The sequence below is a fragment of the Alteromonas sp. G4i35 genome, assembly GCF_054960375.1.
Genome location: NZ_JBHNZD010000005.1, coordinates 115,343 through 173,013 on the forward strand (window position 1 = coordinate 115,343; position 57,671 = coordinate 173,013).

Consider the following 57,671-nt stretch of genomic DNA (forward strand, 5'->3'; position numbering starts at 1 on the left):
GCGAGTCTGATAGGATTGCGCGGCATTGTTATCAAGAGTCACGGAAATGCACAAAAAGACGCCTTTTATTACGCCATCGTGCAAGCAATGAAAGAAGCAAAGATGCATTTACCTGAAAAGATAAAGACAAAGATAGAAACGGTATTGTTGGAGCAGCTTTGAGCAAATATTCACGCTTTATAGGAACAGGTAGCTATTATCCCAGCGACGTGCGTACAAACGCAGATTTAGAGCAAATGGTGGACACCAGTGACGAATGGATCACTGACCGTACCGGGATAAAAGAGCGACGTATTATTGGAGCAGATGAAACCGCTGCTACCATGGGGGCAGAAGCCAGTAAGAAAGCCATTGAGATGGCTGGCATTGACCCGAAATCTATCGACATGATTGTGTGTGCCACCACGAGTGGTCGCTATGCGCTTCCAAGCACAGCATGTGAAATTCAACGCATTCTTGATATTGACGGTATCCCTGCATTTGACGTAGCTGCTGCATGTGCAGGTTACTGCTACGCATTAAGTGTTGCCGATCAATACATTAAGTCGGGAATGGCGAAACGTATTCTTGTAGTCGGTACCGACTGTTTGAGCCGCTTGATAAACCCTGAAGACAGAACCATGGTTATCTTGTTTGGCGATGCAGCGGGTGCAACGATTATTGAAGCAAGCGATGAACCTGGCATTCTTTCCACACATATCAACGCATCAGGCTCTCACGGTGATTTGCTTTACGTGGGTAATCCAACCCGTGGTGACGAGCAGTCGGTTCACGAGAACTGGGGTGTGATGCGTGGTAATGAAGTCTTTAAAGTTGCGGTAACCAAGCTTTCAGAAGTGGTTGAACAAACCCTTGCTGCCAACGGTATGCAAAAATCTGATCTTGACTGGTTAGTACCTCACCAAGCAAACTTTAGAATTATTAAAGCGACAGCTAAAAAGCTGAATATGTCTCTTGATCAAGTAGTGCTTACGTTAGAGCAGTATGGTAATACCTCTGCTGCTACTGTGCCTACAGCGCTTGATACAGCTATCAGAGACGGGCGCATTCAACGCGGACAGCATTTATTACTAGAAGCATTCGGAGGCGGATTTGCTTGGGCATCGGCGCTTGTACGCTATTAGCCTTGCAGATAATTGCCTCGATAGGGGCACTCCAACTCCGACGTTTTCTCGTTTCTAGTAAATTAAAAATAATAAGGAATCGACATGACAAAGACAGCCTGTGTATTTCCAGGACAAGGTTCTCAAAGCGTAGGTATGCTAAAGGAACTTGCTGAGACTTCTCCTATTATCGAAGCAACGTTTAAAGAAGCCTCTGACGCGCTCGGCTACGATCTGTGGGATTTAGTCCAAAATGATACAGACGGTAAACTTAACGAAACCCATATCACTCAACCAGCGTTGCTTGCTGCTAGCGTAGCAATTTGGCGTGTTATTCGCGAGCAGGGCATCGATGTAGATTACCTAGCGGGTCACAGCCTTGGTGAGTACTCAGCATTAGTATGTGGCGGCGCCATGGATTTTGCTGATGCTATCAAGCTTGTGGAAGCCCGTGGTAAATACATGCAAGAAGCTGTACCAGCAGGTGCGGGTGCCATGTATGCCATTATCGGATTAGACGATGCCGCCATTGCGGATATTTGTCAGCAAACTGCTATTGCTACAGGCGATGTGGTTGCACCAGTTAACTTTAACTCTCCAGGCCAAGTGGTTATTGCAGGGGAAAAGAACGCCGCCGAGCAAGCTGCTAATGCGTGTAAAGAAGCGGGCGCAAAGCGCGCACTTCCTCTTGCGGTAAGCGTTCCTTCACACTGTGAGTTAATGCGTCCTGCAGCAGATAAGTTAGAAGACGCGTTATCGTCATTGAACGTTAATGAGCCTGCAATCAATATCGTGAATAATGTTGATGTCACTATTGAAACCCAAGGTGATGCAATCAAGAACGCATTAGTGAGACAACTATATTGCCCCGTTCAATGGACGCGTACTGTTGAATACTTGGCGGCAGCGGGCGTTGAGCGCGTTATTGAAGTAGGTCCTGGTAAAGTACTTACTGGATTGAACAAACGTATCGACAAGAGCCTAGAATCTCTTGCAGTTAATACACCTGATGGTGTTGAAGCATTAAAACAATAAGGAAACGCAATGAGTCAATTAGACGGTAAAATTGCGCTTGTTACCGGCGCAAGCCGAGGTATAGGCAAAGCGATTGCTACGCAGCTTGCACAGCAAGGTGCTACGGTTATCGGCACAGCAACCAGTGAAAATGGTGCACAAGCAATTAGCGATTATCTTTCTGAATTCGGCGGCAAGGGCTTTGCGCTAAATGTCACCGAAAAAGAAAGCGTAGATACCACGATTAAAGCGATCAATGAAGCACATGGTGGTATCGATATCTTGGTCAATAATGCCGGTATCACACGTGATAATCTGCTAATGCGCATGAAAGATGACGAGTGGCAGGATATTATCGACACCAACTTAACCTCAATTTTCACACTGTCAAAAGCGGTACTTCGCGGTATGATGAAGAAGCGTTTTGGTCGCATCGTGAACATTGGTTCAGTGGTGGGCAGTGCAGGTAATGCCGGACAGGCAAACTACGCTGCAGCGAAAGCAGGGGTCATTGGTTTTTCTAAATCTATGGCGCGTGAAGTGGCTTCTCGTGGTATTACCATCAACGTTGTAGCGCCTGGTTTTATCGATACCGATATGACAAAAGCGCTGACCGATGACCAAAAAGAAGCCATTTTCAAAGATATTCCGGCTAACCGATTAGGCGAGCCTGATGAAATTGCAGCCACTGTTGCCTTTTTAGTAAGCGATGGTGCAGCCTATATTACAGGCGAAACTATCCATGTAAATGGTGGTATGTATATGGGGTAAATTCGCAAAAATTGCGAATTTTCCTTAGTTTGGGGTGGTATTTACCCGAACTTGGATGTAAAAATAGTATTTTACTAATTTCGAATGTCGCTGGTTTGACCAGAAAATTTGTTTAAACTGGTGCTTGCAAGGATGCACCTTGCAAAATAAACTAGCGGCACTTTTATTATCTAGTGACGTTTAAGGGAAACCTAGAATTATGAGTAACATTGAAGAACGCGTTAAGAAAATCATCGTTGAACAACTTGGCGTGAAAGAAGAAGAAGTAAAAGCAGAAGCTTCATTCGTTGACGATTTAGGCGCTGATTCACTTGACACTGTTGAGCTAGTAATGGCTTTGGAAGAAGAATTCGATACTGAAATTCCTGACGAAGAAGCAGAAAAAATTACTACTGTTCAATCAGCAATTGATTACATCAACGCTAACAAAGACGCTTAAGTCTTAAGTAGCGACAAAACGGCTCTTCTAACAGAGCCGTTTTTGTATCTCCTACCTTAGTTCCAAAGCGAGGGCTTTTTGTGACAAAACGTCGCGTAGTGGTTACTGGTCTTGGAATGCTTTCACCATTAGGTCTTAATAGCGAAGACACATGGCGCAAATTGCTCGCGGGCGAAAGCGGCATCGGTGAAATCACCCATTTCGATTGTAGTAACTATTCAACCCGTTTCGCAGGTCAAATTAATGATTTTGATCCGCAGGAATACATTGAAAAGAAAGAAACCAAGAAAATGGACCGCTTTATCCAGCTGGGTATAGCAGCAGGCAAGCAAGCCTTGGTCGATTCTGGTTTAACTATTTCACAAGATAATGCGCATCGTGTAGGTGTAGCTATTGGTTCAGGTATTGGTGGTTTAGAACAAATTGAACAAAACCATTTGAAACTGACAAATAGCGGTCCAAAGCGCGTATCGCCATTTTTTGTACCTTCAACCATTACCAACATGATCTCAGGCTTTTTGTCTATCATGGAAGGGTTGAAAGGACCGAATTTAAACGTTGTGACTGCTTGTACAACAGGCGTTCATAACATTGGTATTGCCGCAAGAACAATTGCTTATGGCGATGCTGATGCCATGTTGGCCGGAGGCGCAGAAGCGTCTATTACTCCGCTAGGCATGGCTGGTTTTGCCGCAGCACGTGCGTTGTCATCTCGCAACGACAACCCACAAGCAGCAAGCCGCCCATGGGATAAAGACCGCGATGGTTTTGTCATGGGTGAGGGCGCTGGCGTGGTAATGCTAGAAGAATACGAAGCTGCAAAAGCGCGTGGCGCGACCATTTATGCAGAACTGGTTGGTTTTGGCATGAGCGGCGACGCATACCACATGACTTCTCCACCTGAAGATGGAGAAGGTGCGGCAGCGTCTATGCAAAACGCGATAAATGATGCGAAGTTGGATGCAAGCGAAATCGGCTATGTTAACGCACATGGTACGTCTACGCCTGCAGGTGACATTGCGGAAGTGGCAGCAGTAAAACGCGTGTTCAATGACCATGCTCACAAGCTACTTGTTAGCTCTACCAAGTCAATGACAGGCCATTTGCTAGGGGCCGCCGGTTCAGTTGAGGCAATTTTCACTATTTTGGCACTGCGTGACAAAATGGCGCCGCCAACCATTAACTTGGATGAACCAGGTGAAGGCTGCGACTTAGACTTTGTTGCACACAAAGCGAAGGCATTCAGTGAAGACTACGCACTGTGTAACTCATTTGGGTTTGGCGGTACGAACGGCTCATTGATTTTCAAGCGTATCTAATACGGTGTAACTAATATAGCGTACTTATCGCTGATCAAGTGAACTTCACGTATATTTAAAAGGCAGCTTCGGCTGCCTTTTGTTGTTTATACAGTTAAATCTCGCAGTAAATATCATAAAACTCAGGTCTCTTTGAGCACAGCTACAGCCAAATCAATTCAGCTAGACGTTGTCTGACCAACGCAAGTTGGTATACTTCCAACAACCACAATAACGGCGAACAAGAGTAGGCAGTGAGAATTATTCCTAGCGCTACGCCTATTTCATCAAGTGACAGGGCGTTTAATTATGGCGACGGTGTGTTTACCACATTGTTGGTAAGTGAACATCAAGTAGAATTATTGCCTTATCATATTTCACGTTTAGAGCACGATGCGGCAGCCATCAAGCTCAATATTGATATCCGCGCGCTTGAAGCCGCAATTGCTGAACAGGTTAAGACGATAAAGAGCAGTTCAGGTGATAACGCTTCTCCAAAATATGTACTAAAAGTTCACGTGTCGGGAGGTCAAGCCGGAAGAGGGTATGCGCGATGCGAAGACAGTGAAGCATTAGTCAGATTTAGCCAGCACCCTTACCCTCTCCATTACGATAGTCTTGCGAATGAAGGGGCAACGGTAATTTGCGCTCAAACGCGGTTAGCCATTCAACCATTGCTTGCGGGTGTAAAGCATATGAACAGGCTAGAACAAGTCTTAATTAAGCACGAAGTAGACGACGCTGGCGTACACGATGCTATTGTTTGCGATACCCAAGATAACATTATTGAAGCGAGTGCTGGCAATGTATTTTTCTACCTCAATGAACAATGGTATACCCCGTCTTTGAAGGGAAGCGGTGTCAATGGTGTAGTCAGGCAGTGTCTTATTGATTCGCTGTTAAACGACAATTGTTCGCTTCACGTGGGGGAATATGACCTTTCTTATTTGCGAAAAGCGAGTGCAGTGGTAATTACCAATGCACTAATGGGCGTAATGCCGGTACAGAAAATACAAATGCCGGATTTCTCTTATGTCGATTTTGATGTAAGAAGCGATGCGATTGTAGCGCTAAAGACACGGCTTCAGACTGCGCTTCAAAATTAACTAAAACGCACTTCTCACAACGGGGTTCGTCAACGTTTTACGAGCTTCACCAGATTAGTAGTAAAAAGAAATAAAATGGAATGTAAAGCAATGAAGAAAGGGGAAGGTCAAGCATGAAGCGGGTAATTGTTATTCTATTATCTCTTGTCATGCTTGCCGTTGTTGGGGCAGCCTCTGGCGTAATGTATGTCTCGAGCAAGGTTACCGATGAACTAGTATTAAAAAGTGAAACCTTATTTACGATAGAGAGCGGCAGTAACGCTTATCGTACCGTGAAACACTTGCGTAAAATAGGCATGACCGATGTGTCGCCCTTTGTTGCTAAGGTGTGGCTCAAATTCTTTGCAGGCAGTACGTCTGTTAAGTCTGGCACCTACATGCTGCGCCCAGGGCAGTCACTAGTAGATGTGTTTACCTTGTTTACTGAGGGCGATGAGCATCTCTTCGCAGTGAGTCTAGTTGAAGGGCTAACTCTTGCACAGTGGCTTGAGGCGCTTAAACAAAACACAGATTTGGTGTTTGATTTAAATGAAGGGAAATTAAACCAGCTCACTCAGGATAATGGTGTAGATTGGTGTTGCGAAAACGTTTCGCAGACAGAGGGCGTATATTTGGCTGATACGTATTTCTTTACCAAAGGCACAACCGCAAGCGAGGTATTGAAAAGAGCACACCGCGCGCTAATTGACTTTGTCTCTAGCGAATGGGAATTACGGGATGCCGAACTGCCGTTAGCCACACCTTACGAGGCTCTTATCTTAGCGAGTATCATTGAAAAAGAAACGGCTGTGCCTGCGGAACGTGACATGATTTCAGGCGTTTTCGTCAATAGGCTAAACAGAAATATGCGTCTTCAAACTGATCCCACCGTGATTTATGGTATCGGTCCTACGTTTGACGGAAACATTACCCGTAAGCACTTGCGAACAGCAACGCCTTACAATACCTATGTTATTAAAGGGCTCCCACCTACGCCTATCGCGATGGCAGGCAAGGCCGCCATTCACGCTGCGTTGCACCCACTGACAACGGATGCACTCTATTTTGTGGCGAAGGGCGATGGCAGCCATCAATTTTCTACGACACTAGCTGAACACAATGCAGCTGTGCGAAAATACCAGTTAAAACGATAGCCGTATTGATGCAGACAACCGATACGTTATAGCTAAATAAAAACAGAGTTTAAAAAGTAATGCGCGGAAAGTTTATTGTAGTTGAAGGCCTTGAAGGGGCAGGAAAAAGCTCAGTGATTGGGCTGATTGTTCAAGCATTAAAAGGTGCAGGAAAGCGCGTTGAGCAAACTCGTGAGCCAGGCGGCACACCGATGGCAGAAGCCATTCGAGAATGTGTAAAACACGACTGGGATGAGACCGTGAGTGAGGAGACTGAACTACTTCTTATGTATGCGGCGCGTGTGCAATTACTTACCAATAAAATCTTACCATCACTTGATGCTGGTGCGTGGGTGGTAGGTGACAGACACGACCTGTCATCTCAAGCCTATCAAGGCGGTGGTCGGGGCGTCAGTGGAAAAACAATGTCGGCCATCAGCGATATCGCCCTTAAAGGGTTTAAGCCAGATTTAACTTTATATCTGGATGTCGAGCCTGCGGTTGGACTAGAGCGCGCCCGTGGGCGAGGGGAGCTTGACCGCATTGAGCAAGCGGGGCTCGCCTTTTTCGAACGAACTCGCGCAAAATACTTGTCTCTTGCTAAGCAAGATGAATCTATCGTCGTGGTCAGTGCAATGCAGCCTATGGAAAAGGTTCATCAAGACGTGATTGCGATTATCAATGACTATGTGACGAACACAAGTAGCAAAAGCCAGCAGGGGAAAGGTTAATGCAAGTAATGCCTTGGTTTGCTACAACGTTCTCGACGTTACTGTCGCGATATATGGCAAAGAAACTACACCATGGTTTATTGCTGACAGGGCCAAAGGGAATTGGAAAATACCAACTCGCGTTAGGGTTAAGCAATGCGCTATTGTGTAAGCAGCCAAGCATAAATGGGCCATGTGAACAGTGTCAAAGTTGCCATTTGAGGCAAGCTGGAAACCACCCAGACTTTCATGTTTTAGAAAGTGAAAAGCAGTTAGGTGTGGATAAAATTCGCGAGGGCATTGGTAAGCTATCAGGTACTGCGCAAATGGGGGGCAATAAAGTGTTGTTGATTCCCCGTGCCGATACCATGACGGAAGCGGCAGCTAATGCACTGTTGAAAACCTTAGAAGAACCCACAAATAATACCTTCTTGCTGCTGATCACTGACAGTATCAATAAAATTATGCCGACCATATTAAGTCGATGTGAACGGCAGATACTCTCACTCCCGTCAGTGTCAGATAGTTTGAACTACTTAAACGCTAAGGGCGTAGAAGATGCAAGCGAAGCGTTACTGGCAGCTTATGGCTATGCTCCTCTTCGCGTAGAAGAGGCCCTCAGTGGTGAAGAAGACATTAGCTATCGCAATTTTAGCGATGGTATGCAAGCGCTCTTAGCAGGCGATGCAAATTTGCAAGTACAAACGCTTGCGAATAAGTGGCAGGACAATGCGCCTCAAATCGCATTGTGGTGTCAACAGATGGCCCATGACGAATACATAAAACGTCAACAGGCTGTTGATTTTAAACGCTATGAAGCGTGTGTTGATGCGGTAAGAACGCTGCAGCACGCAGGTGTTAACAAATCAATGGTACTTTTTGGGTTACTAAAGCAATTTCAACGTTAATAGGCAAACGCTGGCTTGTCGAAGCCCTTTTGTCTAACAGCAATTTTTTAAAACAGGTGTAGTTTGTTCGTAGATTCTCATTGTCACTTAGACCGACTTAAGCAAGGGCCAGAAGAGCTGGCTGAAACCTTAAATTTCGCAAGAACCCGAGGTGTTGAACACTTCCTTTGTGTGTGCGTATCTGTTGGTGATTACGACAGCATGTTAGCAGCTGTAAGTCAGTTTGAAGATGTATCAGTATCTTGTGGTGTGCACCCACTACATCAAGATGAAGCATGTAGCTATGAAGAACTGTTAGAGAAGGCGCAGCGTGAAGAAGTGGTAGCCATTGGCGAAACTGGGCTGGACTATTTTTATAGTCCGGAAAGTAAAGAAGTCCAGCTAACGTCTTTCGTCGACCACATCAAAGTAGCTAACGAAACTAAAAAGCCGTTAATTATTCATACGCGGGATGCACGGGAAGACACCATTAACTTACTCCGCCAACACAAAGCTGCGCACACTAAAGGTGTTTTGCATTGCTTTACTGAGTCATTAGACATGGCGCTGGCAGCAATAGAGATGGACTTCTATATCTCTATTTCAGGCATCGTAACCTTTAATTCAGCAGATGAATTGCGTGAAGTGGTAAAAGCGATCCCTTTAGAGCGACTACTTATTGAAACTGACTCACCATGGCTTGCGCCAGTTCCACATCGAGGTAAACAAAACCAACCAGGTTACGTGGTAGAAGTGGCAGAATTTATTGCTGAGCTTAAAGGCGTGACGGTAAAAGAACTAGCGGAAATTACCACGCAAAACTTCTACACGCTGTTCTCTTTAGCTGCGAAGAAGAAAGCCGCGTAGCGGTAAACCAGGCGATTTTACTCTCGGAGGTGGTTATGCCCCAGTGGCGACAAGGGTTGACAAAGAGTCTTCACCAAACCCGCAGTATGCCAGAAAGTCGTTACTTTCAGTTAGCTACTGTGGACGGTAGTGGTGTACCGTACTGCCGTACCGTGGTTTTTAGAGGGATCACCGACGACAACCAACTGGTGGTTATTTCTGACACCCGCTCAGATAAATATGACCAGCTTGGCCAGAATCCTCACTCGCAGGTTTGTTGGTATTTTTCTAAAACCAGGGAGCAATATCGCTTCTCTTGTACTGCAACAATAATAACGTTACATCAAGATGCTGACTTAGTTACTCAGCACTGGAATAAATTGTCAGATGCAGGCAAAAAGCAGTTTTTGTGGGGCGAGCCTGGCACGCCAAGAAACGATGGTTCGGCACTACAGGTTGAAGGGGATTTTGGTGTAGTTCCACCTCACTTTTGCGTGATCATGCTGGCTATTGATAGCGTAGATTACCTGAATTTGAGAGGTAACCCTCAAAGTCGAGAGTGGCATCAAAAAGACGGAAATGGCAACTGGGTTAGCCAGTCATTGATACCGTAGGTAACCACCTCTAGTCTCTAAGTAGGCACATATTGAGTGCATGATACTGCCTATTCTGGGCACCACCTAAGTCAGCAGTATACAAACCGGCGACCTAAGCAAAAAGTAAGCCCTCTCTAGCTTAAATAGACGCGATAACGCATTGGCAAATGAGAGGGCGTCGATCACCTAGAAAAGTCGATCACCTAGAAAATATGGGAAATTGGTGTATCACCTTTAAATAAATAGGTGATCAAGTCAGCATTACTTTCTCTTGCAACGCTTTCGACAATAGCTGTCGCTACATCTTCTCTTGGTATTACAGCATCGTCCCTATTGCTTGGCATATCGGTTCGTACTAAATGCGTGCCCGGTTCATTTAATAAAGTGCCAGGTCGAAGAATTACGTGATGTAAGCCGCTATTAATTAAATGCTCGTCGGCCATGTGTTTGGCAACCAAATATGGTTTTATTGCTGACTCCACGGCGTCAGGATCGTCTGCACCAATAGAACTAACCATAACAAATTTGGGTGTCCCCGCCGCCTTTGCATAGTTAACCGCGTTGCGGGCCGCCCAAAGATCAATCATAAGTGTTTTATCTGCGCCAGTGCTACCGCCTGAACCTGCTGTGAATACCGCAACGTCCACACCTTCAAAGTGTGCTGAAAAATCTTTTTCTAAATCCTGCTCAACCACTGTGAGGTTGGCATTTTGGATATCTGACAGTTTGTCTGGGCTTCTTACTGGCGCTACGACTTTGTGACCAGCATCCAACAATTTCACTGTTGCTTGCTTACCAATTTGGCCTGAAGCGCCGATTACTAATACATTTGCCATGTTTTCATCCTCCTTGTGGGTGATTTCGCTCATCTTAAGCTACTTAAGAATTCACAATACATAGGCGGGTAAAAAGGAAAGCGATCAATTACTGCGATAAAATGCATGACAAAACGTTTGCCTGCATGCATTGCCATTTAAACGGCAATGCAATGGGGGGAAGAGAAACTAAAGGGTATGATGATGAGCCAGCGGCTATTTTATCACCGCATTTCGGCCTGATTCTTTGCCGACATATAGCTTTTTATCGATGGCGTGGATGCAAGCCTCGACGCTATCGTAATCTCGTATATCCGCTACACCACAGGTTATGGTAGCCGATACAGAGTAGGGGGGAGCATCGATTTCGTAATCCGCGACAGTTTTACGTAGCTTTTCTGCCACCCAAAATGCTTCTTGTACCTTTAATGAAGGCAGCAATATAAGAAACTCCTCACCGCCCCATCGCGCAATAACGTCACTTTCTCTTAAACTATCTTCCAGGATCCTAGCTATTTTGACCAGTACTGTGTCACCCACATGATGACCGTATTCATCGTTAATACGCTTGAAGAAATCAATATCAACAATTAGCAAGGAGAAAGTATGATTATGGCGTTTATAATTTTGCCATGCTGCCTTGGCTCTTTGTGTAAAGTAGCGACGATTTTTGAGACCCGTCAATGCGTCCTGAGTTGAAAGCTGCGTTAACTTTTCTACGACCGCCTCTAAGTCTCGGGTTTTTTCCTCAACTTTTAGTGCAAGTTCAGCAGAGCGCTTTTTCAACGATGCTATCCTCAGCCACACCATCGATGAAATCAACAGCATGCCTAGCAGGGTAATCGCCACACGCCATATAGGCTTATCCCACCATGGTGGAACTACAACTATTTCAAGTTGCGCTGCATTGGTGCTCCATTCATTCTCTTGATTTATAGCTTTAACAGTGAAGCGGTAGCGTCCTGGGTCCAAGTTGGTGTAGGTGGCCGTTCTTGTCTTGTAGTCAGTAAAGCGCCAGCTGTTCTCAAAGTCTGCGAGTTTATAGGCATACGTAAGTTCGTTTGCATTCATATAATCAGTGGCGGCAAATTCAATCGTGAGCGCAATATCATTATGTTTAAGTTCGATTACCTCGTCTAGGCGCTGTCTTTGCTGATAGGTTGTTCCGTTTTGCTCGTTCCTACTCACCGTTTCAACGTTTGTGAGGTGCACTCCAGGTGACCACTTTACATTTGCCACTTGTGAGGGAGTAAATTGTGTTAAGCCTTCCGCTCCACCAAACATTATTGTGTTATTTTCAGTTACGGTGACAGAGCCAATATAGTAACCCGTAGACAGTGCGCCGTTTTCTGCACCGAAATAAGAAAGGGTAGACAAGTCAGGTGCTAAATACGCAATCCCTTCAATTGTAGAGATCCAAAGCCCATATTCATCATCTTCAACAATTGCCCCAATGGATACATTGCTCAATCGACTTTCAGGCTTAATTTGTGTCACTTTAATCGTTGACAAATCACTGCCTTCTTTAGACATAAAGAAGAGTCCAGCTGCTTGCGTTCCAATCCAATAACCACCGCGTTTTGACTGAGAAATCCACGTCACTACAGTTTGATCTGATATCTTGTCCGTAAACTCACTGACGCTGGTCAAGTCTCCAGTCAGTTTATTCGCAACAAATAAACCGGATACCGTACTTAACCAAGCGTTTTCATTGTCGTCCAAAACAATTCTCGTTGTCAGCGACAATGGCCATTGCTTTATTACCCTATCTTCTGACGGGCGATATACAAACAGCCCATCGCTGTAGCCGCCATACCAAATGTCTCCGTCATCATCGATATTAATGCTGTAACCCGACTTACCATTCAGCGCAACAAATTCTAGGTTTCTGGTCTGAGGGTTCAGTTTGGCGAGGCCTGTGCGTGTGGTTACCCATAATGCATCGCTCTTTGTATGATAAAACACGCTCAACAGCTTGTCGTTAGTGTCTTCGCTACTCGCAAATGTACCATTGGAAGTAAATGGGCCTTCTTGAGTTTTACTTATCGTGTCGTAAAGCCAAAGGCCCTTTTCGTTCGCTACCCATACTTGGTTATCTTTGTAATTCGATAAAGAGGAGATGATTCGTCCTTCGCCTATTTCCTGAGAGTAGAAATTGCTAAGCAGAGGGTTACTGATCGCAAACCCATCGTCTCTGGTGCCAACGACAACCAGCCCAGCTTTCGTTTGATAAAGGCTTGAAATTCTCTCTTTGGCCGCATCTTTCTCGTTAATCGGTGCACGCAGCACAGAGTTGGGGTTATGTGACGTTAAAATATTCAGCCCACGCTGAGTAGAAACCCATATATCACCGTTGTCCTTTAATAAGATGTCTGTAACGTAGTTATCAGATAATCCGTGAGTTTCAGAGGTACAGCTTTTGTCGATGGTAGTGCTTTGTTCGTCGGGATTGAACAAACATGCGCCGTGGGTAGCGGTGCCCAACCAGAATCGAGATTTCTCTGCTGCCACCAGTCGAGTAAAGTTCATGCTTTCAAAAGCCACTAACTCAAGAGACTTCTTAAACGGATCAAGTTTATAAAGACCCGAGGTGGAAGTGACATAAAGCGTGTTACCGATAAGTTCTATGTCTGTCAGCGTACTCGTGGTACTGGGAAGGTAGCTGACCAGCTCTACACTGTCTGAGTCTGGAGAGTAAGTGTAAAGGTTTCGTTCAGAGACAATCCAAAGCTGGCCATTGTGGGTGGTCTTGATCCTATTAATTACCTGTTTATTGAAAGGCTCTGACGCCGGTAACGTGTAGTGCTTGAACGACTCAGTATCAACATCTATACGGCTCAGCCCGCTGTATGTCCCCACCCACAGGTATTGACCGTCTAAGCTTGCCTCTATCTGAAGGGCGAACAGGGTCTGGAGGCCTGTTGACTTGTCTTCACCCCACAAGCCGAAGTTTCGAAATGTATAGCCGTCAAATTTATCGACACCAGACTGCGATGCCAACCACAGAAAACCATACTTATCTTCCGCAATATCTGAAATGGATACGTGGGCGATACCACTATCCATATTGTAGGAGTGAAACGCTGGGGCAATAGGTTTCGCGCGTGCAGGTAGGCTGCAAGTTGCAGTAAAAACTATGAAAAGCGAAAGTACCAACAGGGTGCGCATAATATAATCAAAAATTACATAAAATTTATACACTAACGTTACGCTAATCTACCGCTCTTACAATGGTACAAAAGTTTAAATTCAACAAAAAAAGCCTCGAAATTCGAGGCTTTTTGGACTGCATTAATTATGTTAGCCAGCGGCTAATCATAACGGATATAGTTACCAGCCACACTGGCGTGTAGCATTTTGCTCATCTAACCACGTTTTTAGTGGCGCAAAGTAGTCAGCGATAGTACTGGCATCCATTTGCGGTGAGCCTGTCAGTGTTTCTAACGCATTTTGCCAAGGTTGGCTCATACCCATCTCTAGCATTTCGTTAAGTGCTTTACCGGCTTCTTCACTGCCGTAGATAGAACAACGGTTAAGCGGGCCCTCATCACCTGCAATGTCACACAGTGCTTTATGGAACTGGAATTGAAGGATATGCGCTAGGAAATAGCGTGTATAAGGTACGTTAGCAGGCACGTGATATTTTGCACCCGGATCAAATGCGTCGGCGCTGCGCTCAACAGGCGCCATCACACCCTGATACTTTTCTCTCAATTCCCACCATAGTTGATTGTATTGTTCAGGTGTTACTTCACCTGACATCACTTTCCAGCGCCATTGGTCAACCATCAGACCAAAAGGAATGAAGGCAATCTTGTCTAACGCAACTTGCATTAACATACCGATATCGTTTGATGCGTCTGGGATCTCATCAATTAACTCGATTTGCTTAAGGTACTTAGGTGTTATTGATAAAGCGATGGTGTCGCCAATAGCCTCGTGGAAGCCGTCGTTTGCCGAACCACGGTAAAGAAGTGGTTGGTCTTTATAAGCGCGTTGATAGTAGTTGTGACCTAATTCGTGGTGAATAACGTTAAATTCTTCGCCAGTCTTTTGAATACACATCTTTATACGAAGATCGTCTTTGTCATCTAAATCCCACGCAGAGGCATGACACTGAACGTCACGGCCTTCAGGCTTTTGAAACATAGAGCGTTCCCAAAAGGTATCTGGAAGTTCTTCAAAGCCAAGCGATGAGAAAAATGACTCTGCTTGTTTAACCATGGCGATTTCGTCATACCCCTGTTCAGCTAATGCGCCTGTAACATCAGGAACTTTCATTTCTTGCTGAGGTTTAACGATATCGTAAATATTCCCCCACGACTGTGCCCACATGTTACCTAATAAATGGGCTGGGATTGGTTTGTCTTGAGGTACTATGTCTTCGCCATAGTGTTCACCTAGCTTAGCGCGCACGTGGCAATGTAGTGATTCGTAGAAAGGCTCTACTTGCGTCCATAAGCGATCCAATTCCTTGGGAAATTCATCTGCTGGCATATCGTACTTTCCACGCCACAAGGCGCTGACGTTTTCAAAACCTAGCTCTGCAGCGCCTTCATTGGCAAGCGATACTTGTTCTGCATAGAGTCCTGCCATTGGTTTAGATACTTCACGCCAGCCTGTCCAATATTCTAGTAGCTTGTCAGCATCGCGTAGGGTGGCCATTTCAGAGCTCATTTCAACCAAGCTTTTGCACGTACCATCTTCGCTGCAATACTCACCAGAGCCGTACATGGCACTTAAGTCAGAACCAATTTTTGCAAGCCGCTCTGCTTTTTCGGCATCTGCCGGCGGCGGCATTGTTAAACTGTTTTTAAGTAGATCAAGCTGTCTGCGGGTGTCGGCATCTACGTCTACATCGTTAAATTTCGCCGCTTCTTTAGCTAACTTTGCAACCTTGGTAGAAAGCACTTCATTAAAGTAAGCACTGACTGCTGCTGTATCGAAATTGATATTCGTGGCGTAGCTCCACTCGGCGTGCGCGGCAGGAACTTGCATTTTTGCAATATCATTTTGCGCCTGTGTTAAAAACTGCTTGGCGTCTTGTGCAGTGAGTTGTGGTTTAGTTTCTGTCTGTGTTGTACTTTCGCCACACCCCATAAGCGAAACGCTTACCAATGCTGCTATCAGAGTACGTTTGTGATTGAGCATACTTTGTCCTTTAATTATTGTGTTTTTTACGTGAATCGACGTTCACATAGACATGCTCTAGCATTGTGTAACGCTGTGTTGCTTTTGTAAAACAAATTCGATATTACTCTCACAAAAGCACTGGCTTTTTTAGGCAATTTATAACTAGAAATGCGAACGGTTGGGGCCTGTTTTTAAATTTGCCTCAACACCTGACGAAAAGTTTTTTAATAATGGGTCAAAGTAATGCAAAACAATGACAATGTAACGTCTGCTACACCTGATTTAGAAAGGTTGTTTATCTACGGAAGCCTTGCTCCTAATTGCCCAAATCACCATATCGTCGCTCATATTGATGGCCAGTGGCAGTCTGGTACGGTAGAAGGGCACTTAGTTCAACAAGGGTGGGGAGCAGTTATGGGGTTTCCAGGAATTGTTATTTCTGATCTAACTAAAGCAAAAGAAGAGGTGAAGGGCATGATGCTAACGTCTTCTCAACTTGCCGAAAACTGGGCCATGCTGGATGAGTTTGAAGGTGACCAATATGAGCGGGTCATTGTTTCTGTTAAGCTTGATGCCGGTCACACTGAAAACGCCTATATTTATCAAATCAAACCAACGCAATAAAAAGGACCATTATGTCAACGGAAGAACCACTCTACTGGGGCTTGAACGCTCGAAGCTACTGTACACTCATTCATGTTTCTCAGTTATCCAGTTTCATTATACCTGGCTTAGGTATCATATTGCCTATCGTGCTATGGATTGCTCACAAAGATCAAAACGAAGACATCAATGAGCACGGCAGGGTGACAGCGAATTGGTTAATAAGCTTGCTCATTTACTCTGTTATTTGTTTTGTCTTGACGCTGATTATCATAGGAGCGCTAGGCTTCATCGCTCTTGGATTAATGAACATCGTCTTTGCTATCGTGGCAGCAGTCAAAGCGAACAAAGGGGAGTTGTGGGTGTATCCGCTAAGCTTTGAGTTTTTTAAACGTTAACCTAAAGAATCCTACGTCACGTCTAGCAAGAAACACTGCGACTTAAGATCGCTTTCGAAGGGCGTTTCCATGTTGAAACGCCTTCGTGCTTATCCCATTGCAGATACTGCAATTGCCAGCGTGAACAATAACGCGATGTGTTTTGGTTTTAAAAGCATGTTCACCTCTTTCCTATGACTTCTTCTACTTTTGGTAATCTTGAAGATAGTTTTCAAATAGGTGTCGCGCTATTCATAATTAGTATAATTAACTCATATGTCGCTAATGTCATTACGAGGGCGTTGCTTTTTCAAAAGCGCTATGTCGTCGGTTAGCACTTATCTATGCGGATTGGTATAAATATTTGATTCGTAGAATACTATTGCTGCGTGTGCGATAGAGTAAAAAAGAATAATAAACGCAAAGAATGGCTTTAAATAAAGGATTAACCCGATAGACGAGTACTCGCCTAAAAATTACTTAGCGCTGAAGCGGTGACTTGGCAGTGCGCTATGAATAAGGTATTGGCTTTTGGATTGTTTGGTGGTTTGAAGCGAAACATCAGTACCGCGCTTCACCGTGCTTAGTGCTAGCGGTTTATTTTGACGTTGCTTCTTTAATAGTTGCGAAGAAGGCACTTCCTTCATATTTACAAGCGTAGATTGGGCTTCTTGCGCAATACTAACGTTAATCAACGAATAGGTTATACAAACTGTGGTAGCTAAAAAAATGTTTTTACTTGGCTTTTTCATCACATTTTTCTCTTTTTGTTCAACTTAATCGCTAAATAAAATTATTGGGTTTTACTTGATAGGGGTTCGATTGCAGAGGCGGTTGCACTCGCCTCATTCATCGATTTTGTTTGTTCCTCTTCATTACACCTAAAGTAGAACGAAAGAGAAACATGATGAGTCATACAAAGGTATGTCAAGAAATACCTTTGCATGTATTTCGAAACTGCGAGATAAAAATTACCACGCTGTAACACCACCATCTACTGCTATGGTTTGCCCGTTCATGTAAGAGTTGCCAGGGGAAAGCATCAGCATCATGGTGTTAACGATTTCTTGCGGTTCGCCTAGACGTTTCATAGGACTTCCCATGCCTAGTTGCTCGCGCGCTTCAGGGGTGTTGTACCCGTCTACGTTCAAAATATTGGTAGGACTATAGAATGGGCAAATTGCATTAACGCGAACATTTTTTCGGCCGTATTCCACCGCGGCTGTGCGGGTTATCCCCGAAACCGCGTGTTTTGCTGCAGCATAAGCACCGCCTTTAGGGGCTCCACCTAGTCCTGCAAGTGAGCTTACATTTAAAACGTGCCCTTGCTTTTGTGCAAGCATAACGGGTATTTGGTACTTCATTCCAAACATAACGCCTTTTACATTCACAGCGAACTGCGAGTCCATGATTTCCTCTGTCATTTGATGAATTGGTGCAGGGTTATGCGCTATGCCTGCATTATTTACGGCTATATCCAGTTTGCCAAAGGTTTCAATGGCTGTTTCAACCAGCGCCTTATTTAGCGACTCGCTAGCAATATTACCCGCTAGCACCACGACATCAGTGAGTGCTTTTACATCCTTTTTCGTTTCCTCAAGGGCGGTTTCGTTAATGTCTGAAAGAACGAGTTTTGCTCCTCGGTTGGCAAGACCTAGCGATAACAAGCGGCCAAAGCCACTGCCTGCGCCGGTGATTAATACAACTTGCCCTGAAAAGTCGAGTAGAGCATCCATGGTAATCTCCTGTTGGTAACTGTTTAATGTTTTTTGAAACGTGGCTATTTCAGCTGCGTTTGGTTTATAAATTGAATGAGTAATTTGGCTAGCATTTCCCCTTCGTCTTCCTGGATAAAGTGACCACCGTTTTCCACAAGGGTATGAGCCATGCCGCTGCTGCCCGGAATGAGCTTTTGAAATACCTTATCGCCACCTTTGGTGACAGGGTCGCTATCACCGAAAGCCGTAACAAAAGGTTTGTCATATTGCTTTAGCTTTTCCCATGCCTGTCTATTCGCCTGTGCCTCAGCATTGTCTGGGCTTGTAGGAACAAGAATAGGGAACATACGTGCACCTGCTTTAAAGCTTTCGTCTGGAAAAGGGGCGTCGTAAGCTGCAAGCGTCGCCTCGTCTAGAACAGTGGTTGTGGCGTTTTGAATGATCAAAGATGTGGGAAATACGGCGACATCCTGTGAGAATCGGCGCCATTTGATGAAAGCATCACTTGGCGGGTGGTCGCCAGTGGGCAAACCGGTATTAGACACCATTACACCCGAAAAACGCTCAGGCATATCGGCGACAAGTCGCAGGCCTAGTAAACCTCCCCAGTCTTGACAAAATAGTGTAACGGGGCCTTTAGTAGCCTGCGAAAACCAGTCTTTTAGCCATATCACATGACGAGCGTAGGAGTAGTCCTCTTTTCTTACTGGTTTATCTGAGCGCCCAAAACCAATGAGATCCGGCGCGATGACATTGAATCCCGCATCAGCCAATATGGGCATCATCTTGCGGTACAAATAAGCCCACGTCGGTTCGCCGTGTATTAATAGCACGGTATGTCCATTTTTCGGTCCACATTGATAATGGGCCATTGTTATTTCACTGCTTACTGTGTCTGTTACTTCAGTGAAACAGGGGGAGTAGGGAAAGTCAGTGATCGTGTCGAAGGCGCTTTCCGGTGTTTTAAGCACTTGCATAGCCAATCATCCTTTTGTAAATAAAATGTAATTACAAGTGTTGCCCGATTAACAAAAACACCGGTTTTATTTTCTGTCAAATAAACCTTAGGCAAGGTAGGACAGGCTCTGCGCAGAGAAATGAATTCACAAAGGGGCTGGCGGTCAATATTAAATATTATGATAAATGTCTATAACACCAATAAACTTGGATGATTGACAACACTGCAATAACATCCAGTTAACGTGATAAACAGGACATGGTTATGACTGAGATGGAAAATAAAGCCGTAGAATATGCAGTACAACAGGGTGTTGCCACGCTGACAATGCAAAGTGCGCCCGTTAATGCGCTGTCACGCGCTATCAGAGTAGGGTTGATAGAAGGCATAAACAATGCACTAGATGACGACAGCGTAAGTGCCATTGTTATTACTTCTTCACTACCTATTTTTTCGGGTGGAGCTGACATCAGCGAATTCTCTGGTGGCGATTTGTCTCCCATGCTGCCTGAGGTACTAGACAAGATTGAAAATGCGTCTAAGCCGGTTGTTGCTGTTCTCCCTGGACCAGCATTCGGCGGTGGCTTAGAAGTGGCGTTAGCTTGCCATCATCGCATCACCTTTGCCGACAATAAGGTGGGTCTTCCAGAGGTAAATCTAGGCATATTACCGGGCGCAGGCGGTACTCAGCGCCTTCCTCGTTTAGCCGACGCACAAACATCGTTAGAAATGATCGTAACAGGCAAGCCTACGTCGGTGGTCAAACTTCCAGGTGTCTTCGACAAAATTTCTGATAAGCCTGAGCATTTACTTGAAGATACAAAAGCGTATTTACAAGCATTAACGCCAGATAAAGCGATTAAACGCACCAGTGATATCACGCTGTCCATGTCTGACGAAACGCAGGCGGTGTTTGATGCAGTAACTGCACAAACTAAAAAAGCGACTCGTGGTTTCTTTGCTCCATTAAAATGTATCGAAGCGGTACGCGGCGCTTACACGCTCGCTTTTGAAGATGGCCTTAAAAATGAAGGCAAGCTTTTCATGGAGTGTATGAATACGCCACAGGCGCGTGCCCAGCAGCATTTCTTTTTTGCTGAACGCGCAGCAGGTCATGTGAGCGATTTCGACAAAAATACTCCTGAGCGCAACATTGATAAAGTTGCGATTATCGGCGCCGGAACAATGGGCGGTGGTATCGCTATGAACTTCGCCAATGCCGGCATTCCAGTCACAATGCTTGAGCTCAAAGAAGAAGCGCTAGAGAAGGGATTAGCGCTTATTAGAAAGAACTACGAAAACTCAGCGAAAAAAGGCAAGTTAACCCAAGAGCAGGTAGAGAGCCGCATGGCACTGCTTTCAGGTACCACGTCGTATGACGACTTAGCTGATGTTGATCTCGTCATCGAAGCCGTTTTCGAGAAGATGGAAGTAAAGAAAACCGTATTCTCGACGCTGGATAAAGTGTGTAAGCCAGGCGCCATTTTGGCTTCAAATACGTCAACACTGGATATAGACGAAATAGCGACAGCCACATCCCGTCCTGAAGATGTGATTGGTCTTCACTTCTTCTCGCCAGCGAATGTGATGAGACTGCTAGAAGTGGTTAAAGCAGAGAAGACATCTGCTGAAGTCATTAAAACCTGCATGAAGATGGCTAAACGCATCAAGAAAGTAGCGGTGTTGGTAGGCGTTTGCTTCGGATTCGTAGGTAACCGCATGATTGAGCCTTACGGCCGTGAAGCTAACCGCTTACTGCTTGAAGGAGCAACACCTGAGCAAGTTGATCGTGTTTTAACCGAGTTTGGCATGCCAATGGGGCCGTTCACTATGGGTGATATGGCTGGATTAGATATTGGTTACTATGTACGACAGTCTCGACAAGAGCACATTGCACACGACCCCGCTTACGGTGCAGTGGCAGATCGCTTAGTAGAAAAGGGGCGCAACGGACTCAAAACCGGACGCGGAGCTTACAACTATGAACCTGGAAGTCGAGTTCCTGTCCCAGATCCAGAAGTACTAGAAATTGCCAAGCAAGAAGCAGAACGTTTAGGCGTGGTTCAGCGTTCAGACATTAGCGATGAGGAAATTCTAGTTCGCGTCATGTACTCATTGATTAACGAAGGTGCTGCCATCTTAGAAGAAGGCATTGCAGCTAAATCTAGCGATATAGATGTAATTTATGTTTACGGTTATGGCTTCCCTGTGTATCGCGGCGGCCCTATGCAATATGCCGACGAAGTAGGGCTAGGCACTATTTTAGATAAGCTGACTACCTATCGTGATCAATTGGGTGATTACGGAAAGATGTGGCTTGAACCAAGTGATTTGTTGGTGAAATTGGCCCAAAGCGGCGGCACGTTTAAAAGCTATAAAGCGAAGTAGACAAAGCTCTCGTTAGCGAGAGTTAATCGACGGTGAGAGCTAGCGCTAGCTCTCGTTACCCGACATCCGAATTTGGTAAAGCTAGGTAACTTCGAGAGGAAGCACGTAGGCCTAGCTAAACTTTGGCTGAACTTTCAGCCCAACTGAAAGGAATATGAAAATGCGCGATGCAGTTATCGTAAGTACAGCACGTACGCCAATCGGGCGCGCTTATAAAGGTGCACTGAACAATTTACCAGCCCCTTCATTAGGTGGCCATGCTATTCAAAACGCAGTAGCACGCGCAGGGATCGACCCTGCCAGTGTCGACGACGTGGTAATGGGCGCAGCGCTAACCCAAGGCAGTGGCGGCATGAATATTGGCCGCTTGGCTGGTTTAGCGGGTGGTTTACCGGTCACCGTAGCGGGTATGACACTCGACCGCCAATGCAGTTCTGGCATGTATGCCATTGCTACCGCAGCGAATTCAATTCGTACGGGCGATACCAACATTATGGTTGCGGGCGGCTTAGATTCTATCTCTTTAGTGCAAAACAAAAATATGAATATGTTTCGTGCAGTAGACCCTGCACTGGTTGCTAAGCACAAAGATATTTATATGCCAATGCTTCAAACTGCGGAAGTGGTGGGTAAGCGCTACAACATTAGCCGTGACGTACAAGACGAATACGGTTACCAAAGCCAAATGCGCACAGCAGCGGCTCAAGAAGCAGGTAAGTTTGATGATGAGATTGTACCTATCACAGCAACGCAAGCCTTATTTAATAAAGAAACAGGTGAAACCTCTGAGCGTGAAGTGACCTTGTCGAAAGACGAAGGAAATCGCCCAGAAACAACGCTTGAGGGGCTTAAAGCGCTTAACCCAGTGATAGAAGGTGGTTGTATTACCGCAGGTAATGCAAGCCAGCTTTCTGATGGAGCCAGCGCGACAGTGATTATGGATGAGCACTCAGCGGCAAAAGGCAATGCTCAACCTCTTGGTATTTATCGCGGTATTGCAGTGGCAGGCTGTGAGCCAGATGAAATGGGAATTGGCCCAGTGTTCGCCATTCCTAAGCTATTAAAGCAGCATGGATTGACCATGGACGATATCGGTCTATGGGAGCTTAATGAAGCGTTTGCGGTACAGGTACTTTATTGTCGCGATAAGTTAGGCATTCCAGACGAATTATTAAACGTAAACGGTGGTGCCATTTCTATTGGTCACCCATACGGCATGAGCGGTGCTCGCATGGTGGGTCATGCACTCATCGAAGGTAAACGACGCGGTGCGAAATATGTTGTTTGCACCATGTGTATCGGTGGCGGCATGGGCGCTGCTGGTCTATTTGAAGTAATATAGGTATTGGGTATGGAAGGTTATAAAGCTCCACAACGTGACGCCATGTTTGTAACACATGAGCTACTAAATTATCAAAATCACTATCAAAAGCTAGGTTTCGACGAAGCATCAGAAGATCTGGTGTCGGCGATTTTCGCTGAAGCTGCAAAGTTTTCAGAGAACGTACTGGCACCCATCAATGCATCAGGCGATGAAGAAGGGTGTAAGTGGGTTGATGGTGAAGTAACAACGCCTAAAGGTTTTAAAGAAGCTTATCAAACGTATGTTGAGGGCGGATGGCCAGGAATGTCTCACCCTGAAGAATTTGGCGGTCAGGCACTACCATATTCATTGTCATCTATCATTGCTGAGTGGTTCTCAGGCGCAAACCATTCTTGGGCGATGTACCCAGGTCTAAGCCAGGGCTGTATGGCAACAATAAAAGCCCATGGCTCTGAATTACTACAAAAAATGTTCCTTGAAAAACTGGTTAGCGGTGAGTGGACAGGTACTATGTGTTTGACCGAGGCACACTGCGGTTCAGACCTTGGCATGTTGAAATGTCGCGCGGAACCTCAAGAAGATGGTACCTACAGCTTAACAGGAACGAAGATTTTTATTTCGGCAGGTGAACACGACTTGTCTGAAAATATCGTACACATTGTGTTAGCTCGATTGCCAGATGCGCCAGAGGGTACCAAAGGTATTTCACTATTTGTTGTGCCTAAGTTTAACGTGTCTGAAGATGGCGAAAAGCAAGATAGAAACGCAGTAGGATGCGGAAGCATTGAACATAAAATGGGGATCAAAGCCAGCGCAACCTGCGTGATCAACTTCGATGGTGCAAAAGGTTATTTGATTGGGCCACCAAACCGCGGCCTAAACTGCATGTTTACGTTCATGAATACCGCACGTATTGGCACTGGTCTAGAAGGCTTGGCATCATCTGAAGCAGCATTCCAAGGTGCGCTTCGCTACGCAAAAGACCGCATTCAGTTCCGTTCATTAACAGGGCGTAAAAATCCTGATGGCCCAGCTGATCCTATTATTGTGCACCCTGATGTACGTCGTATGCTGTTAACGCAGAAAGCGTTCGCGGAAGGCAACCGAGCGCTTGCCGCTTACTGTATGCAGTTAGTTGACGTTACTTTGTATGGTAGCGACGAGGCTGAGAAGCAACTTGCGGATGCAAAACTTGCATTCTTAACGCCTATCGTAAAAGCCTTTTTAACTGAAACCGCGCAAGAAGCCACGAGTTACGGTATGCAGGTTTATGGCGGCCACGGCTTTATCAAAGAATGGGGTATGGAACAGCTCGCTCGCGATACCCGTATCTGCACCATGTATGAAGGTACTACAGGTATTCAAGCCGTTGACCTATTAGGTCGTAAAGTAATGGGCTCTAATGGCGAATTGCTTAATGTGTTTGTTCAAGAAGTGCGCGACTACTGTAATTCATTGCGCGATAACGCTCAGTTTAGTGCTTGGACTAACGCGCTAAACTCTCATCTTGACGAGTGGCAGCAGATCACTATGGATATCGGTAAGGCAGCAGCATCGAACCCAGATGAAATTGGTGCAGCGTCTGTTGATTACTTAATGTATTCAGGTTATGTCACCGTTGCTTACTTCTGGCTAAAAATGGCAGTGAAAGCACAAGAACAGCTTGATGCAGGTAGCACCGAAACCGAGTTTTATAAGAGTAAAATCTTAACAACGGGCTTCTACTTTGACCGTTTGTTAACCCGTACTCGCTCACTGGTTTCGGCAATGCAATCAGGCGCAGACAACTTGATGTCTATGCCAGAGAGTATGTTCGCTATCGAGTAACGACATAAAAGTAATACACGTGCGTAATTAAAAGACGTACGAAAGGCCGAGAAAATAATGTAGCCGAGAAAATGATTTAACCAAATAATCATTTGGATACGTTATTTTGCTCGGCCTTTTTGTTTCTTAAAAACAACATAGAGGAAGGAAGTGAGCACAGTGGTTGTTTCAAAGTACGTGAATGTTGAGGGAGCCAGCCTTCATTATTTATCCCGAGAAGAAGAGAGCGCTGAGAACCCTCTGCTTATCATGTTTCATGGCTTCCCAGAAAATGCGCACACATGGGAAGCGTTAATGGCGACACTCCCCACATCACTTGACATCATTGCCCCAGATTTGCCCGGTTATCATTTATCGAGTCCACTACCCAGTGAAACGGACTACCAAGTTCCATCATTGATAAGTCGAATGGCCGCCTTCATCGAGAAAGTTCAAAAAGGCCGAAAGGTTATTTTGTTGGGACACGATTGGGGTGGGGCAATAGCGTGGCCCCTAGCAGCCTTTCACCAAACATTAATTAGCAAACTTATTATTGTTAATGCTGCTCATCCTTCTTGTTTTACACGGGCAATAAAGACCTCTTCTACGCAAAGAGCAAAAAGCCAGTATATCTCTGCGCTTATTGATAAGGGCGCAGAGCGGACCCTTACAAATACAAGCTTTACGTTATTGAAAAATATGTTAGGCAACGGCTTTTTTGAGAAAGAAACCAGCTATTCAAGGACTCTACTTAACGACTGGGGTAAACCTGAAACCCTCAGTGCGATGCTCAATTACTATCGGCAAATGCCTCAACAAGTGCCACAAAAGAATGTATCTGAGAAAGTGTTGGATGATATTCGTATACCTGAAATATTCATTCACTGCCCAACCCTGTTATTGTGGGGAGAGCAGGATGATGCGTTTGATCTAAGTGTACTGGATAAAATCGAACACTATGTTCCAATGATAATTAAGCGGTTTAATCCGCACGCGTCGCACTGGTTACACAGGGAAAAACCTGAATGGGTACAAAAAGAAGTGATAAATTTTATAGGGTTCTAGAAAGGGGTGAGGCCCCTAAAAGGGGCCTCCAGTGCGGCGTCCTGCCGCTACCATGTTGAATCGTTACATCACATGGTGTGATTAATTAGTTATATTAGATTCTGCCGTTAAGCTCTGTTGAAATAGGAGAGCTTTGAAGACCTTGTTCAGCAATCCACGCTTGAAGTGTCTTACCGTCTGACTCAGGCTCTGCTAAGTCTTTGCTTGGCATTTTCTTAACCAGTAGAGTACCTACTTCAACCGCATTGCTAGTAAGAGCAGTGCGAATTAGGCTTTGGCCGTTACAAGAAATGCCAGAGTAGTAATCGCGAAGCTTAAGTTTGTAGTCTGATTGAACGCTACGCATTTTCTTACGTAGTTCGCCCTTGTCATCTGCTTGAACAATTGTGCAAATGTTTGCAAGTGCTTCGTTGATGTCATTAGCCTGAGCTGCGTTAGAAAAAGCTAAAGTTGATGCTGCAATTACTAGAGAAGTTTTAACGATTTTCAACATGGTTAAATTCCTTCGGTTGTTGTTGTTAAGATTGTGTTCGTTCGTTGAAATGCATTAAACCCGAATCTAACTATTTGAAAAACATGTTGTAAAATAACATGGTATGTCAAACCATACCTAAAGGGGGAGCTTGCGTTACGAGCTCACGCATACCGCAGCTTGATTACCTAAGTCACTGGGTTGAAGAACGTGAAAATTTAAAGAGACAGAAAGTAAAAAGGCCCCGTAGCGGGGCCTTTCATTGCAGCTGACGCTGCAACCATGTTGAATCGACTCACATGGCTATGTGAATTAGTGCTTAGATTCTATCGTTAAGTTCAGCAGAAATTGGCGAGCTCTGTAAGCCTTGCTCTGCTATCCACGCTTGAAGCGTTTTGCCGTCTGATTCGGGCTCAGAAAGGTCTTTGCTTGGCATTTTCTTAACAAGCAGTGTACCTACCTCAACTGCGTTGTTCGTTAAGGCCGTGCGGATAAGGCTTTGACCACCGCATGAAACACCTGAGTAATAATCGCGTAACTTTAATTTGAAGTCTGACTGTACGCGACGCATCTTCTTACGCAATTCGCCTTTGTCGTCAGCCTGAACAATAGTACAGATGTTTGCTAGTGCCTCGTTTACGTCATTTGCTTGTGCTGCGTTTGAAAAAGCTAATGTTGATGCTGCGATGACTAGAGAAGTTTTAACGATTTTCAACATGGTTAAATTTCCTTCGTTATATTTGTTTAATTAATCGGTTTGTCTGTTCGGGATTAATTAAAAAACAATCAGGTCGAATGAAAAACATTCATTCAAATAACAAGGTATATCGAATAATACGTTAGACTAAAGATGTAAGAGGTATGAAATGCGCTGTAGCCTTTAGTATTAAAGGGCGCAGGCAAACTAAGTTGAATTGCAATCGAAGATCAATAAATAGCCAAATAAAGTGCAAAAAACAACGTTAATGCTGTTTTTTTGCTTTTTGTTGAAGTTAATGCGTATTAAAAATGTACGCAATAGGCATTGTATTAATAAGAAAAGAACGAAATTAAGAAGTGAGCAGTGCTGAGGCAGTACGTTCTGTCGTGATGAGCCCATTGAGCAATTTCGATCGCAGAGCGCCTCTTATAGCGTGCAGTTTGTTGTCGCCCGCTGCAACACCTACTACAGGCTTTTCTGGCGTTGCTCTCAACTTAAAGCTCGTTACTCTCTCGTTAATATCGCAACTAATCAACGCACCTTCTTCATTAAAGATCCAGCTTATGATTTCGCCACTTGCACCAGATTCAGCGAGGGTTGCTAATTGATCATCGTCGATAAATCCGTCTTTATACAATGGAGACACACTGCCTAAGTTACCAATGCCTACGAAGCTAATATCCGCTTGTTCGGCAAGCGTGTGAATTCTAGATATGTGTTGTTGCTGTTGCCAAATTTCCCGTTCTAGTTTACTAGATGCTATTACAGGGATAGGCATAGGATAATGCTGTGCTTTAACTCTGTCGGCTACGTGAACAGCAACGTCATAACGCGTCGCCTCTCCGTTATCAGCAATATTACCAACAAGGGAAACAATTTTATGCTGAGGGCAGTGAAGTATTGACAATTCATCAGCACAGGCACGCAGTACACGGCCAGTGCCAAACGCGATGGTTTGTGGAGCGTCGAATTTTAAAGCTCTTTCTATTGCTGCTGCACCCGCTTGACCAAGGCCAAGCGTTGAATTGGGATCGTCATCAACACTGGGCACAACTTCACAGAAAGTTAATCCGAATTTTTTCTTTATGCCTTGCGCTAATTCCATACATCTAGCAATCGGGTGTTCTAAGCGCACTTTCACAAGACCTTCCGACATGGATAACGCCACTAAGCGTTGTGCGCTTTGGCGTGATGTTTTGAGCGTTTTAGCTATCTCATCTTGCGTCTTACCACCAACATAGTACATCCATCCTGCTCTGGCGGCCTCGTCGAGTTTATTGAGTTCGTTTTGTGCTTTCTTACTCATTTAATTTTTCTCATGTCAAAAATGTCAGGGATTCGAGAGTAAAACTCGTCCCATGAATTAATGGTGTTGTCCGATGTCACAATACAATTCTGTAGATGTGCGCCACCTGTATAGTGGAAGTAGCGCATGTCCGCGGCTTTAGCGGCAGCAATCCCAGGCTGAGAGTCTTCAATAACTAGGCAGTTTTTAGGAGCAATGTTGAGCGCATTTGCCGCATATAAAAATAAATCTGGTGCTGGCTTGCCTTTATTTACGAGTGCTCGCGTGTAAATGCGGCCTTCAAAATAGGAAAGAAGCCCTGTACTGGTTAACGCCTTTGTTGTTCTTTCAGGTGAACTGCTTGTGGCGACACAAAATGGAATACCTAGTGAGTTAAGTGCAGAAAGTACAGAGGTGATACCGGTAGTCTTTTGTAAATGGCACTCGAAGCTGTCGAACAGTAATCCATGGAATTTGTTTTTCATGGACGTGGTAAGTGTGAGCGCAAAGTCATCTTTTAACTTACCCTGAACGTGCTCCATGCTCTTGCCAAGAAAATGCTCTATAAAATATTGTTTCGATAATGCAATATCGAAACTAGACAGAAGTGCTTGCCACGCCTGCATCGACAGCACTTCACTGTCAATCAGTACGCCATCACAATCAAAAATCACCAGTTCCACGTTGTGTGCCTGCAAGAGTCACCTTCCTTTAAGTATTAACATTTAACCAACGTCCCCTTGCCAATTCCGTATTCGTACACCAAAGGTCAACAGGCCCATAATTATATGAACATTTGCCTAAGTGTAAGGTAATTGATGGCGTTTGTTCTACCTTAACAAGCAGTTCTTGAGTCATACGACTACATACGCGGTTTTCGGCCTCAAATTTCGTCTCTAAAATTTCTTCATAGTATCAATTGGATAGATTATATCGCGTTTATTTTGATTGGTTAAATGTGCATTTTTATTGTGTTAATTAAATAAACAAGCCTCCGTTTATTTTGTTAATGGCTGTTTACAAAGTAGAGGGTATATGCAAATATTTACAAAAATTGAGATATATCCCAATGCTTGGGCAAATGCTCTTAATGTGTTTTGAAACCAGTGGGAAATACACCCACAAAACGAGATTTGAAGATGAAGTCGACGTCTAGTGATATTGATATTTCACAAGTTAGTGACGAGCAACTCCCCGTCGCTAAACATAAACTGAAAGGCTGGAAGCATTTCATGGGCTTGTACGCCGGTGAACATGTGGCGGCAACTGAATTCGTATTTGGTGCAACCTTTGTTGCGCTAGGCGCCACCATGACCGACATTCTGTTGGGTTTATTGATTGGTAATCTACTTGCTGTCCTCAGCTGGACACTTATCACTACGCCTATCGCTGTAGATACCCGTTTGAGCTTGTACTCGTATCTTCAGAAAATAGCTGGCGACTCTATGACCAAGCTCTATAACTGGGCGAATGTCATCATATTTACAGTGATATCGGCCGCTATGATTACGGTGTCGGCAACCGCCGTGCGTTTTGCATTGAACATTCCGGCGCAGTTAAATTGGTATCCGACTAATTTAGCTTTTGTTGCCGTCGTGCTTGCAGTCGGTGTGATAGTTGTCTTTGTCGCTATGTATGGCTTTAACGCCGTTTCCAATTTTTCTCGTATTTGTGCGCCTTGGTTGTTCACCATGTTCATTTGCGGTCCACTTATTCTAATGCCTGCACTCGCTGAATCTGTAATTGGGCAAACGTTTCTTACATCGTGGAATGACTTTATTCATATCGGTAGTACATCGGTGTGGACGGGCTTCACCCAAAGTGGTGAGCCTGGTATTGGTTTCTTAGAAGTGATTGGCTTTTCGTGGGCAGCGAACACGATAACGCATTTCGGCCTTATTGATATGGCATTACTGCGTTTTGCCAAGCGTAAACGTTACGGTTTATGTACGTCGGCGGGTATGTTATTTGGTCATTATATAGCATGGATTTCAGCCGGTATTATGGGCGCAGGAACAGCGGTTATTGTTCAAAAGTCCATTGGTGAATTAGACCCGGGCGATGTGGCTTTCCATGCATTAGGTCTTTCTGGACTCGTTATTGTTATCGTTGCAGGTTGGACTACAGCAAACGCGAATCTCTATCGCGCTGGACTTGCCGCGCAAGCCATTTTTAAAGATAAATCACGTACCACAACGACCGCGGTCGTCGGTATGGTCACCGTTGCAATTGCGTGTTTCCCGTTCGTGTTTACTAAATTACTGCCACTGTTAACGTATGCTGGATTACTTGTTGTTCCTGTAGGAGCAATTGTGTTCGCAGAGCACATGATTTTTCCGCGTATTGGATTCACACGTTATTGGGCACATTATCAAAGCCTTACTCACAGCACACCAGCGGTAGCGAGTTGGGGTTTGGGGCTTGTGTTTGGCTTTGGTTTAAATGTATTAGACGTCATGTCTTTTTACTATCTATTCATACCCACGTGGTTCTTCACCATAGCTGTATATACAGCACTGGCCGCAAAGTATGGTGCAAAACAAGCTTATCCTGAGCAAGAAGCACAAGTAGATGCTTTCAATGCACGTGTTGAAGCCCATCAGCAGCAAGAAGCGGCGTTAGAAAACGAACACGTTGAAGACGTTACTGCCGTATCTAAATTACTGCGTCTTACTTCGCTAGCGAGTTTGTTGGTGTCCATAGCATTGGCAATCAAAACTTTTTCTCTTAGTGACACGGTTGCCGCTTACGAATTGAACCGAGACTTATTCTTTAATGTTGGGTTCGCGTGCACCGTTATCTATTTCGTTACTGCGTATTGGGCGATGCGTCGCCACAAAGCGTTACAAAGCTAATAAGGTTCTTATGCAATCTCAAACGTCTATTTTATTGAACAGAGCGAACTTATCGTCGTTGCCAAATGACATAAGGCGTCCAGCTTATGATGTGGAGAACGTTCAAACGGGTATTGTTCACATTGGTGTAGGTGGTTTTCATCGGGCACATGAAGCCATGTATGTAGACAGATTAATGGCAAAAACCGGCGATCTATCGTGGGGCATTTGTGGTGTGGGTCTTCGCGAGAACGACCGTGCAATGAAAAAAGTGTTCGACGAACAAGATAACTTATATACCTTGGTTGAAAAGCACAATGATGGTTCCCGCAGTGCATCAGTTATCGGTGCAATGACGGGGTTTTTGATGGCGCCGGACGATCCTCAAGCAGTTATTGATAAAATGGCTGAGCCCGAAGTACGCATCGTATCGTTAACCATTACCGAAGGTGGCTATAATTTTGATGCTTCCTCAGGGGAATTTATTACCACTAACCCTGATGTCATTCACGATATCGAAAACCCCAAAACGCCTAAACTGGTTTTCGGCTATTTAGTTGCAGCGCTTAAAAAACGCAAAGAAAATAACGTTAGGCCTTTTACCATTATGTCCTGTGACAATATTCAGCACAATGGCCATGTGTTAAAGAAAATGCTGCTTGCGTATATTGAACTGTTTGACCAAGCGTTTGCTACTTGGGTTGACGAAAACGTGAGTTTCCCTAATTCAATGGTAGACAGAATAACGCCTGCAACCACAAATGAAGATATCGCAACGTTTAGGGCTCAGGGCGTAGAAGATGCTTGGCCTGTAGTGTGTGAGCCTTTTGACCAGTGGGTTATTGAAGATGACTTTTGCAATACCAAGCCGTGTTTAGATTTAGTCGGCGCGCAGTTTGTAAGCGATGTGGCACCGTACGAAAAGCTTAAGCTTCGTATGCTTAATGCGGGTCATTCAGTACTTGGGTTGGTTGGTTCTGTAGCAGGGCTTGAAACTATCCATGAAAGTGTTGAAGCGAAACAGTTAAAGCGTCTTCTATCAATCTTTATGGAACAAGAGGTTATGCCAACACTCGACCCAGTAGAGGGGATTGACGTGTATGAATACAGAGATACGCTGCTATCTCGTTTCTCCAACCCTTTCATTAAAGATACGCTAGCGCGAATTTGCCTTGAAAGTTCGGCTAAGCTTCCGGTGTTTTTATTTCCCACCGTACGAGATAATTTGGCGGCCAACAGAGACACCGATATAAGTGCTTTAGTTGTTGCTTGCTGGGCCTTCTATTCAGACAGGCATGCCTCTCAAGACGGGAAGTCACTTGAAATCAACGATGTGTTAGCTGATAAGCTTCACAACGCGGCTAGTAATAACCAAATAGACAGCCTTAGTTTTTTAATGCTAGAAGAAGTATTTGGTAAGCTGGTTGATGAAGCGCGTTTTACCGCTAGTTTCCAGGGCTTTGTAGAGCGCTTGTATCAACAAGAGCCGGTGTTGCTGATTAGCGAAAAGGTAGCAAACAATAAACTCGAGCTTGCCAGAGCTTGTTAGATTGTATTGGTAATCTGCATTAGTACGAAGGGGAGTAGGGAATACTCTCCTTTTTTATGCATTGAATTTTATCAGCTGATACAAAAGAAAAAAGCGACCCGAAGGTCGCTTTCTAAAGTGCAGATTTCTCTGCAACCATGTTGAACTGGTTCACATGGTGTGAAACTGTTTTATAGGCGGTCGTTGATAACCGCAGCAATTGGGTTATCTTGCAGACCGTTTTCTGCAACCCAAGCTTGAAGTGTTTTTCCATCAGCTTCAGGTGCTTCTAAATCACTTTTTGGCATTTTCTTAACAAGTAACTCGCCAGCTTCTAAAGCATTGTTTAGCAGTGCTGTACGAATTAGGCTGTTACCGCCACAGCTAATTGCTGAGTAGTAGTCTTTAAGTTTCATACGGTAGTCTGATTCGACTGAACGCATTTTCTTACGTAGTTCGCCTTTATCGTCCGCTTGAACGATAGTGCAAATATTCGCTAGTGCTTCGTTAACATCAGCCTGTGCTACGCCCGACACACCTAATGTCGCTGCGATAACAAGAGAAGTTTTAACAATTTTCAACATGGTTAATTCCTCAAGTACTTCTATAGATTGTTTGTTTGTTCGGAAGGATTAAACGACAAAAATGAAATCTTGAAAACGTTCTAAGCGATACTTAGGTATGTGGTTTTATAAGTATGTGGAGACAAAAAAGCGCCCATAACGAGCGCTGTTTGGAGAAGTGGCGTTAGTGAGGTTTATAGTTGCTCGCTACTTCCATTATTTGTTCACGCATCCACATATGAGCGTGATCATGGTCGGCGCTTACATGCCAATAAAGGAAATACTCTACAGGCGGTAAATCAAAAGGAACCTCGTACAACGCAAGATCGTAATGTTTAGCAAGGTGATACGGCAGGCACGCGATTAGGTCTGTCTTTACTATCGTACTTGGAACGGTTAAAAAATGTTGACCTCGCATAACTTCCTTGCGTCTTTTGCCCATTTTATCTAACGCAATATCTATTGGACCCACACCAGATTTACGCTGTGACACATTAATATGGCCTAATCGTAGAAAGGTATCTAAGTTAAGCCCGTTTTTGAGCGCAGGATGATTTTTACGTGCTAACACAACAAGTCTGTCTTGAGCGATTTTTTCTTTACACAAATGAGGGTCTGTAAATGTCGATGCATCTGAGTAAAAGTCCAACGTGCCCGATGCCATCGCCGAAACAACTTGGCTTCTAGGAATCTCGTAATTGGTCAACCCAATATTTGGCGCCAAATTCTGCAAACGTGAAATGAGTCGAGGCATAATGCTTACTTCAAGCAAATCACGGCTGGCAAAGTTAAAGGACTTCTCGGCTGTGAGAGGGTCGAATGTATGACTTTCTTGCACGCTTCTGCGTAGTAAGGCTAAAGCTTGTCGAGCTGGAACAATAATATTTTGCGCTACGGGGGTAGGCGTCATACTGTGGCCAGTACGAACGAACAGCGGGTCGTTAAGCATTTCCCTTAGTCTCGCTAAAGAGTTACTTACCGCTGGTTGAGTAATGCATAAGACATCTGCTGCCTTGGTTAAGCTTCCTGCCGTGTAAATGGCGTCGAATACTGCAAAAAGGTTCAAATCGATTCTATTGAGATTCATAACTAATCCTTTAAGAGCGAGTGCCCTGAAAAAAGCCAATAGATGAAGAGGCGCTAGTTTGTATCACGGTGCGTTTAATAGAAAACTGTGATCCAATGCTACATAGCATCTACGAATAATTTACGTTAGTGTAACAAGAATATTTATAAATACCTATTATTAAAAGTTAATTGAAACATTCAAGGTAATAATAGTAGTTTTATCGTCAATAAATGGAGATTGGACTGAAAAATGAGAACACTTTTAAACTTAGCAGTGGGAGATACCCTTGAACAACCTGAATGGCTGACGGTTACGCAGGACATGATCAATCAGTTTGCAGACGCTACCGGCGATCACCAGTGGATACATTTAGATGCTGCGCGCTGTGAAAAAGAAAGTCCCTTTAAAACAACAATTGCTCACGGCTTCTTGACTGCCAGTCTCATGCCTAAAGCATTCGCTGAGGTAATCGCGCCAGACGAACGTATCGCGTCTATGATTAATTATGGCATTGATAAGTTACGTTTTCTTGAACCAGCAAAAAGTAATGACGCCGTTAAATACCGATTCAAACTTGTCGAAATCACTGAAAAGGCGCAAGGGAAGCTTTATAAAGTAGAGGCAAGTTGCTTACTTAAATCGAATGGGAACCCAGCGCTAATAGGTGGCTTTCTCATGCTCGCGGTGCTTAAGCCTTGATAGATTGTTGTTTCACGCAGTAAAAGTGGCTGTACAAACTGGTACGGCATATTGCCAAATGCGTATGACGATGCGTGTGCTACGTCGTTGTCTAGTTGATATGTCGCACCGTGTATTGCAAAAACATGGTGCCACAAAATAAAAAAGCCTGAGATGCTGGCGTTTGTTGACCTTTGATATATAGCAAAGGTCAACAGGGCCTAGTTTAGCGATCGTCAGGCTTTTACCTACACAGTCCTACTTTATCGGCAAGACCTATGTCGACAGAAACGAGTTAGTTAGACGCTTCTTCGGCACCTTCTTCAATGGCTTCTCCAGCACTTTGAATATCTTTACCGGCCCCTTCAACTGTTGCACAACCGCCTAAACTCCCAAAACTGGCTGCGAGTATAAGAACTAAAAAAGCGTGTTTAAGTGTTTTTGAATTTAACATTTCCATTTGCATCTCCGTTAGTTTCATTCTTCTGCGGGTTGCTCAGGGTTATCACCCGCTTTCACATCAGACTGCTCAGTTGATGAATTTGTATTACCTTTACTTGAACTTCTCTCATCCTGCTTTTTAAGCATGCTATTAAGCTTATCTCCCCCTTTAGCATTGAAATCCAATGTTCTGATAGGGAAAGGAATAAGAATATCGTTTTCTTCTAATACCGTTTTTACTGTACTGATCGCGTCGTGGCGTACGACCATAAATCCAGGCTCTCCTGGATATCGAATCCAAAACCACAGTAATAGGTTGATACTTGAATCGCCAAAAGACTCTGCGTATACCGCGGTTTCTTCTTTTTTGATGACATAATCTTTTTCATTCATAGCATCCGTAATAACTTTAGCGGCTTCTTCTATATCATCAGCATAAGAAATGCCGACAGGTATCTCTATTCTTCGATAACCAAGATATGAATAATTGGTCAATATATTTCGGAAAAGAATCTTGTTGGGTATAACTTCAAGTTGACCATAAAAGGTTTCAACTAAGGTGTTTCTAAGGTTTATTTCCTTTACGTTACCAAATACACCTTCTGCCTCAATGACGTCACCAATTTCAAAGGGTTTTCGAATTCCCATGGCCACACCGGCAATGAAGTTTTCCGTCATGTCCTGAAACGCAAAACCAATGGCCAACCCGACGATACCTGCGCCTGCAAGTAAAGAGGTGACAGTACCTTTGAGGCCAACAAAGTCTAGCGCAATGAAAATTCCCGCTATTAAAACGATAGATTTGATTATGGAGGTGAGGAGGCTTGCAATTTGTCGAGACTCAAACGTTCTGCGCATAATCTTGCCAGCAACGTTGCCGATCACTTTGGCGATAATGCCAAAGGCTATTGCAATAAAAAATGCGACAACAATGTTAGGAAGAAGCGTAATGCCGCCCTCTACCCAAGACTCTAGCTTTTCGCTGAGTAATTTATAAACCTCATCTATTTTTGGAAACTCCATAGACCTCGTGCACCTTCATATAAAGTGTTCCTGATGTTTCAAGAATCATTCCTTTTAAAATAATCTTGTAACGTATTGAAAGTTAGAGGGTATGCCTGATTTTTGAGGTGCGCGCTCCATCAAGCGTAATGAATAAATTTCCCATGTTGGGAAACATATTCTCAATTGGGATATGGCTAAATTCGGTGGAAAGGCTTCAATTTATCCTAAAGGATATCTGGTCAGACCATGTGTAAAATTAATGTAAACATATTATTCACAATAAATTTACAAAGGTGAAATTCAAGCATAGTATCAATTGCGTAGGTCAATATTTGTTCATGGCCTCAGACAATAACAACACGAAATCGAACAGCCTGTCGCTAGCGGAAAGTGTGGGTAGTAATGCCGGTAGTGATAAGCCCAGATTTGGAATCACACTATGAAATTTAAAACGCGTAAGACAGCAGTGGCGGCAATGGTCGGCACTGCTTTATTTTGCTCTCCTTATATCGCATCAGCCCAAGAAGCAGACGTTGAAAGTGAGCAAGAAGCTAAGAAAGACGTAGAACTCATTTTGGTTACCGGTAGTTTTGTTCGCCGTAGCGAAAACTTTGAATCTCCTTCTCCACTAGCCGTGGTAGATAGCGTGGCTATCGACGCGATTGGCGCAAAGAATATTGCGGATATTACACAAACACTCACTATTAACACGGGTGCTGAAAACAACCCAGATGCTTTTACGCAAAACGCAACAGCGGGTACGTCGAATATTAACCTTCGTGGTTTAGGCGTAGCGTCTACTCTGGTTTTACTTAACAACAAGCGTCAGGTCGTTACAGCGCAACCAACGAACGAAGGCCTGAACTTCGTCGATACCAGTTCACTTGTGCCAATGATTGCCATTGATCGTATGGAAGTGGTTAAAGATGGTGCGTCGGCTCTGTATGGTTCTGATGCCGTTGCAGGTGTCGTTAACTTTATCACCAAACGCAATTATGACGGAGCAATGGTAAGCCTTGACTATCAAGATGGTGCGCATGGCGACAACAAAGAATACATTTTACAAGGTTTATGGGGCGCTACCGGAGATAACGGAAGCGTACTAGCGGCGATAAGCTATACCAACCGTTCGCCGCTTTTTCTCAGCGATAGACGACTAAGTCGTCCCCAAGACGATACAAGTGCTCTGGGTAACCCAGGCTCTTTCTTCTTAAATATTCCAGGTGCAGGGGCACTGCCCATTATCGACCCGTACGGATGTGAGGAGTTTGGTGGTGCACCCAATTTACTTGCGCCAAGTGGTACAGTGCCAGGTTTAGAAATTGGTTTTTGTGGTTTTGATTTCGGTAAATTCTATTCATATGTTGCCGATGAGAGCCGAACAAATGCTTATGTACGTGCAGACTACGAGTTCGATAACGATATTACATGGTCGGCTGAATTCAGTTTAGCGAGAAACCGTGCAGAACGTGGTGGAGCACCGAGCTTCCCAATTTTAACCTCTCCAATTGTTCCGGATTATCATCCGCAGAATCCATTTGGTCAGCCTGTCGCTTTCTTCGGCCGCGCTGAAGGTAACGGCTTCCCTGGTGACCCAGCTAATACCGAATCAGACACCTTTCGCTTTAGCACCAGTTTACAAGGTGTGACAGATACTGGGTTCTGGGAAGTAAGCTATACACGTGCGGTTAACGATTTTGTATTTAGGGTTCCTGACGTACTAAATACCGAGTTTCAGCTTGCGCTATACGGTCTAGGTGGCTCTAATTGTGACCCTATCGCTGGAACGCCAGGGGTAGGGGATTGCGAATTCTTCAACCCATTTGCAACGTCTTACACAACGGCACCTAACTCTGATTACGTGGTTAGCTCCTTTACGGGAACCGAAGTGATTGACTCTAAAGCTGACCTTGAAGTTTTCGAAGCGTTTACATCGTTTGATGTGTTCGAAATGGGCGGTGGCTTTGCGGCGTTAGCATTGGGTGTTCAATATCGTGAAAACCAGCTTAGCCAAGATTACGATGACCTTGCTAACCAAGACAGTTTCACATTCGTTATCGGCAACCCTGATATTGATGGTAGCCAGGATGTATGGGCAGCGTTCGGTGAACTTGCATTACCAATAAATGACGAATTAGATGTTCAGCTAGCGGTTCGTTATGAAGATTACGGCGGTACCATTGGTAGTACAGTGGATCCAAAGTTAGCGATTTCGTGGCGTGCGACTGATGAGTTTTCACTTCGCGGCTCGATATCTACGTCGTTTAGAGCGCCAACAGTGTTCTTAGCACAAGGTGGTGCAACGTCGTTGCAACAGCTTATCGACCCCGTTCAAGGTGCTACGGCATTTGTGGCTGTTAGAACATCGGGTAATGAAGAGCTAAAACCTGAAGAGTCGACAGCCTATAATATTGGCTTCTCATACGAGCCTTTCAGAGACTTTTCTGTTGAAGTTGATTATTGGAATTTCGAGTTTGAAGACTTGATCATTCAAGAGAACGCGCAGGCGGTACTAAATGATGATCCGACTAACCCAGACCGCGTTATCCGTGCTGGAGACCCGCTGACTGGGCCTGTTCTTCAAGTAAATAACACGTATGTTAACGCGAGTTCTTTGGAAACATCGGGTCTTGATTTTGTAACCAGTTATAAAATAGAGACAGACTTCGGTAACTTTACACCTACGTTGAATGCGACCTACATCACTAAGTATGACTTGATGGACCCACAGGCAGGGAACATTGATGGTGCAGGACGCCGTAATTTCAATAACATTGGTGTGTCTTCTCCTGAATTGCGCGCGAACTTGGGGCTGGCTTGGCAAAACGATATCCATGCAGCCAATATCTTCCTTCGCTACATCTCATCGTATGACGATGATCAAAATTGCGCGGACGGTACTGCAAACGTGGGTGGTTGTTCAGGTGGCTTTTACGAAGTGGATAGTCACTTAACGGTAGATGCGCAATACAACATCGACTTAGGCGGCTTATATGATACAGAACAAAGTTATGTGTTGACGTTGGGCGCAATTAACATGTTCGACGAAGAGCCTCCACAGCTATTCACTAACAGCGGGTTTGACTCTAAGGTTCACGATCCACGAGGTCGTCAAATCTATGCGCGCTTAGCTATCGAGTTCTAATCGGTTAATAAGGTAGAAGTATAGCCACCCTTTGACTATAAAAGTTGAAGGGTGGCTTTTTTGTAAACCTTAGCCTCCACTCCTCTTTGTGATTTTGTCTCCAGTCTCTTCTAATGTTAAACCAATCGATTAAAGTACCTCGTAGTAGGTAAGACTTTTACGTAATCATCAGTGATTGAAGGAGATAAGAATGGCGACGAAGCTGTCTGATAATGAAATTAACGAAAAATTGAAAGCGCTCAATGAACTGGTTCCCGATGACACACCATGGGAGCAAAGTGGAGACACTATCAAAAAGACGTTTATGTTTAAGAGCTTTATCCGAGCTTTTGGGTGGATGTCTCAAATTGCGATTTGGGCGGAAAAGCTAAAACATCATCCAGAGTGGTTCAATGTTTATAATAAAGTAGAGGTAACATTGACTACGCACGACGCTGGTGGGCTAACAGAATTAGATTTCTCGTTGGCTGAAAAAATGGAAAAGTTTAAATAGCTTGGATCAACGTGTGTAAATAGGAACCGAAAATCGGTTAATTCGTATTAACTTTGTTCATGTTGGTCAATTAAACCGCTAACAGTCAGAAAAATGAAATATTTCGCATGCTGGTACTTGTGTTGCGAAAGTCCCTATGTATAATACGCACCACGTTGAAGCGAGGCATTAAATGAAGCGCTTACAACAATAATTTTCTGGCGCGGGATGGAGCAGTCTGGTAGCTCGTCGGGCTCATAACCCGAAGGTCGTAGGTTCAAATCCTGCTCCCGCAACCACAGAAAATAACCAGAATTTCTAAGCATTGCAAAGGCAAGCTTTACCGTACAAGCGCGGGATGGAGCAGTCTGGTAGCTCGTCGGGCTCATAACCCGAAGGTCGTAGGTTCAAATCCTGCTCCCGCAACCAATTTGAAAACCAGAATTACAAAGCACTGCAATCGCAAGCTTTACCGTACAGTCGCGGGATGGAGCAGTCTGGTAGCTCGTCGGGCTCATAACCCGAAGGTCGTAGGTTCAAATCCTGCTCCCGCAACCACATTTAAAACCCAGCTTTTGCTGGGTTTTTTCTTTTTATACAGCAAAACATAAAAGCGTTCCTTGATTTACACGATAATTTTGAATTAATTACTACACTGTGTAAATGAGTGTGCTAAGTTAACCTCACGCCACCATTGAAAATTAAACTAATAGGTAGTATGGCCGCGTTATGATATCCCGTTTTTTTACTTTTGAAGAACACGCCACCTTAATAGAAGGTGCTTATCATTTTCCTTTGGTTGTTCTATCGCTTATGGTGGCTGTATTTGCCTCATTTATGGCGTTTAATGTGGCAGGACAAGCCGCGATCACCGAAGACAAACTTCGACGAAATACCTTATTAGGCACCGGCAGCGTTGCATTGGGCGGTGGTATTTGGTCTATGCATTTCTTGGGGATGACCGCTTTTGATTTATGTCTGCCCGTTGACTATGATCCTCTGATAACCGGGCTCTCTGCCGTTCCCGGGATTGCCGCTGCTTGGGTGGCGCTTCACCTTTTAACTAAGTCCCGTATTAGCCTCGCTGAAATAATATTAGGTGGTGTACTGGTAGGTGCTGGTATTGGCACTATGCACTATAGTGGTATGGCCGCTATGGAAATGGCACCGCTTCTTCGTTACGACCTTGGAATGTTTGCCCTTTCTATTGTGGTAGCTGTGTGTTTAGCCATGCTGTCGCTGTGGATTAAATTCGGCATTACAGCTGCTACGAAAAGTAAAAAGCTGTTAGGAAAACATGTATTACTTGCAAGTATCGTCATGGGACTGGCTATTTCTGGTATGCACTATACGGGGATGGCGGCAGCAAGATTCGTATTGCCACCAGGAATGGAAACATCGGGTCAGTCTTCAGATATTGCTGTTTTTCTAGCAATTTCGATTGCTATCGTTACGTTAATATTAATTACCATGGTATTGGGCATTAGCCTTCTGTTTAAATATCGCGATGTAATGGTACGCGCCATTGAAAGTGAGCGAATTCAAAGTGCTATTACCGATACCGCCGTCGACGCCATCCTGACCGTTGATGACAAAGGCATCATAAAAACCGCTAACCCCGCTGTTGAGCGCATCTATGGCTATACTCAGCAAGAAATAATCGGTATGCACGCAGCTGAGGTAGTAACTCCTGAAAGACGTCATTTATACGGTGATGACTTCTTCAGTCAACGAGTAGTACCAACTGAGCAAATTATTGGTACAGGAAGAGAAGTAGAAGTACTTCGCAAAGATGGTGAGCGCATACCAGTGCGCCTAGGTGTCGGCTACACAAAAATTGATGGGAAACCCGTTTTTGTCTCTTTCGCTTCTGATTTACGCAAACGCAAGGAAATGGAAGATGCATTGCGTGAGAGCGAAGCTAAGTTTAGAAGCCTCATTTCAAATATTCCTGGTATGGCTTATCGCTGTTTAAATATGCCAGGGTGGCCCATGGTATTTATTAGTGATGCTGTAATAGAAGTAACCGGATACCCGCCTGAAGATTTTACCTTGCCCAACCCGAAGCGCTCTTTCACCGATCTTTACCATCCTGATGATGTTGAACGCCTTTCGTCTATTAGTCCTGAGGTGGGCGAATTCTCATATGAATATAGAATTGTCGCGAAATCTGGCGAGGTGAAGTGGGTTATCGAGCATGGAGTGCAGGTTAAGGACGATGATGGCATGGTGCTCTATGTAGACGGCTTCATATCTGACATAACACATCGGAAAGTGATGGAAAATGAATTAAAAGCGGCAAAGGAAAAAGCAGAGCAAGCTGCCGCTGCGCGTACCGCATTTCTTGCTAATATGAGTCATGAAATCCGTACGCCTATGAATGCAATCATAGGCTTTAGCGACCTCATGTTAGGAGAAGCCTTACGCGAAGAGCAAAAATCTCACTTAACCACGATAAACCGTTCCGCACGTTCATTGCTGCATCTTCTAAACGACATACTTGATAGCGCGAAGTTGGATAAAGGTAAGCTTGATTTAGATTATCGCGATTTCCTTATTCGCGAAGAGTTGGATTTGGTTATTTCAACATTTTGGTTAGAAGCCAAACGCAAAAAAGTTGGACTTGTACTTAATGTCGATGATTCGGTAGCTAACGGATACAGAGGTGTACCGGAGCGAATGCGACAGGTACTTAATAATCTTATAGGCAACGCCGTTAAATTCACTCACGAGGGTGAAGTGACTATCAATGTCAAAAGTGATGAAAAGTTTGTGTATTTTGACGTGACAGATACCGGCATTGGTATGACGCAAGAGCAAGTAGAAAGAGTATTCGATCCGTTCTCTCAAGCAGATGCATCGATGAGTCGAAAGTACGGCGGCACGGGGCTGGGAACAACTATTTCCAAGCAGTTAGTTGAACTGATGGGCGGTAATATTTGTGCAACTAGTGAAAAAGGCAAAGGAACGACCTTTACTTTCAGACTTCCTCTAGAAGTTGTAGAAATTGATGATTACGTATCTAGTGAGCTCTCCTCTAAAGCAGCACGTATTGAAACCTCGTTAACCGTACTGGTTGTTGATGATGTGCAGCAAAACCTTGAGTTGCTTTCGTTGCTGCTAAAACGCGCTGGCCACAGTGTAGAAACGGCAACAGATGGACAGATTGCATTAGATAAAATGCGCGCTAAGTCGTTTGACGTGGTACTGATGGATTTACAGATGCCTAAGTTAGATGGCCTAGAGGCAGCCAAACAGCGTCGAGAGTTTGAAAAAGAAAATAGCTTACCACCTACGCCCATTATTGCGCTGACCGCTAGCGTATTAGTACAGGACAAACATGCCGCGCAGCAAGCGGGAATGGAAGGGTTCGCCAACAAGCCCGTCGATTTCCCTCAATTGATGGACGAGATTGCTCGCGTGCTTAACATAGATACGCTTCAGGTCGACTCGGTACCAGACACATTAGAAGTAAATGCTCCAGCATCTGCGCTTAAAGTTGATAAAAACGTGTTGGATTTGAAGAAGGCCATCGATTTATGGGGGAGTGAAGAGGCCGTCCTACAAGAGGTGGATAAATTCTCTACTACCTGCAGGGATAAAGTCGACGACTTAATGGGGGCGGCAATTCGTGAAGACTATAAAGCGGTTGCTACACTTTCACACGGTTTAAAAGGTACATCGGGTAATCTTTGCTTAACCACCTTCTATCATACGACCAGGGAAATTGAAGCTCAGGCTCTAAAATCAGAGGTGAATATTGAAGACGTTAACCGTCTTCGTGATGCCTTAGATAAAATCGAGTTGATGCTTAGCGAATCGCCACTGTATGCCGAAAATGCCATTAATGAAAGTATCGATAATGCATTGCTGCTGAGTCATTTGGAGGCTATGCTCGATAGTGTAGAGCAAAACATGGTAGATGAAGATGAATTGTCATTTTTACGCGAAGTTGGGTGTTCTAGTCACAAAGAACAAATAACTCAAATTCTCTTAGATATCGATGATTTTGAGTTCGAGTTGGCGCATGAGCGCATCTCTACATTGATACAAGAATTAAAGTAGCCAAGAGACGCGGCATGTTAAACATTGAAATCACAAAACCTACTTTATTACTCGTTGACGATGAGCCAGTAAACCTAAGGGTTTTAAAGCAACTTCTCGCTAATGATTATCAGCTTATTTTTGCGAGAAATGGCGAAGAAGCGTTAAAGCTCACTGAGACTAGACAGCCAAATTTGATATTGCTTGACGTTATGATGCCAGGACTGACGGGTTTTGAAGTATGCCGCCAGCTTAAACAGCAAGCAGATACAAGGCACATCCCCGTTATATTTGTCACCGCCTTAAATGATGAACACGAAGAAACGGAAGGCTTCGAAGCGGGCGCTGTGGACTACATTACTAAGCCTATATCTCCGGCCATCGTAAAAGCGCGGGTTAAAACCCACCTCAGTTTGGTGCAAGCTGACGAGCTACTTGATAGCCGTTTACAAGTTGTACAGCGTTTAGGTAGAGCGGCGGAATATAAAGACAATGAGACGGGCATGCATGTCATGCGCATGAGCCATTATTCGAAAGAACTTGCGCTTGCCTATGGACTTACAGATAAACAGGCTGAAATTCTGCTTCATGCTGCACCGATGCACGACATCGGCAAAATTGGTATTGCTGATAGTATAATGTTGAAACCAGGGAAGCTGACAGACGAAGAGTTTGCCACCATGAAAAACCACCCTGAGATTGGTGCGGAAATCATTGGTGATTGCGGCGATTCTTTGTTGTTGAAAGTTGCAAAGTCTGTTTCGCTAACCCACCATGAGAAATGGGACGGGTCAGGCTATCCTAAAGGGCTTGCGGGTGAAGATATTCCCATTGAGGGGCGTATTTGCGCCATTGCAGACGTGTTTGATGCCTTAACCAGCAAACGTCCTTATAAAGACGCCTGGAGTATTGAAAAAACGGTAGATTTTCTTCAAAGCCAAAAGGGAAAGCATTTCGAACCCAGACTTGTCGATTTGATGATAGAAATTATGCCTAAAATTCTTGATATTAAAGCGACATTTAAAGACGAAGACTAAGTCTGCTGGACTAAACCGCAATTAAAATACTTTCATGCAGGCCGAATTTTACACAGAAAAAATCGACACCCTCCAGTGTCTGCGCCTATTGGCTGTTGCTTAATGCGACGGCTATACGTATAATGTGCTCATTAAGTGATGAGAGCGGGCTCCCTCAGTACAGGAAAGTAACGCACTTATCATTAGCAAGCTATCACCTAACGGTGGTTTTACCCATAGGTTTGCAACTGCCCTTGTTGGCAGGTATGGGTTCAGAATTTTAATAAAAGCCCCGCTAGTCCGGGGCTTTTTGTTGTATTAAAACCTGGAGTCAGCCTCGCTGAGCCGGGTGATGACAGGTGGGCTTTAGGCCCTTTTTTCGTTTTTGGAGGTTTGCATTGGCAAAACTTGAAGAGAAACTAACCGAAATGCTAGAGCCAGGTGTTGAAGCACTGGGTTTTGAGTTGGTTGGGATCGAGTTTGTACGAGCGGGGAAGCATTCTATTCTTCGCGTTTTTATTGATCATGAAAACGGTATTACCGTTGATGATTGTGCAGATGTAAGTCATCAGGTTAGCGCAATTTTGGACGTTGAAGATCCAATTAGCACTGAATACAACTTGGAAGTGTCATCACCGGGTATGGACAGACCGCTTTTCAAAGAGAAGCACTATATCGAGTCTGTGGGTGAAGTGGTTCAAATTCGTTTGTCTATGCCAATGGATGACAGACGTAATTTTAAAGGCAAAGTACTCGCGTGCGAAAATGGCATCGTAAGTATTGAAGTGGATGGCCAGCAGTTCCAGTTAGCTGTGGCGAATATCGAAAAAGGTAACGTTGTTCCCACGTTCGATTAACGGAACAGCTCTGCTTTCATCGACGAAAGCAAAAGAGAGGCGAAAATGAATAAAGAAATTTTGTTAGTGGCGGAAGCCGTTTCAAATGAAAAACAAGTGCCTAGAGAGAAAATTTTTGAAGCGCTAGAGTTTGCGATCGCTAGTGCAACAAAAAAGAAAAACGAAGGCGAAATTGAAGTTCGTGTAAGCATCGACAGAACGTCTGGTGACTTTGATACATTCCGTCGCTGGTTGGTTATCCCTGATGATCAAGAACAGGAAAACCCATTTGCTGAAATTACGATTTCTGCTGCACAAATCGACGAACCAGAGATACAACTCGGCGATTATGTGGAAGAACAGATTGAATCTATTAAATTCGACCGCATAACTACGCAGACCGCAAAGCAAGTGATTGTACAAAAAGTACGTGAAGCTGAGCGTCAGCAAATGATTGCTGAGTACGAAGACAAAGTAGGTGAGCTGGTTACAGGTACGGTTAAGAAAGTAAACCGCGACAACATCATCATCGACTTAGGTAACAACGCTGAAGGTGTTATCTACCGCGATGACATGCTTCCTCGTGAAACTTTCCGTCCGGGCGACCGTGTACGTGGCCTTCTTTACGTTATTCGTCCAGAAGCACGTGGCGCACAGCTATTTATTAGCCGTACGCACCCAGACATGCTAGTTGAGCTTTTCCGTCTGGAAGTACCAGAAATTGCGGAAGAGACACTAGAAATTAAATCTGCAGCGCGTGACCCAGGTTCTCGTGCAAAGATTGCGGTTAAAACTAACGACAAGCGCTTAGACCCGGTTGGTGCGTGTGTTGGTATGCGTGGTTCACGTGTACAAGCCGTATCAGGGGAACTTGGCGGTGAACGTGTTGATATCGTGTTATGGGACGAAAACCCAGCGCAATTCGTTATCAATGCTATGGCTCCCGCCGAAGTGGCGTCAATCGTTGTTGATGAAGACAGCAACAGCATGGACGTAGCGGTTGAAGCAGACAACCTAGCACAGGCAATTGGCCGTAGTGGTCAAAACGTTCGCCTAGCTAGCCAGCTTACAGGCTGGGAACTTAACGTGATGACGGTTGAAGATCTCAACAAGAAGCACGAAGAAGAAAACGCGAAGGTACTTGATCTATTTACTGCTGGTTTGGACATTGACGAAGAATTCGCGTCTGTCTTGGTAGATGAAGGCTTTACAACGTTAGAAGAAGTGGCATACGTGCCTGCAAGTGAGCTTCTAGCGGTTGAAGGGTTAGATGAAGAAATGGTTGAAGAGCTGCGCAACAGAGCGCGCGCTTTCCTAACCACGCGTGCACTGGCGAACGAAGAATCGCTTGAAGGTGCAGAGCCTACAGAAGCCTTATTAAATCTTGAAGGTATGAGTAAACACGTGGCCTATGTGTTGGCCAGCCGCGGTGTTACTGACCTGGAAGAATTAGCAGAACAAGGTACCGATGATATCAGTGATATCGATGAACTAGACGAAGAGAAAGCCGGTGCGTTAATCATGGCGGCTCGTAATATCGTATGGTTCAGTGAAGAAGAGTAAGGTCAACAGGGGGAAAATTACGTAATGGCAGATGTATCTATTGAAAAGCTCGCCAGCGACATTGGTACGACCGTTGACCGATTGGTTGGCCAGTTTAAAGACGCGGGTATCACTAAGAATGCCGGCGATCAGGTAAACGAAGACGAGAAACAAAAACTATTGGATCATTTAAGTAAGCAACACGGCAGCGCAGCTGAACCGACACGTATGACACTTAAGCGTAAGACAACCAGCACGCTAAGTGTTGGTAAGTCTAAAGAAGTGAAAGTAGAAGTACGTAAAAAGCGCACTTACGTTAAGCGTAGCGATGTTGAAGAACAGCAGCGTCAAGCGGAAGAAGAGGCGAAGCGTCTTGAAGAAGAAGCACGTCTGAAGCGCGAAGCGGAAGAAAAAGCAGCAGCTGAAGCGAAAAAAGCCGCTGAAGAGAAAGCACGTAAAGCTGAAGAAGCGAAGAAAGCTGCTGAAGAAGAGCGTGCTCGTCGTGCAGAACAAGCGAAAAAAGAAGCTGAAGCACGTAAGGCCGACGAACCTGAGCTAACTGAAGCTGAAAAAGCGGAAGCTGAAGCGGCTCGTCAGGAAGAAGAACGTCTGCGCAAAGCGCAAGAAGAAGAAGCGCAGAAGAAGCTTGAAGAAGACGCGAAGAAAGCGGCTGATGAAGCGCGCAAACTTGCTGAAGAGAACGAGCGTCGCTGGAAGGAAGAAGAAGAGCGTCGTAAGAAAGAAGAAGCTGAAGAAGTTCACTTGCACTCTAACCGCTATGCTCAAGAAGCTGAAGACGAAGAAGACATGCAGGTTGAGCGTTCATCACGCCGTCGTCGTAAGTCGAAGAAAAATGCGGGTGAGCATCTTAAGCAAGGCTTTAACAAGCCAGCTGCACCTGTAGAGCGTGTAGTTAAGCTTGGCGCAACCATCACAGTTGGCGAACTTGCAAGTAAACTTGCAATTAAGTCTAACGAAGTTATCAAAACGATGATGAAGATGGGCGAAATGGCAACCATTAACCAAGTACTAGACCAAGATACAGCGGTACTAGTAATTGAAGAAATGGGTCATAAGTACGAGCTTGTTAACGACAACGCACTTGAAGATGAGTTGTTGGCAGATGGCACTGGCGGTGAAAAAACCACACGTGCACCTGTTGTAACCATCATGGGTCACGTTGACCACGGTAAAACGTCATTGCTTGACTACATTCGTCGCGCGAAAGTTGCAGACGGTGAAGCCGGTGGTATTACTCAGCACATTGGTGCATATAAAGTAGAAACAGAAAATGGCGAAATCACGTTCCTAGATACACCTGGACACGCCGCATTTACCGCAATGCGTGCTCGTGGTGCTACGGCGACGGATATCGTTATTCTTGTTGTTGCTGCAGATGACGGCGTAATGCCTCAAACGAAAGAAGCGGTACAGCACGCTCGCGCGGCTGGCGTACCTCTTATCGTTGCAGTGAACAAAATGGATAAAGAAACAGCTGACCCTGATCGCGTTAAAACTGAGCTATCTCAACTAGAAGTTATCTCAGAAGAGTGGGGCGGTGAGCACCAGTTCTGTAACGTTTCTGCGAAAACAGGTATGGGCGTAGACGAACTGCTTGAAGCTATCGTTCTACAAGCTGAAGTTCTAGACCTTAAAGCAGTAGCTGAAGGCCCAGGTCGCGGTATTGTTATTGAATCTCGCCTTGATAAAGGCCGTGGTCCAGTAGCATCTGTATTGGTTCAAGAAGGCCAATTACGCGCTGGTGACATTCTACTTTGTGGTGAAGAATACGGCCGTGTTCGTGCAATGCGTGACGAAAACGGTAATGAAATTAAGATTGCTGGTCCTTCTACGCCTGTGGAAGTACTTGGTCTGTCTGGTGTTCCGGTAGCGGGTGAAGACGCAGCCGTTGTTAAAGACGAGCGTAAAGCGCGTGAAGTAGCAGCGAAACGTCATCAGAAGAAACGTGAACTTAAACTTGCTCGTCAGCAGAAAGCGAAACTTGAAAACATGTTTGCGAACATGGAATCAGGTGACGTTAGCGAACTTAACATCGTACTTAAAGCTGACGTACAGGGTTCTGTAGAAGCAATTTCTGAATCACTTGTTAAGCTTTCTACTTCTGAAGTAAAAGTGAACATTGTAGGTAGTGGTGTAGGTGGTATCACTGAGACTGACGCAACCCTTGCGGCTGCATCAGGCGCTATCGTACTAGGCTTTAACGTTCGTGCCGATGCAACAGCGCGTCGCGTACTAGAAGCTGAAGAAATTGATTTACGTTACTACAGCGTTATCTATAACCTAATTGACGAAGTGAAAGCGGCCATGAGTGGTATGCTTGCACCAGAATTCAAGCAGGAAATCATTGGTCTTGCAGAAGTACGTGACGTATTTAAGTCACCGAAACTGGGCGCAATTGCGGGCTGTATGGTTACTGAAGGTAACGTTAAGCGTAGCAACCCAATCCGTGTACTTCGCGACAACGTAGTAATTTACGAAGGTGAACTAGAGTCACTGCGTCGCTTTAAAGATGACGTACAAGAAGTACGTAACGGTATGGAATGTGGTATCGGCGTTAAGAACTACAACGACGTGAAAGTAGGCGACCAAATCGAGGTCTTCGAAATCGTTGAGGTTAAGCGCGAAATTTAACTGCCTTAGTTAATTCGGCATGTGAGAAACGGGGGCCGAGTGCTCCCGTTTTTGTCTGTATACAACAAACAGACCTCGCGCATGCTCAGCGTTAAATAAGGAAAGGAGAGAATAATGGCCCGTGAATTTTCACGTACCGACAGAGTGGCTCAGCAAGTTCATAAAGAAGTGGCGAGCATTCTGCAAAATGAATACAAGCACCGCGTTGGCGACATGCCCTTGATCACGGTTTCTGACGTAGATGTGTCGCGCGACCTAGCGCATGCAAAAATCTTTGTGACTATCTACAACAGCACCGAAGAAGAAGGTAAAGCGCAAATTAAACAACTGGCAGAATACAAAAAGTTTATTCGCAGTATTCTAGCTAAACGTATTCGCATGCGCTCAGTGCCTGATCTTCACTTCTTTGAAGATAAGTCGATTGTTGAAGGTATGCGTATCTCTAATCTTGTGTCTCAGACCATCGCAAAAGATGAGTCAAAGCGCGATAAAGACGATCCACAAGAGCAGGAGTAAATGGCAAGACGTCGTAAAGGCCGTGAGATTAACGGCATAGTATTGCTTGATAAACCGCTTGGTGGGTCATCTAACCAACTGCTTCAAAAAGTGCGCTGGCTGTACAAAGCTGCGAAGGCTGGGCATACAGGCGCACTTGATCCACTTGCCAGTGGCATGTTGCCGCTGTGCTTGGGTGAAGCTACGAAGTTTTCTCAGTTTCTTCTGGATGCAGAAAAGACCTACGAGGTAACTGCTCAACTGGGTGTTCGCACCACCACGTCTGATGCCGATGGCGAAGTGGTTGAAGAAAAGCCTGTTGATGTAAGCGAAGAACAAGTACGTGATGCGTGCTTGGCGTTTCTAGGTAAGAGTAAACAAATCCCGTCCATGTTTTCAGCGCTTAAACATCAAGGTAAGCCACTTTATCACTATGCACGTCAAGGTATAGAGATTGAGCGTGAACCTCGTGATATTGAAGTGTATGAATTAGATGTACTGCGTATTGAACTGCCGTTTGTAGAAATGCGCATTAAATGCAGCAAGGGCACTTATATTCGCTCAATCGTAGATGATTTAGGTCAGAACCTTGGCTGTGGCGCCTACGTGACTCGCTTACACCGTACGGAAGTAGCAGACTATCCTACGGATAAAATGGTCTCGCTGGATAAGTTAATTGAAATTCAGGAATCACTGGAAGAAGGTGACTTTAAAGCGCTGGATGACTTATTGATTCCTATGGATACCGCCGTAAGTCGGTTGCCATTTGTGACCATTAACGACGCTGAAAGAAACCGTTTTGATAACGGCCAATCTGTAAAAGGGATTTGTAGCGAAGCGCTGGGTGAAGGCGTGTCTTACCGCGTTTACCATGGCGACGATACCAGTGGTATTTTCTTAGGCGTAGGGGAAGGGGTTCTTGACCCGAAAGACCAAGGTATCCCTAAACAAGAAGTGTTTGTTAACCCAAAACGTCGAGTTGTTTATAGTTAGTACTTTGCAATGACCTATATCTAGCAGATTATACTCGTTTAAAGCCTTGCGGTTAACGCAAGGCTTTCTTAATGGCAAATAAAGTAGTATAAAAGGTGCACTATTTAGTGGTAGGTTCTTTATCACTCATACAGATTTCTACCTTCTGCGAAACGTCTTAAGCTGGCGTGGTGTTTTAATTAAGGGATTATTCAATGACCAAATGGATTGGCTTATGGCTTTGTTCGCTATGCCTAGTATTTGCTGCGGGTTACTATGTCAATGACAAACGCCCTACAGTCCCCTCAGAAGTTTCTGTTCACACAACCAATGTAGGCGACGGTAAAGATCAACACGTCTCACAAACAGCGTTACTCCCTCAGCAAGGGGAGACCAAGCGCGTGCAGTCACCCAAAGACTCAGCGAGTAAATCTGATAATATTAGCCTAGAAGCCTGGTTTTCCGACAAGCCCAAGCTTAGCTTAAAACAAATAGGCGCCTTAATTATCTCTATAAGCACGATGGGCGAGCAGGCGATTGTCGATACATTATCAAGCATGGATACGTCTATTAGCGACCCAGATGCTGCCATGATTTTGTCAACAATGGTCTCTCGCTTAGTAGAGCTGAACCCCGAAAAAGCCTGGGACCTTGTTGATAACATGAATATTAACTTGGAATCGAAGCAGCAGTTTCGCATATCAGTTATAGCTAACTGGGCTAATCAATCGCCTTCTGACGCCCTTGACTGGTATATTAATAATTCCTCACTTACCTCAGGCATGCTCGAAAACAACATTTACCCTTCGCTTATTTTTAGAGAAATGGCAAGTGAGGATATTGATAGCGCCTTTCAGTCTATCGCTCTTCTTGAGTCAGAGAATTTAAAAAGTGCGGCCTATAGCGGCATTTTTAGTGTCTTAGAAACATCAGAGCAGTTTCGAGACACGTTATCGTTAATAAAACGTTTGGATGATAAACGGTTAGAAACTAATTTAATAAGTATTTGGGTACGCAAAGACGTTGAAAGCACTAAAGCTTGGTTCGACACGCTAGATGACAACGAACGAAAAAAAGAGATAAAGCGCGCTGTATTTGATAGTTATGTAAACCAATCACCTAGTGAAGCTGCTTCCTGGTTTGTAAGACATAGCAGTAGTGAAAACTATCAATCTGATGTTGAACACGCTGCCAGAACTATCGCTTACTTTGAGCCCGACACTGCGCTAACTTGGGCACAACGTCAAACGAATATTGATACTAAGCAAGTAGTGATTACCTTATTACAAGGAGCAGTTTACAGATCACCGCAATTTGTAGAGCAAAATTTAGATTTAGTCGTAGATCACGACGCTAAGATAAGCATAGCTCACTCGGTATATTCTGCATACGGATATAAAAGTGACCAGCGGGCAAGGGATTTTCTAAACGGTGTCGAATACAAAAGTGAGTTAGCTAAACGTATTAATAAGGTGGAATCGAACCTTAAACGGGTTAATTAGTGAAATTACGTCGTTCCGTCCTTGCTAAGTCTGTAAACGTCATTATAATACGGCGCTCATTCCGCTTTGCTGAATTAGTGATCGGCGAAGCATTAATATTAGGAGAATGATATGTCACTAACTAAAGCAGAAACCGCAAAAATCATTGCTGAGTACGGCGTTAAAGAAGGCGACACTGGTTCACCAGAAGTTCAAGTTGCTTTGCTTACTCACAACATCAACAAGCTTCAAGGTCACTTTGCTGATCACAAGAAAGATCACCACTCACGTCGTGGTCTTCTACGTATGGTTAGCCAACGTCGTAAGCTTCTAGACTACCTTAAAGGCAAGAACGCAGAGCGTTACCTTGACCTTATCAAGCGTCTAGGTCTACGTCGATAAGACTAGGTTTCAAGAAAAGCGCCCAATGGGCGCTTTTTTTTTGCAAAAATGTACAGCAAAGTGCAATACACCCTAGTACATGTATGAAGCCAGGCAATTAACCTTGTGTTTGTACTACGCGTTAGTTCGACGGTATGTTTTGCTTTTTATCTTCAAACATCCGCTCATCTGCAATGTAAATTAACTCTTCTAGCGTCTTGCCTTCTTCTGGATAGCTCGCGTGACCTATGCTAACGCCAACGCTGAACGCGCCTTGTGTGGTAGTAATAGGCTGTGTAAGCTTTTTAGCAAGTCGGACTTTAAGTGTCTCTACATTGTATTCAGTGCTTAGCTCGGTGATTACTACGATAAACTCATCACCACCAACCCGTGATGCAATATCGTACACGCGACACATGGATTGAAGCCTTTGTGCAAGCTCAACAAGAACTTCGTCACCGATTGTATGGCCGTATTCGTCATTAATGGGCTTAAATCGATTGAGATCCAGATAAAGTAGCGTACACACCTTATTGTTTCTCTCTAATCGCGGAAGCTCATTTCGCATATAGGTAGATAGGGCAAGCCTATTCGCTAAACCTGTTAGCGTATCGCTATTTGCCAGTTTTCTAATTTTCTGTTCTGCTTCGACTTGCTCGGTGATATCAACATTAATACCAAACATCTTGTTGCCTTCAATGCGACCATAACCGCTAACATGACGATATTTGTCGCCAGCGGCTTTCACTCTAAAAATTGCGTGAAATCCTGAGCTATCTTTTATTGATTGCTCTATCTTTTGCTTCACATTGGCAATATCGTCATCGTGAACTGTGTCTTCCCAGTCACTAAACTGACCAGTAAAAGTAGCTTTGGAGACATTGTAGATTTTATGCATCCACTCATCCCAAATGAGCTCGTTAGTAGCGATGTCCCACTCCCATACACCTATGTGTGCTGCGTCAGCGGCCATAGACATGCGGCGGTTTAACGTTTTAAGCGTCTGTTGAGCTTCCCGCCATTTTGTTACGTCTTCGGATAGTGCCAATATGTATTGAGGGGTGCCGTAGTTGTCATCAATGACAATCTTTTTGGTCTCAAAAAAGCGCGTCACACCACCTATATTGAGTTTGAATTCGTTAACGATTTGCTTTTCAGAACTTGAAAGTAATTGCTTATCGTCAGATATAAATTTCTTGGCCTCCGCCTCGTCGAATATATCAAAGTCAGATAGCCCCACGAGTGACGCTTTGTCGGTGCCCAATATTTTACTTCCCGCATCATTTACATGGGTAATCGAAAGGCTGTCGGCACGCTTTACAATCAACATATTGGGCAGTGCGTCAAACACCGTTTGTGCAAAAACTTCTTGGTTCTTGACGTCAGACAAGTCTTTTACCGTACACACATATGAAATATGGTTTCCCGGCAGCGAATTAATGCGAAGTGTTAAAGGAAAAACCTTTCCGCTTTTCCGAATACCGTCCAAAGTTAAAGGCACGTTGTGCGCTGCGCTATTCTTTGCCGCTTTTTTTAATCCTATCAGGAGTGGCTCATGGGCATGCTCAGAAGGGCTCACAAGCTCGCGTATGTGAATGGTCTGAGGAGAAAAACTGTCGAGACCAAACATGCTTAACGCGACAGGGTTGGCAAATTCAACCATGCCGGCACTGTCGAAGGTCAACACGCCTTCTTGTACTGTATTTAACACCGCGTTATAGCGCTCTAGCAGTAACGTACGTGCTCGCAGCTCGATAAAAATAAGAATAGTAAACGCGAAAAGCATCACCATTAGCATGACCAAATAAGCGAGGTTTTTGGTTTCTGGTTCTTGTAGTATTTGCGTAGAAGGCAGTGCATATACGTGCATAGACAGCATGCCGGTGTAATGCATACCGGATATAGCACTGCCCATTATAATGGCGGGAACAATTTGTTTAACTATTCGCAGTTGCGAAGTGGTGACATATTCATGGGTTTTTAAAGCAATACCTGCCAGACCGACGGCAACCACAATAGACAAAGAGAAGTACCAGCCATCGTACGCCATGATGGCATTCATCTGCATTGCCATCATGCCGATGTAGTGCATGCTGCCAATGCCAAGCCCCATATATAAACTTCGAAGCAAAAGCGAGTTAGCTTTATGTGGCAGTTTACTCATCACAACAATACTCGCAAGAATCGCGGGTAACACAGAGAGTAGGGTTATGAAAGGGTCGTACGAAACCTCAAGAGGGAGCTGATAGGCAAGCATCCCAACAAAATGCATCGCCCAAATGCCAAAACCAAGAAAGCACGCTGATGCCAGCGACCAAAATGCTCGCTCATTTTGTAATTCTGTTTGCGACATCTTCGCAGAAAGAACGAAAGAGATAAGGGAAGCAGATATTGCAATAACAACAGAAGCCACCACGAAAAATACATCGTAGTTAGCCAATATTTCAGCACTAGGGGGAAAATCCTTTACCGAAAAAAAATGATAATGTCCGTTTTTCAAAGTCTTAAATTGTCTTATCAATAAACTACTACTAAATGTAGTAGTTTCATTTATTTACGCAACTCAACTTTGCTCGCTGTTTTTGTAGAAGAGCGAACTGCATTTTGCATAATAGTTAGTTCACGGCTTGTTAGGTTACGCCACTGGCCAGGTTTTAGTGAGCCGAGTTCAAGGTGCATGATTCGGGTTCGTTTTAGTTTGGTGACCTCGTACCCTAAAAACTCACACATTCTGCGGATTTGTCGATTAAGACCCTGAGTTAGAATAATGGTAAATGTATTTTTGCCCGTGGGTTTAACTACACAAGGCTTCGTCACCGTCCCTAAAATTGGTACTCCCCGAGACATACGGTTGACGAAGCGCTCACTGATTGGTTGGTTAACCGTAACTTCGTATTCTTTGTCATGAGCATTTTCAGCGCGCAGGATCTTGTTCACGATGTCCCCATCGCTGGTTAAAATGATTAAGCCTTCCGATGGTTTATCTAACCTTCCTACGGGGAAAATACGTTCCTTGTGACCGATAGCGTCAATAATGTTGCCTTTGACATGACGCTCAGTCGTACAGGTGATACCAATGGGTTTGTTATAGACAATATATACGCGATCTGACTTGTCTGAGGCAACGGCACCTACAACTTTACCGTCTACCTTTACAGTGTCACCAGGCCCCACTTTCGTACCCAGTTCAGGTGGTTGGTTATTAACGGTAACGCGATTTTGCTCAATGAGTTTATCCGCTTCACGGCGAGAACACAGGCCAGTGTCGCTAATATATTTATTTAAACGTTTGGGCGCTTGCTCACTCATTGCGCATTAGGTCCTATAGATTTCAAAAGAGGGCAATATTATCACGGCAAAAAGAAAGGGGCGATTCGCCCCTTTCTTTTTTATGCGTTAAACCGTGGTTTTTATTCTCGGTTGTATACTATTGCAACAGATTTAATCTGGTTTACTGGTTACCTGCAGCTGAAGGAGCCGAACCACTTCCACCCGTTGAACCACCGCTAGATACTACTTTGGTTGCTATATCGCGAATTTCGTTTTCCAAACTGGTAATGCGGCCAGATAAGGTCGTATTGCGTTGCTCTAACACAGACAGTTTGTCGGTTAAATTGCGTACGCTTTGCTGAGCGCTTTGTTTATCGCTTGCTGCTTGCTCAAGTTGAACATTAACAGCAAGCAGTTCATCAGCTAACGAAGCAAGTTGATTCTTAACCGAGCCAATGGCCGCTGCTTGCGATTTTACATTTTCTGAAACTGAGTTGATGTTCTTATTCAAGGCGTTTTGAACGTTACCTACGCGGTCGCCAAGATCAGCAATCTCTTGTTGATTACGACGCCAAGCTGACGCCCACAACTTATCCATTTGTTCCCAAAGCTCGTTTGTCTTGTTGGTTAGCTCAGTAACTTTAACTTGCAGGGCAACAGTAGATTCACCAATTTCTTCACCTGTAGCAGATAACTTGTTTTCTAACTGTAATATGCGCTG

At 44.5% G+C, this 57,671-nt stretch carries 49 protein-coding genes and 3 tRNA genes (2 of these 52 running past the window's edge); 35 read left to right on the plus strand and 17 right to left on the minus strand.

What is annotated here, in order from left to right; translation table 11 throughout:
* The 12 genes from plsX to ACFI6L_RS04400 all read left to right on the plus strand — a co-directional run.
* Window positions 1-162 carry the final stretch of a phosphate acyltransferase PlsX gene (plsX, locus tag ACFI6L_RS04345; protein ID WP_014976325.1) on the plus strand. The gene continues 864 nt to the left of window position 1, outside the view, so only the last 162 of its 1,026 coding nucleotides appear in the window; its start codon lies beyond the left edge, outside the window; the stop codon is at window positions 160-162.
* A complete protein-coding gene (locus ACFI6L_RS04350) occupies window positions 159-1,124 on the plus strand; it encodes a beta-ketoacyl-ACP synthase III (RefSeq protein ID WP_014949212.1) in 966 nt (321 codons plus the stop codon). Before plsX ends, ACFI6L_RS04350 begins: the two co-directional genes overlap by 4 nt.
* An 84-nt stretch (window positions 1,125-1,208) precedes the next feature.
* Window positions 1,209-2,138: an ACP S-malonyltransferase gene (gene fabD / locus ACFI6L_RS04355; protein ID WP_014949213.1), complete on the plus strand. Its 930-nt coding sequence runs from the start codon at window positions 1,209-1,211 to the stop codon at window positions 2,136-2,138.
* Between the two features lie 9 nt (window positions 2,139-2,147).
* Window positions 2,148-2,888, plus strand: coding sequence for a 3-oxoacyl-ACP reductase FabG (fabG, locus tag ACFI6L_RS04360; RefSeq protein WP_187447457.1), 741 nt, complete (start codon window positions 2,148-2,150; stop codon window positions 2,886-2,888).
* A 199-nt stretch (window positions 2,889-3,087) separates the two neighbouring features.
* The gene (gene acpP, locus ACFI6L_RS04365) at window positions 3,088-3,327 is read left to right on the plus strand and encodes an acyl carrier protein (RefSeq protein WP_012518211.1); all 240 of its coding nucleotides are present in this window, start codon (window positions 3,088-3,090) and stop codon (window positions 3,325-3,327) included.
* 80 nt (window positions 3,328-3,407) lie between these two features.
* Window positions 3,408-4,646 (plus strand): beta-ketoacyl-ACP synthase II, encoded by a 1,239-nt coding sequence (gene fabF / locus ACFI6L_RS04370; RefSeq protein WP_039229651.1) that lies wholly within the window; start codon window positions 3,408-3,410, stop codon window positions 4,644-4,646.
* A gap of 233 nt (window positions 4,647-4,879) precedes the next feature.
* Window positions 4,880-5,731, plus strand: a complete 852-nt coding sequence (gene pabC / locus ACFI6L_RS04375; RefSeq protein ID WP_462573500.1) for an aminotransferase class IV — start codon at window positions 4,880-4,882, stop codon at window positions 5,729-5,731.
* Window positions 5,732-5,844: 113 nt separating this feature from the next.
* Entirely contained in the window at window positions 5,845-6,864 is a 1,020-nt protein-coding gene (gene mltG, locus ACFI6L_RS04380) for an endolytic transglycosylase MltG (RefSeq protein WP_462573501.1), read from the plus strand.
* A 59-nt stretch (window positions 6,865-6,923) separates the two neighbouring features.
* Entirely contained in the window at window positions 6,924-7,574 is a 651-nt protein-coding gene (gene tmk / locus ACFI6L_RS04385) for a dTMP kinase (RefSeq protein WP_075176430.1), read from the plus strand.
* Window positions 7,574-8,461 carry a DNA polymerase III subunit delta' gene (gene holB, locus ACFI6L_RS04390; RefSeq protein WP_014979119.1) on the plus strand — a complete coding sequence of 296 codons (888 nt, stop codon included), beginning with the start codon at window positions 7,574-7,576 and terminating at the stop codon, window positions 8,459-8,461. Before tmk ends, holB begins: the two co-directional genes overlap by 1 nt.
* 63 nt (window positions 8,462-8,524) lie before the next feature.
* Window positions 8,525-9,307 (plus strand): TatD family hydrolase, encoded by a 783-nt coding sequence (locus ACFI6L_RS04395; RefSeq protein WP_014979120.1) that lies wholly within the window; start codon window positions 8,525-8,527, stop codon window positions 9,305-9,307.
* A 35-nt stretch (window positions 9,308-9,342) separates the two neighbouring features.
* The gene (locus tag ACFI6L_RS04400; RefSeq protein WP_156086316.1) at window positions 9,343-9,900 is read left to right on the plus strand and encodes a pyridoxamine 5'-phosphate oxidase family protein; all 558 of its coding nucleotides are present in this window, start codon (window positions 9,343-9,345) and stop codon (window positions 9,898-9,900) included.
* A 185-nt stretch (window positions 9,901-10,085) separates the two neighbouring features.
* On the opposite strand, the gene ACFI6L_RS04405 is transcribed toward ACFI6L_RS04400, so the two are convergent.
* From ACFI6L_RS04405 to ACFI6L_RS04415, 3 genes are all read right to left on the minus strand, one after another.
* A complete protein-coding gene (locus ACFI6L_RS04405; protein ID WP_014949222.1) occupies window positions 10,086-10,718 on the minus strand; it encodes an SDR family oxidoreductase in 633 nt (210 codons plus the stop codon).
* Window positions 10,719-10,913: 195 nt separating this feature from the next.
* Complete coding sequence (locus ACFI6L_RS04410) at window positions 10,914-13,865, minus strand: ligand-binding sensor domain-containing diguanylate cyclase (protein ID WP_462573502.1); 2,952 nt, start codon at window positions 13,863-13,865, stop codon at window positions 10,914-10,916.
* Window positions 13,866-14,027: 162 nt separating this feature from the next.
* Window positions 14,028-15,848 carry a M2 family metallopeptidase gene (locus tag ACFI6L_RS04415; protein WP_061485699.1) on the minus strand — a complete coding sequence of 607 codons (1,821 nt, stop codon included), beginning with the start codon at window positions 15,846-15,848 and terminating at the stop codon, window positions 14,028-14,030.
* Between the two features lie 225 nt (window positions 15,849-16,073).
* Here ACFI6L_RS04415 and ACFI6L_RS04420 point away from each other — a divergent pair, with 225 nt between their 5' ends.
* Together ACFI6L_RS04420 and ACFI6L_RS04425 are read left to right on the plus strand one after the other, a co-directional pair.
* On the plus strand, window positions 16,074-16,454 hold the full coding sequence (locus tag ACFI6L_RS04420) for a gamma-glutamylcyclotransferase family protein (RefSeq protein WP_014949225.1): 381 nt from the start codon (window positions 16,074-16,076) through the stop codon (window positions 16,452-16,454).
* Between the two features lie 11 nt (window positions 16,455-16,465).
* Window positions 16,466-16,831, plus strand: a complete 366-nt coding sequence (locus ACFI6L_RS04425; RefSeq protein ID WP_462573503.1) for a DUF4870 domain-containing protein — start codon at window positions 16,466-16,468, stop codon at window positions 16,829-16,831.
* 455 nt (window positions 16,832-17,286) lie between these two features.
* Here ACFI6L_RS04425 and ACFI6L_RS04430 read toward each other — a convergent pair whose 3' ends face one another.
* The 3 genes from ACFI6L_RS04430 to ACFI6L_RS04440 all read right to left on the minus strand — a co-directional run bounded on the left by ACFI6L_RS04430 (window position 17,287) and on the right by ACFI6L_RS04440 (window position 19,505).
* Window positions 17,287-17,562: a hypothetical protein gene (locus tag ACFI6L_RS04430; protein WP_462573514.1), complete on the minus strand. Its 276-nt coding sequence runs from the start codon at window positions 17,560-17,562 to the stop codon at window positions 17,287-17,289.
* A 219-nt stretch (window positions 17,563-17,781) separates the two neighbouring features.
* Entirely contained in the window at window positions 17,782-18,546 is a 765-nt protein-coding gene (locus ACFI6L_RS04435; protein ID WP_014949228.1) for an SDR family NAD(P)-dependent oxidoreductase, read from the minus strand.
* 44 nt (window positions 18,547-18,590) lie between these two features.
* Window positions 18,591-19,505, minus strand: coding sequence for a haloalkane dehalogenase (locus ACFI6L_RS04440; RefSeq protein WP_069944160.1), 915 nt, complete (start codon window positions 19,503-19,505; stop codon window positions 18,591-18,593).
* Window positions 19,506-19,750: 245 nt separating this feature from the next.
* Between ACFI6L_RS04440 and ACFI6L_RS04445 the strand changes: the two genes are divergently transcribed.
* The 4 genes from ACFI6L_RS04445 to ACFI6L_RS04460 all read left to right on the plus strand — a co-directional run bounded on the left by ACFI6L_RS04445 (window position 19,751) and on the right by ACFI6L_RS04460 (window position 26,069).
* Entirely contained in the window at window positions 19,751-21,874 is a 2,124-nt protein-coding gene (locus ACFI6L_RS04445; RefSeq protein WP_061094864.1) for a 3-hydroxyacyl-CoA dehydrogenase NAD-binding domain-containing protein, read from the plus strand.
* 160 nt (window positions 21,875-22,034) lie between these two features.
* The gene (locus ACFI6L_RS04450; RefSeq protein ID WP_014949231.1) at window positions 22,035-23,216 is read left to right on the plus strand and encodes an acetyl-CoA C-acyltransferase; all 1,182 of its coding nucleotides are present in this window, start codon (window positions 22,035-22,037) and stop codon (window positions 23,214-23,216) included.
* A 9-nt stretch (window positions 23,217-23,225) separates the two neighbouring features.
* A complete protein-coding gene (locus ACFI6L_RS04455) occupies window positions 23,226-25,025 on the plus strand; it encodes an acyl-CoA dehydrogenase C-terminal domain-containing protein (protein ID WP_014949232.1) in 1,800 nt (599 codons plus the stop codon).
* 150 nt (window positions 25,026-25,175) lie between these two features.
* Window positions 25,176-26,069 (plus strand): alpha/beta fold hydrolase, encoded by an 894-nt coding sequence (locus ACFI6L_RS04460; RefSeq protein ID WP_462573504.1) that lies wholly within the window; start codon window positions 25,176-25,178, stop codon window positions 26,067-26,069.
* 94 nt (window positions 26,070-26,163) lie between these two features.
* On the opposite strand, the gene ACFI6L_RS04465 is transcribed toward ACFI6L_RS04460, so the two are convergent.
* The 4 genes from ACFI6L_RS04465 to ACFI6L_RS04480 form a co-directional block, all read right to left on the minus strand.
* Window positions 26,164-26,562, minus strand: coding sequence for a DUF3718 domain-containing protein (locus ACFI6L_RS04465; RefSeq protein ID WP_014949234.1), 399 nt, complete (start codon window positions 26,560-26,562; stop codon window positions 26,164-26,166).
* 298 nt (window positions 26,563-26,860) lie between these two features.
* Complete coding sequence (locus tag ACFI6L_RS04470; protein ID WP_014949235.1) at window positions 26,861-27,259, minus strand: DUF3718 domain-containing protein; 399 nt, start codon at window positions 27,257-27,259, stop codon at window positions 26,861-26,863.
* 331 nt (window positions 27,260-27,590) lie between these two features.
* On the minus strand, window positions 27,591-28,547 hold the full coding sequence (locus ACFI6L_RS04475; protein ID WP_462573505.1) for a sugar-binding transcriptional regulator: 957 nt from the start codon (window positions 28,545-28,547) through the stop codon (window positions 27,591-27,593).
* Window positions 28,544-29,224 carry an HAD family hydrolase gene (locus ACFI6L_RS04480; protein ID WP_075176441.1) on the minus strand — a complete coding sequence of 227 codons (681 nt, stop codon included), beginning with the start codon at window positions 29,222-29,224 and terminating at the stop codon, window positions 28,544-28,546. Before ACFI6L_RS04480 ends, ACFI6L_RS04475 begins: the two co-directional genes overlap by 4 nt.
* A 441-nt stretch (window positions 29,225-29,665) precedes the next feature.
* Here ACFI6L_RS04480 and ACFI6L_RS04485 point away from each other — a divergent pair, with 441 nt between their 5' ends.
* A complete protein-coding gene (locus tag ACFI6L_RS04485) occupies window positions 29,666-31,381 on the plus strand; it encodes a purine-cytosine permease family protein (protein WP_338853523.1) in 1,716 nt (571 codons plus the stop codon).
* 10 nt (window positions 31,382-31,391) lie between these two features.
* The gene (locus ACFI6L_RS04490) at window positions 31,392-32,909 is read left to right on the plus strand and encodes a mannitol dehydrogenase family protein (RefSeq protein ID WP_462573506.1); all 1,518 of its coding nucleotides are present in this window, start codon (window positions 31,392-31,394) and stop codon (window positions 32,907-32,909) included.
* Between the two features lie 170 nt (window positions 32,910-33,079).
* On the opposite strand, the gene ACFI6L_RS04495 is transcribed toward ACFI6L_RS04490, so the two are convergent.
* Together ACFI6L_RS04495 and ACFI6L_RS04500 are read right to left on the minus strand one after the other, a co-directional pair.
* The gene (locus tag ACFI6L_RS04495) at window positions 33,080-33,472 is read right to left on the minus strand and encodes a DUF3718 domain-containing protein (RefSeq protein WP_014949240.1); all 393 of its coding nucleotides are present in this window, start codon (window positions 33,470-33,472) and stop codon (window positions 33,080-33,082) included.
* A gap of 163 nt (window positions 33,473-33,635) precedes the next feature.
* Window positions 33,636-34,538: a LysR family transcriptional regulator gene (locus ACFI6L_RS04500; protein ID WP_014949246.1), complete on the minus strand. Its 903-nt coding sequence runs from the start codon at window positions 34,536-34,538 to the stop codon at window positions 33,636-33,638.
* 231 nt (window positions 34,539-34,769) lie between these two features.
* Here ACFI6L_RS04500 and ACFI6L_RS04505 point away from each other — a divergent pair, with 231 nt between their 5' ends.
* Window positions 34,770-35,219 (plus strand): MaoC family dehydratase, encoded by a 450-nt coding sequence (locus ACFI6L_RS04505; protein WP_462573507.1) that lies wholly within the window; start codon window positions 34,770-34,772, stop codon window positions 35,217-35,219.
* A 274-nt stretch (window positions 35,220-35,493) separates the two neighbouring features.
* Here ACFI6L_RS04505 and ACFI6L_RS04510 read toward each other — a convergent pair whose 3' ends face one another.
* Window positions 35,494-35,658, minus strand: coding sequence for an entericidin A/B family lipoprotein (locus ACFI6L_RS04510; RefSeq protein ID WP_014949248.1), 165 nt, complete (start codon window positions 35,656-35,658; stop codon window positions 35,494-35,496).
* Between the two features lie 17 nt (window positions 35,659-35,675).
* Entirely contained in the window at window positions 35,676-36,662 is a 987-nt protein-coding gene (locus tag ACFI6L_RS04515; protein WP_014976346.1) for a mechanosensitive ion channel family protein, read from the minus strand.
* Window positions 36,663-37,083: 421 nt separating this feature from the next.
* Here ACFI6L_RS04515 and ACFI6L_RS04520 point away from each other — a divergent pair, with 421 nt between their 5' ends.
* From ACFI6L_RS04520 to rpsO, 14 genes are all read left to right on the plus strand, one after another.
* Entirely contained in the window at window positions 37,084-39,789 is a 2,706-nt protein-coding gene (locus ACFI6L_RS04520; RefSeq protein ID WP_014976347.1) for a TonB-dependent receptor, read from the plus strand.
* Between the two features lie 190 nt (window positions 39,790-39,979).
* A complete protein-coding gene (locus ACFI6L_RS04525) occupies window positions 39,980-40,282 on the plus strand; it encodes a 4a-hydroxytetrahydrobiopterin dehydratase (RefSeq protein WP_462573508.1) in 303 nt (100 codons plus the stop codon).
* Between the two features lie 201 nt (window positions 40,283-40,483).
* Window positions 40,484-40,560, plus strand: a tRNA-Met gene (locus tag ACFI6L_RS04530).
* A gap of 53 nt (window positions 40,561-40,613) precedes the next feature.
* Window positions 40,614-40,690 (plus strand) — tRNA-Met (locus ACFI6L_RS04535).
* Window positions 40,691-40,742: 52 nt separating this feature from the next.
* Window positions 40,743-40,819, plus strand: a tRNA-Met gene (locus ACFI6L_RS04540).
* Window positions 40,820-40,990: 171 nt separating this feature from the next.
* Window positions 40,991-44,326, plus strand: coding sequence for an MHYT domain-containing protein (locus ACFI6L_RS04545; protein WP_039229613.1), 3,336 nt, complete (start codon window positions 40,991-40,993; stop codon window positions 44,324-44,326).
* A gap of 14 nt (window positions 44,327-44,340) precedes the next feature.
* Window positions 44,341-45,342, plus strand: coding sequence for a response regulator (locus ACFI6L_RS04550; protein WP_014976349.1), 1,002 nt, complete (start codon window positions 44,341-44,343; stop codon window positions 45,340-45,342).
* 377 nt (window positions 45,343-45,719) lie between these two features.
* Entirely contained in the window at window positions 45,720-46,178 is a 459-nt protein-coding gene (gene rimP, locus ACFI6L_RS04555; RefSeq protein ID WP_014949254.1) for a ribosome maturation factor RimP, read from the plus strand.
* Between the two features lie 45 nt (window positions 46,179-46,223).
* Window positions 46,224-47,720 carry a transcription termination factor NusA gene (gene nusA, locus ACFI6L_RS04560; RefSeq protein ID WP_014949255.1) on the plus strand — a complete coding sequence of 499 codons (1,497 nt, stop codon included), beginning with the start codon at window positions 46,224-46,226 and terminating at the stop codon, window positions 47,718-47,720.
* Window positions 47,721-47,744: 24 nt separating this feature from the next.
* Window positions 47,745-50,351, plus strand: coding sequence for a translation initiation factor IF-2 (gene infB, locus ACFI6L_RS04565; RefSeq protein WP_014949256.1), 2,607 nt, complete (start codon window positions 47,745-47,747; stop codon window positions 50,349-50,351).
* A 114-nt stretch (window positions 50,352-50,465) separates the two neighbouring features.
* The gene (rbfA, locus tag ACFI6L_RS04570) at window positions 50,466-50,867 is read left to right on the plus strand and encodes a 30S ribosome-binding factor RbfA (RefSeq protein ID WP_014949257.1); all 402 of its coding nucleotides are present in this window, start codon (window positions 50,466-50,468) and stop codon (window positions 50,865-50,867) included.
* Window positions 50,868-51,839, plus strand: coding sequence for a tRNA pseudouridine(55) synthase TruB (truB, locus tag ACFI6L_RS04575; protein WP_252118353.1), 972 nt, complete (start codon window positions 50,868-50,870; stop codon window positions 51,837-51,839).
* A gap of 194 nt (window positions 51,840-52,033) precedes the next feature.
* Complete coding sequence (locus ACFI6L_RS04580; RefSeq protein WP_462573509.1) at window positions 52,034-53,320, plus strand: hypothetical protein; 1,287 nt, start codon at window positions 52,034-52,036, stop codon at window positions 53,318-53,320.
* A gap of 111 nt (window positions 53,321-53,431) precedes the next feature.
* Entirely contained in the window at window positions 53,432-53,701 is a 270-nt protein-coding gene (gene rpsO, locus ACFI6L_RS04585) for a 30S ribosomal protein S15 (RefSeq protein WP_012518257.1), read from the plus strand.
* Between the two features lie 121 nt (window positions 53,702-53,822).
* Here the strand turns inward: rpsO and ACFI6L_RS04590 are convergent, their stop codons facing one another.
* The 3 genes from ACFI6L_RS04590 to ACFI6L_RS04600 all read right to left on the minus strand — a co-directional run.
* A complete protein-coding gene (locus tag ACFI6L_RS04590) occupies window positions 53,823-56,180 on the minus strand; it encodes a sensor domain-containing diguanylate cyclase (protein WP_462573510.1) in 2,358 nt (785 codons plus the stop codon).
* Between the two features lie 50 nt (window positions 56,181-56,230).
* On the minus strand, window positions 56,231-56,989 hold the full coding sequence (gene rluF / locus ACFI6L_RS04595; protein WP_014949260.1) for a 23S rRNA pseudouridine(2604) synthase RluF: 759 nt from the start codon (window positions 56,987-56,989) through the stop codon (window positions 56,231-56,233).
* A 142-nt stretch (window positions 56,990-57,131) separates the two neighbouring features.
* Window positions 57,132-57,671, minus strand: partial view of an AAA family ATPase gene (locus ACFI6L_RS04600; protein WP_039229603.1) — the 3' portion only. It continues 273 nt past the right edge of the window; the window shows 540 of its 813 coding nt (coding positions 274-813); its start codon lies off the right edge, out of view — the gene reads right to left on this strand; its stop codon occupies window positions 57,132-57,134.

What these genes read in the sequence shown, in the direction of transcription:
- ACFI6L_RS04445 (WP_061094864.1), top strand. Translation starts at nt 19,751, where the DNA reads ATGACTGAGATGGAAAATAAAGCCGTAGAATATGCAGTACAACAGGGT.
- ACFI6L_RS04485 (WP_338853523.1), top strand. Translation starts at nt 29,666, where the DNA reads ATGAAGTCGACGTCTAGTGATATTGATATTTCACAAGTTAGTGACGAG.
- ACFI6L_RS04490 (WP_462573506.1), top strand. Translation starts at nt 31,392, where the DNA reads ATGCAATCTCAAACGTCTATTTTATTGAACAGAGCGAACTTATCGTCG.
- ACFI6L_RS04430 (WP_462573514.1), bottom strand. Translation starts at nt 17,562, where the DNA reads ATGAAAAAGCCAAGTAAAAACATTTTTTTAGCTACCACAGTTTGTATA.
- infB (WP_014949256.1), top strand. Translation starts at nt 47,745, where the DNA reads ATGGCAGATGTATCTATTGAAAAGCTCGCCAGCGACATTGGTACGACC.
- nusA (WP_014949255.1), top strand. Translation starts at nt 46,224, where the DNA reads ATGAATAAAGAAATTTTGTTAGTGGCGGAAGCCGTTTCAAATGAAAAA.
- ACFI6L_RS04550 (WP_014976349.1), top strand. Translation starts at nt 44,341, where the DNA reads ATGTTAAACATTGAAATCACAAAACCTACTTTATTACTCGTTGACGAT.
- ACFI6L_RS04440 (WP_069944160.1), bottom strand. Translation starts at nt 19,505, where the DNA reads ATGCAAGTGCTTAAAACACCGGAAAGCGCCTTCGACACGATCACTGAC.
- ACFI6L_RS04520 (WP_014976347.1), top strand. Translation starts at nt 37,084, where the DNA reads ATGAAATTTAAAACGCGTAAGACAGCAGTGGCGGCAATGGTCGGCACT.
- acpP (WP_012518211.1), top strand. Translation starts at nt 3,088, where the DNA reads ATGAGTAACATTGAAGAACGCGTTAAGAAAATCATCGTTGAACAACTT.
- ACFI6L_RS04475 (WP_462573505.1), bottom strand. Translation starts at nt 28,547, where the DNA reads ATGAGTAAGAAAGCACAAAACGAACTCAATAAACTCGACGAGGCCGCC.
- ACFI6L_RS04410 (WP_462573502.1), bottom strand. Translation starts at nt 13,865, where the DNA reads ATGCGCACCCTGTTGGTACTTTCGCTTTTCATAGTTTTTACTGCAACT.
- ACFI6L_RS04420 (WP_014949225.1), top strand. Translation starts at nt 16,074, where the DNA reads ATGCAAAACAATGACAATGTAACGTCTGCTACACCTGATTTAGAAAGG.
- ACFI6L_RS04415 (WP_061485699.1), bottom strand. Translation starts at nt 15,848, where the DNA reads ATGCTCAATCACAAACGTACTCTGATAGCAGCATTGGTAAGCGTTTCG.
- ACFI6L_RS04425 (WP_462573503.1), top strand. Translation starts at nt 16,466, where the DNA reads ATGTCAACGGAAGAACCACTCTACTGGGGCTTGAACGCTCGAAGCTAC.
- truB (WP_252118353.1), top strand. Translation starts at nt 50,868, where the DNA reads ATGGCAAGACGTCGTAAAGGCCGTGAGATTAACGGCATAGTATTGCTT.
- fabD (WP_014949213.1), top strand. Translation starts at nt 1,209, where the DNA reads ATGACAAAGACAGCCTGTGTATTTCCAGGACAAGGTTCTCAAAGCGTA.
- ACFI6L_RS04405 (WP_014949222.1), bottom strand. Translation starts at nt 10,718, where the DNA reads ATGGCAAATGTATTAGTAATCGGCGCTTCAGGCCAAATTGGTAAGCAA.
- mltG (WP_462573501.1), top strand. Translation starts at nt 5,845, where the DNA reads ATGAAGCGGGTAATTGTTATTCTATTATCTCTTGTCATGCTTGCCGTT.
- ACFI6L_RS04470 (WP_014949235.1), bottom strand. Translation starts at nt 27,259, where the DNA reads ATGTTGAAAATCGTTAAAACTTCTCTAGTCATCGCAGCATCAACATTA.
- ACFI6L_RS04525 (WP_462573508.1), top strand. Translation starts at nt 39,980, where the DNA reads ATGGCGACGAAGCTGTCTGATAATGAAATTAACGAAAAATTGAAAGCG.
- fabG (WP_187447457.1), top strand. Translation starts at nt 2,148, where the DNA reads ATGAGTCAATTAGACGGTAAAATTGCGCTTGTTACCGGCGCAAGCCGA.
- ACFI6L_RS04400 (WP_156086316.1), top strand. Translation starts at nt 9,343, where the DNA reads ATGCCCCAGTGGCGACAAGGGTTGACAAAGAGTCTTCACCAAACCCGC.
- ACFI6L_RS04455 (WP_014949232.1), top strand. Translation starts at nt 23,226, where the DNA reads ATGGAAGGTTATAAAGCTCCACAACGTGACGCCATGTTTGTAACACAT.
- ACFI6L_RS04465 (WP_014949234.1), bottom strand. Translation starts at nt 26,562, where the DNA reads ATGTTGAAAATCGTTAAAACTTCTCTAGTAATTGCAGCATCAACTTTA.
- ACFI6L_RS04500 (WP_014949246.1), bottom strand. Translation starts at nt 34,538, where the DNA reads ATGAATCTCAATAGAATCGATTTGAACCTTTTTGCAGTATTCGACGCC.
- rbfA (WP_014949257.1), top strand. Translation starts at nt 50,466, where the DNA reads ATGGCCCGTGAATTTTCACGTACCGACAGAGTGGCTCAGCAAGTTCAT.
- holB (WP_014979119.1), top strand. Translation starts at nt 7,574, where the DNA reads ATGCAAGTAATGCCTTGGTTTGCTACAACGTTCTCGACGTTACTGTCG.
- ACFI6L_RS04515 (WP_014976346.1), bottom strand. Translation starts at nt 36,662, where the DNA reads ATGGAGTTTCCAAAAATAGATGAGGTTTATAAATTACTCAGCGAAAAG.
- ACFI6L_RS04450 (WP_014949231.1), top strand. Translation starts at nt 22,035, where the DNA reads ATGCGCGATGCAGTTATCGTAAGTACAGCACGTACGCCAATCGGGCGC.
- rpsO (WP_012518257.1), top strand. Translation starts at nt 53,432, where the DNA reads ATGTCACTAACTAAAGCAGAAACCGCAAAAATCATTGCTGAGTACGGC.
- tmk (WP_075176430.1), top strand. Translation starts at nt 6,924, where the DNA reads ATGCGCGGAAAGTTTATTGTAGTTGAAGGCCTTGAAGGGGCAGGAAAA.
- ACFI6L_RS04495 (WP_014949240.1), bottom strand. Translation starts at nt 33,472, where the DNA reads ATGTTGAAAATTGTTAAAACTTCTCTTGTTATCGCAGCGACATTAGGT.
- ACFI6L_RS04435 (WP_014949228.1), bottom strand. Translation starts at nt 18,546, where the DNA reads ATGGATGCTCTACTCGACTTTTCAGGGCAAGTTGTATTAATCACCGGC.
- ACFI6L_RS04545 (WP_039229613.1), top strand. Translation starts at nt 40,991, where the DNA reads ATGATATCCCGTTTTTTTACTTTTGAAGAACACGCCACCTTAATAGAA.
- ACFI6L_RS04505 (WP_462573507.1), top strand. Translation starts at nt 34,770, where the DNA reads ATGAGAACACTTTTAAACTTAGCAGTGGGAGATACCCTTGAACAACCT.
- ACFI6L_RS04510 (WP_014949248.1), bottom strand. Translation starts at nt 35,658, where the DNA reads ATGGAAATGTTAAATTCAAAAACACTTAAACACGCTTTTTTAGTTCTT.
- rluF (WP_014949260.1), bottom strand. Translation starts at nt 56,989, where the DNA reads ATGAGTGAGCAAGCGCCCAAACGTTTAAATAAATATATTAGCGACACT.
- ACFI6L_RS04580 (WP_462573509.1), top strand. Translation starts at nt 52,034, where the DNA reads ATGACCAAATGGATTGGCTTATGGCTTTGTTCGCTATGCCTAGTATTT.